Annotated in this window: 50 protein-coding genes (1 of these 50 running past the window's edge); 30 read left to right on the forward strand and 20 right to left on the reverse strand. The window is 32.7% G+C overall.

Features of this window, described 5'->3' with window-relative positions; genetic code table 11:
• Positions 1 to 2 precede the first annotated feature (2 nt).
• From NZ841_02780 to NZ841_02830, 11 genes are all read left to right on the forward strand, one after another.
• The gene (locus tag NZ841_02780; protein MCS7201681.1) at positions 3 to 974 is read left to right on the forward strand and encodes an ABC transporter permease; all 972 of its coding nucleotides are present in this window, start codon (positions 3 to 5) and stop codon (positions 972 to 974) included.
• 14 nt (positions 975 to 988) lie between these two features.
• Positions 989 to 1,849: an ABC transporter permease gene (locus NZ841_02785; GenBank protein MCS7201682.1), complete on the forward strand. Its 861-nt coding sequence runs from the start codon at positions 989 to 991 to the stop codon at positions 1,847 to 1,849.
• Between the two features lie 4 nt (positions 1,850 to 1,853).
• The gene (locus NZ841_02790) at positions 1,854 to 2,846 is read left to right on the forward strand and encodes an ABC transporter ATP-binding protein (GenBank protein ID MCS7201683.1); all 993 of its coding nucleotides are present in this window, start codon (positions 1,854 to 1,856) and stop codon (positions 2,844 to 2,846) included.
• Positions 2,843 to 3,805: an ABC transporter ATP-binding protein gene (locus NZ841_02795; protein MCS7201684.1), complete on the forward strand. Its 963-nt coding sequence runs from the start codon at positions 2,843 to 2,845 to the stop codon at positions 3,803 to 3,805. Before NZ841_02790 ends, NZ841_02795 begins: the two co-directional genes overlap by 4 nt.
• Before the next feature lie 11 nt (positions 3,806 to 3,816).
• Entirely contained in the window at positions 3,817 to 4,461 is a 645-nt protein-coding gene (locus tag NZ841_02800) for a corrinoid protein (protein MCS7201685.1), read from the forward strand.
• On the forward strand, positions 4,454 to 6,184 hold the full coding sequence (locus NZ841_02805; protein MCS7201686.1) for an ASKHA domain-containing protein: 1,731 nt from the start codon (positions 4,454 to 4,456) through the stop codon (positions 6,182 to 6,184). The genes NZ841_02800 and NZ841_02805 overlap by 8 nt, the downstream gene beginning before the upstream one ends.
• A gap of 16 nt (positions 6,185 to 6,200) precedes the next feature.
• Positions 6,201 to 7,580 (forward strand): hypothetical protein, encoded by a 1,380-nt coding sequence (locus tag NZ841_02810; GenBank protein ID MCS7201687.1) that lies wholly within the window; start codon positions 6,201 to 6,203, stop codon positions 7,578 to 7,580.
• 11 nt (positions 7,581 to 7,591) lie between these two features.
• Entirely contained in the window at positions 7,592 to 9,640 is a 2,049-nt protein-coding gene (locus NZ841_02815) for an alpha-glucuronidase (protein ID MCS7201688.1), read from the forward strand.
• A 14-nt stretch (positions 9,641 to 9,654) separates the two neighbouring features.
• Positions 9,655 to 10,695, forward strand: coding sequence for a uroporphyrinogen decarboxylase family protein (locus NZ841_02820; protein ID MCS7201689.1), 1,041 nt, complete (start codon positions 9,655 to 9,657; stop codon positions 10,693 to 10,695).
• 126 nt (positions 10,696 to 10,821) lie between these two features.
• Positions 10,822 to 11,925 (forward strand): carbohydrate binding domain-containing protein, encoded by a 1,104-nt coding sequence (locus tag NZ841_02825; GenBank protein ID MCS7201690.1) that lies wholly within the window; start codon positions 10,822 to 10,824, stop codon positions 11,923 to 11,925.
• A gap of 74 nt (positions 11,926 to 11,999) precedes the next feature.
• Positions 12,000 to 12,671, forward strand: a complete 672-nt coding sequence (locus tag NZ841_02830; protein ID MCS7201691.1) for a carbohydrate binding domain-containing protein — start codon at positions 12,000 to 12,002, stop codon at positions 12,669 to 12,671.
• A 49-nt stretch (positions 12,672 to 12,720) separates the two neighbouring features.
• On the opposite strand, the gene NZ841_02835 is transcribed toward NZ841_02830, so the two are convergent.
• Positions 12,721 to 13,770: a hypothetical protein gene (locus tag NZ841_02835; protein MCS7201692.1), complete on the reverse strand. Its 1,050-nt coding sequence runs from the start codon at positions 13,768 to 13,770 to the stop codon at positions 12,721 to 12,723.
• Between the two features lie 231 nt (positions 13,771 to 14,001).
• Between NZ841_02835 and NZ841_02840 the strand changes: the two genes are divergently transcribed.
• Positions 14,002 to 15,930 (forward strand): transketolase, encoded by a 1,929-nt coding sequence (locus tag NZ841_02840; GenBank protein ID MCS7201693.1) that lies wholly within the window; start codon positions 14,002 to 14,004, stop codon positions 15,928 to 15,930.
• A gap of 25 nt (positions 15,931 to 15,955) precedes the next feature.
• Here the strand turns inward: NZ841_02840 and NZ841_02845 are convergent, their stop codons facing one another.
• Positions 15,956 to 16,882 (reverse strand): hypothetical protein, encoded by a 927-nt coding sequence (locus NZ841_02845; protein MCS7201694.1) that lies wholly within the window; start codon positions 16,880 to 16,882, stop codon positions 15,956 to 15,958.
• A 138-nt stretch (positions 16,883 to 17,020) separates the two neighbouring features.
• Here NZ841_02845 and NZ841_02850 point away from each other — a divergent pair, with 138 nt between their 5' ends.
• Genes NZ841_02850 through lexA form a run of 6 tightly spaced genes read left to right on the forward strand, consistent with a single transcriptional unit; the run spans position 17,021 to position 25,073 of the window.
• Positions 17,021 to 20,053, forward strand: a complete 3,033-nt coding sequence (locus tag NZ841_02850; protein ID MCS7201695.1) for a glycosyl hydrolase — start codon at positions 17,021 to 17,023, stop codon at positions 20,051 to 20,053.
• Positions 20,054 to 20,063: 10 nt separating this feature from the next.
• Positions 20,064 to 20,876, forward strand: a complete 813-nt coding sequence (locus NZ841_02855; protein ID MCS7201696.1) for a hypothetical protein — start codon at positions 20,064 to 20,066, stop codon at positions 20,874 to 20,876.
• A 17-nt stretch (positions 20,877 to 20,893) separates the two neighbouring features.
• A complete protein-coding gene (locus NZ841_02860) occupies positions 20,894 to 21,700 on the forward strand; it encodes a histidinol-phosphatase (GenBank protein MCS7201697.1) in 807 nt (268 codons plus the stop codon).
• Between the two features lie 16 nt (positions 21,701 to 21,716).
• Positions 21,717 to 23,150, forward strand: coding sequence for a TldD/PmbA family protein (locus tag NZ841_02865; GenBank protein MCS7201698.1), 1,434 nt, complete (start codon positions 21,717 to 21,719; stop codon positions 23,148 to 23,150).
• Positions 23,150 to 24,481 (forward strand): TldD/PmbA family protein, encoded by a 1,332-nt coding sequence (locus NZ841_02870; protein ID MCS7201699.1) that lies wholly within the window; start codon positions 23,150 to 23,152, stop codon positions 24,479 to 24,481. The genes NZ841_02865 and NZ841_02870 overlap by 1 nt, the downstream gene beginning before the upstream one ends.
• Before the next feature lies 1 nt (position 24,482).
• Complete coding sequence (gene lexA / locus NZ841_02875; protein ID MCS7201700.1) at positions 24,483 to 25,073, forward strand: transcriptional repressor LexA; 591 nt, start codon at positions 24,483 to 24,485, stop codon at positions 25,071 to 25,073.
• Here lexA and NZ841_02880 read toward each other — a convergent pair.
• Positions 25,048 to 25,317, reverse strand: a complete 270-nt coding sequence (locus tag NZ841_02880; GenBank protein MCS7201701.1) for a hypothetical protein — start codon at positions 25,315 to 25,317, stop codon at positions 25,048 to 25,050. The two genes, lexA and NZ841_02880, sit on opposite strands and share 26 nt — an antisense overlap.
• Before the next feature lie 231 nt (positions 25,318 to 25,548).
• On the opposite strand from NZ841_02880, the gene NZ841_02885 reads away from it, so the two are divergent.
• The 7 genes from NZ841_02885 to NZ841_02915 all read left to right on the forward strand — a co-directional run bounded on the left by NZ841_02885 (position 25,549) and on the right by NZ841_02915 (position 32,565).
• Complete coding sequence (locus NZ841_02885) at positions 25,549 to 26,463, forward strand: peptidoglycan DD-metalloendopeptidase family protein (protein ID MCS7201702.1); 915 nt, start codon at positions 25,549 to 25,551, stop codon at positions 26,461 to 26,463.
• Positions 26,464 to 26,472: 9 nt separating this feature from the next.
• A complete protein-coding gene (locus NZ841_02890; GenBank protein MCS7201703.1) occupies positions 26,473 to 26,853 on the forward strand; it encodes a polymer-forming cytoskeletal protein in 381 nt (126 codons plus the stop codon).
• A gap of 145 nt (positions 26,854 to 26,998) precedes the next feature.
• The gene (locus NZ841_02895; protein MCS7201704.1) at positions 26,999 to 28,852 is read left to right on the forward strand and encodes an ABC transporter substrate-binding protein; all 1,854 of its coding nucleotides are present in this window, start codon (positions 26,999 to 27,001) and stop codon (positions 28,850 to 28,852) included.
• Positions 28,853 to 28,878: 26 nt separating this feature from the next.
• Positions 28,879 to 29,907, forward strand: coding sequence for an ABC transporter permease (locus tag NZ841_02900; GenBank protein ID MCS7201705.1), 1,029 nt, complete (start codon positions 28,879 to 28,881; stop codon positions 29,905 to 29,907).
• 2 nt (positions 29,908 to 29,909) lie between these two features.
• A complete protein-coding gene (locus tag NZ841_02905; GenBank protein MCS7201706.1) occupies positions 29,910 to 30,752 on the forward strand; it encodes an ABC transporter permease in 843 nt (280 codons plus the stop codon).
• Positions 30,753 to 30,755: 3 nt separating this feature from the next.
• Positions 30,756 to 31,742: an ABC transporter ATP-binding protein gene (locus NZ841_02910; GenBank protein MCS7201707.1), complete on the forward strand. Its 987-nt coding sequence runs from the start codon at positions 30,756 to 30,758 to the stop codon at positions 31,740 to 31,742.
• 4 nt (positions 31,743 to 31,746) lie between these two features.
• On the forward strand, positions 31,747 to 32,565 hold the full coding sequence (locus NZ841_02915) for an ABC transporter ATP-binding protein (protein ID MCS7201708.1): 819 nt from the start codon (positions 31,747 to 31,749) through the stop codon (positions 32,563 to 32,565).
• Between the two features lie 24 nt (positions 32,566 to 32,589).
• Here NZ841_02915 and NZ841_02920 read toward each other — a convergent pair whose 3' ends face one another.
• From NZ841_02920 to NZ841_02970, 11 genes are all read right to left on the reverse strand, one after another.
• The gene (locus tag NZ841_02920; protein MCS7201709.1) at positions 32,590 to 34,206 is read right to left on the reverse strand and encodes a cellulase family glycosylhydrolase; all 1,617 of its coding nucleotides are present in this window, start codon (positions 34,204 to 34,206) and stop codon (positions 32,590 to 32,592) included.
• An 11-nt stretch (positions 34,207 to 34,217) separates the two neighbouring features.
• Positions 34,218 to 34,796, reverse strand: coding sequence for a hypothetical protein (locus NZ841_02925; GenBank protein ID MCS7201710.1), 579 nt, complete (start codon positions 34,794 to 34,796; stop codon positions 34,218 to 34,220).
• Positions 34,797 to 34,823: 27 nt separating this feature from the next.
• Positions 34,824 to 35,783, reverse strand: coding sequence for a carbohydrate ABC transporter permease (locus NZ841_02930; protein MCS7201711.1), 960 nt, complete (start codon positions 35,781 to 35,783; stop codon positions 34,824 to 34,826).
• 12 nt (positions 35,784 to 35,795) lie between these two features.
• A complete protein-coding gene (locus tag NZ841_02935; protein MCS7201712.1) occupies positions 35,796 to 36,710 on the reverse strand; it encodes a sugar ABC transporter permease in 915 nt (304 codons plus the stop codon).
• An 18-nt stretch (positions 36,711 to 36,728) separates the two neighbouring features.
• Complete coding sequence (locus NZ841_02940) at positions 36,729 to 38,909, reverse strand: DUF5696 domain-containing protein (GenBank protein ID MCS7201713.1); 2,181 nt, start codon at positions 38,907 to 38,909, stop codon at positions 36,729 to 36,731.
• A 12-nt stretch (positions 38,910 to 38,921) separates the two neighbouring features.
• Complete coding sequence (locus tag NZ841_02945; GenBank protein MCS7201714.1) at positions 38,922 to 40,943, reverse strand: YIP1 family protein; 2,022 nt, start codon at positions 40,941 to 40,943, stop codon at positions 38,922 to 38,924.
• A gap of 9 nt (positions 40,944 to 40,952) precedes the next feature.
• Positions 40,953 to 41,804: a carbohydrate ABC transporter permease gene (locus tag NZ841_02950; GenBank protein MCS7201715.1), complete on the reverse strand. Its 852-nt coding sequence runs from the start codon at positions 41,802 to 41,804 to the stop codon at positions 40,953 to 40,955.
• 17 nt (positions 41,805 to 41,821) lie between these two features.
• Positions 41,822 to 42,724: a sugar ABC transporter permease gene (locus NZ841_02955; GenBank protein ID MCS7201716.1), complete on the reverse strand. Its 903-nt coding sequence runs from the start codon at positions 42,722 to 42,724 to the stop codon at positions 41,822 to 41,824.
• Positions 42,725 to 42,748: 24 nt separating this feature from the next.
• Complete coding sequence (locus NZ841_02960) at positions 42,749 to 45,586, reverse strand: extracellular solute-binding protein (protein ID MCS7201717.1); 2,838 nt, start codon at positions 45,584 to 45,586, stop codon at positions 42,749 to 42,751.
• A gap of 64 nt (positions 45,587 to 45,650) precedes the next feature.
• On the reverse strand, positions 45,651 to 46,979 hold the full coding sequence (locus NZ841_02965) for an extracellular solute-binding protein (GenBank protein MCS7201718.1): 1,329 nt from the start codon (positions 46,977 to 46,979) through the stop codon (positions 45,651 to 45,653).
• A 200-nt stretch (positions 46,980 to 47,179) separates the two neighbouring features.
• Positions 47,180 to 48,049 carry an AraC family transcriptional regulator gene (locus tag NZ841_02970; protein ID MCS7201719.1) on the reverse strand — a complete coding sequence of 290 codons (870 nt, stop codon included), beginning with the start codon at positions 48,047 to 48,049 and terminating at the stop codon, positions 47,180 to 47,182.
• Between the two features lie 366 nt (positions 48,050 to 48,415).
• Here NZ841_02970 and NZ841_02975 point away from each other — a divergent pair, with 366 nt between their 5' ends.
• Positions 48,416 to 48,610, forward strand: a complete 195-nt coding sequence (locus NZ841_02975) for a hypothetical protein (GenBank protein MCS7201720.1) — start codon at positions 48,416 to 48,418, stop codon at positions 48,608 to 48,610.
• 513 nt (positions 48,611 to 49,123) lie between these two features.
• Here the strand turns inward: NZ841_02975 and NZ841_02980 are convergent.
• Positions 49,124 to 49,507 carry a hypothetical protein gene (locus tag NZ841_02980; GenBank protein ID MCS7201721.1) on the reverse strand — a complete coding sequence of 128 codons (384 nt, stop codon included), beginning with the start codon at positions 49,505 to 49,507 and terminating at the stop codon, positions 49,124 to 49,126.
• Between the two features lie 152 nt (positions 49,508 to 49,659).
• On the opposite strand from NZ841_02980, the gene NZ841_02985 reads away from it, so the two are divergent.
• The 3 genes from NZ841_02985 (at position 49,660) to NZ841_02995 (ending at position 52,236) form a co-directional block, all read left to right on the forward strand.
• On the forward strand, positions 49,660 to 50,508 hold the full coding sequence (locus NZ841_02985) for an aldo/keto reductase (protein MCS7201722.1): 849 nt from the start codon (positions 49,660 to 49,662) through the stop codon (positions 50,506 to 50,508).
• A 68-nt stretch (positions 50,509 to 50,576) separates the two neighbouring features.
• Entirely contained in the window at positions 50,577 to 51,572 is a 996-nt protein-coding gene (gene trxB / locus NZ841_02990; protein MCS7201723.1) for a thioredoxin-disulfide reductase, read from the forward strand.
• A complete protein-coding gene (locus NZ841_02995) occupies positions 51,553 to 52,236 on the forward strand; it encodes a thioredoxin family protein (protein MCS7201724.1) in 684 nt (227 codons plus the stop codon). The genes trxB and NZ841_02995 overlap by 20 nt, the downstream gene beginning before the upstream one ends.
• Here NZ841_02995 and NZ841_03000 read toward each other — a convergent pair.
• The gene (locus NZ841_03000) at positions 52,233 to 53,555 is read right to left on the reverse strand and encodes a bifunctional folylpolyglutamate synthase/dihydrofolate synthase (protein MCS7201725.1); all 1,323 of its coding nucleotides are present in this window, start codon (positions 53,553 to 53,555) and stop codon (positions 52,233 to 52,235) included. The two genes, NZ841_02995 and NZ841_03000, sit on opposite strands and share 4 nt — an antisense overlap.
• Before the next feature lie 126 nt (positions 53,556 to 53,681).
• Here NZ841_03000 and NZ841_03005 point away from each other — a divergent pair, with 126 nt between their 5' ends.
• Positions 53,682 to 54,284, forward strand: a complete 603-nt coding sequence (locus NZ841_03005) for a phosphate propanoyltransferase (GenBank protein MCS7201726.1) — start codon at positions 53,682 to 53,684, stop codon at positions 54,282 to 54,284.
• A 28-nt stretch (positions 54,285 to 54,312) separates the two neighbouring features.
• Here the strand turns inward: NZ841_03005 and NZ841_03010 are convergent, their stop codons facing one another.
• From NZ841_03010 to uidA, 4 genes are all read right to left on the reverse strand, one after another.
• Positions 54,313 to 56,037, reverse strand: a complete 1,725-nt coding sequence (locus NZ841_03010; protein MCS7201727.1) for a beta-N-acetylhexosaminidase — start codon at positions 56,035 to 56,037, stop codon at positions 54,313 to 54,315.
• Between the two features lie 24 nt (positions 56,038 to 56,061).
• Complete coding sequence (locus NZ841_03015; GenBank protein ID MCS7201728.1) at positions 56,062 to 56,292, reverse strand: hypothetical protein; 231 nt, start codon at positions 56,290 to 56,292, stop codon at positions 56,062 to 56,064.
• A 75-nt stretch (positions 56,293 to 56,367) separates the two neighbouring features.
• Complete coding sequence (locus NZ841_03020) at positions 56,368 to 57,414, reverse strand: DUF362 domain-containing protein (GenBank protein MCS7201729.1); 1,047 nt, start codon at positions 57,412 to 57,414, stop codon at positions 56,368 to 56,370.
• Positions 57,415 to 57,435: 21 nt separating this feature from the next.
• A protein-coding gene (uidA, locus tag NZ841_03025; protein MCS7201730.1) for a beta-glucuronidase crosses the window boundary here: on the reverse strand, positions 57,436 to 57,671 show its 3' portion. The gene runs 1,531 nt beyond the window's last position; only the last 236 of its 1,767 coding nucleotides appear in the window; its start codon lies off the right edge, out of view — the gene reads right to left on this strand; it ends in the stop codon at positions 57,436 to 57,438.

Consider the following 57,671-nt stretch of genomic DNA (forward strand, 5'->3'; position numbering starts at 1 on the left):
TTATTAGTTATTTCCTTGTAATATTTGTAGGACTTACCATTGTTTTTATTGTTCCCCGTTTAAGCCCTATAGATCCTGTTCAACAAATGATTAACACTATAACTATGATGGGAACTTATATGGATCCAGAGGCTATAGAAAAATTAACCGAGACTCTAAAGGATCTTTATGGACTAAGAGGATCGTTATGGCAACAGTATCTAACTTTCTGGGGAAGATTTTTAAGAGGTGATTTTGGACCATCATTTTTTAGATTTCCTGTTCCTGTTATAAAGCTTATTGGAGATTCTCTTCCTTGGACTATAGGACTTTTAAGTATATCGACCTTTTTATCTTGGCTTATAGGAAATATTTTGGGAGGGCTATGCGGTTTCTTTTATCAAAAAAGATGGGCAAGAGCTTTGGAAAATATAGCTATGGTTATTCGCCCAATTCCTTATTATATTTTTGCTTTTATATTATTACTCGTCTTTGGATATTTTTTAAAACTTTTTCCCATAGCAGGAGGTTTTGGTATAGGTTCTACCCCATCCTTTAGTTTAAGATTTATTACAGAACTTATTAGACATGCTTTCCTTCCTCTCTTATCCATGATGACCCTAGGAATTGCAGTTACCCTTCAATCCATGAGATTAATAGTTCAAAATGTTCTAAGAGAAGACTTTATTGTTTTTGCAAAGGCGGGAGGAGTTAGAAACAGAACCCTTCTTTTCAAATATGCCATAAGAAATGCTATGCTTCCTCAGATTACTGGTCTTGCTCTTTCTATGGGTCAAATCTTTGGAGGAGCACTAATAACAGAAATTGTATTTTCCTATCCTGGTATGGGAACTTTACTTTATAACGCAATAAATACTGGAGATTATAATTTAATAATGGGAATAACTGCCATATCCATTATTGGAATTGCAACCTTTATTTTAATTATAGATCTTTTATACCCATTATTTGATCCAAGAATAAGGTATAGATAGGAGGAGAAAGAAAAGTGAATGTATTAAGAGATCTTTTAAGAGATGGGAAATTTAGATTTGGCTTTATAGTTATATGTATCCTTTTATTCTTAGCCTTTTTATCTTTCTTTTGTCCCTATGATCCCACAAGATGGAATATTTTTCCACGGGATCTTCCTCCTTCTTTTCAACATATCTTAGGAACAAACTCAAAGGGACAAGATGTCTTTTGGGAAGCAACCTTTGCCATAAGAAATTCTCTTATTATATCAGTAATTGCAGCACTATTCTCACGAATAATTGCTATAATTGTAGGATTAGTTGCAGGATATTTAGGAGGAAGAGTGGATAGATTTTTAATGTTCTTAAGTGATAGTTTCCTTATCTTACCTCTTCTTCCCATATTGATATTGATATCCTCTCTAATAAAAGGTCATTTAAGTTTATTTTCTTTAGGTATTCTTCTTGGGATATTTGGATGGCCTTGGGATGCAAGATTAATAAGAGCTCAGGTTCTAAGTTTGAGAGAAAGAGAATTTACATATACTTCTATTTTGTCAGGTTATTCAACTCTAAATTTAGTAATAAAAGAGTATTTCCCCTTTGTTCTTCCTTTAGTGTTCTCCACAGTAATTAACAATATGGGATGGAGTATAGGATTAGAAGTAACATTATCTATTTTAGGATTATCAAATCTTGCCATTCCTACCCTTGGAACAACCCTTCACTGGGCAATAAATTATCAAGCTATGCTTCTTGGCATTTGGTGGTGGCTACTAACTCCCATTGTAATTTCAGTGTTTTTATTCATAAGTTTATATCTTCTTTCCGTAAGTATAAGTGAATATTCGGATCCTAGAACAAGAATTCAAAGAATAGGAATAGCAAAGGAGTGAAAAAATGGCGATACTAAAAGCGGAAAATCTAAAATCCTTTTATATATTAGACATTTATGGAAGAAAGCAAATAGTTCAAGCAGTAAATGGGGTTTCCTTAGAAGTTGAAGAAAATGAAATATATGGAATAGCAGGAGAATCAGGCTGTGGAAAAAGCACTTTAGTGAAGGTATTATATGGTATGTTGGAACCCCCATTAACTCTTATTGATGGTAATGTTTTTTATAGAAAAAATGGAGAGTTTATCAGTATATTTACCCTTTCTGAAGAAGAGATTCAAGATCTGAGATGGAAATTTATTTCCTATATTCCTCAAGGATCTATGAACGTTTTAAATCCCGTTATAAAAATTATTGATTCTTTTTGGGACTTTATTGGAGCTCATGTAGCAAAGGATGAAAAAGAGAAGATGGAAAATTCATTATTTGAATTTTTTAAGATGTTAGGCTTACCCTCAAAAACCTTATTTGCCTACCCTCATCAGCTCTCGGGTGGTATGAGGCAAAGGGTAATCGTTGCCTTGGCAACCTTTTTAAACCCGAAAGTAATAATTGCAGACGAGCCAACTACTGCCTTAGATGTAGTAGCCCAAAGGGGAGTATTACAACTTTTAAAGTCTGTTCAGAGTATTTTAAATAATACAATAATTCTTGTTACTCATGATATGGGAGTTCATGCAACAACATCCGATAGGATTGGAATTATGTACGCAGGAAATATAATTGAAGAGGCAAAAACAGAAGAATTATATGAAAATCCTCTTCATCCTTATACCCAATATTTAATAAGATCTTTACCTAAGATAGGGGATAAATCTTATAAAGTAAGTGCCCCAGGAACTCCCCCGTCCCTTGCCAATCCCCCATCAGGCTGTAAGTTTCATCCAAGATGTAACTATGCTATGGAAGAATGTAAAATAAATGTTCCAAAATTTGTGGAGATAAAACCTCAACATAAGGTTGCATGTTTCCTATATTCAAAGGAGGTAGATTCATGACAAATAATAACTATATTCTAAAAGTTGAGAATTTAACAAAGATATTTACTTTAGGAAATATCTTTTCCAGAATAAAAATTGTTGCAGTGAACAATGTATCCTTCGAGATAAAAGAAGGAGAAATATTTACCTTAGCAGGAGAAAGCGGTAGTGGAAAAACTACTGTTGCAAGAATAATTTTGGGATTTCATGAGCCCACCTCAGGAAGAATAATCTACAAAGGAAAGGATATAACAAGTTTAAATAAAGAAAACAGAAATTTCTTTAGAAGAGAGGTACAAGCAATATTCCAGAACCCCTTTGAAACTTTTAATCCCTTGAGAAAAGTCTCTAGCTACTTATATGAAACCTTAGAAAATTTTAATATCACAAAGGAAAATATGGACGAAATAGTAGATAATGCTTTAAGATCAGTAGGATTATCAAGAGAAGAAGTTATAGATAAGTATCCTAGCGAGTTTTCAGGAGGACAGCTTCAAAGAATATCAGTAGCAAGAGCATTAATAACAAAGCCCTCTCTTTTAATCGCAGATGAGCCTGTATCCATGATAGATGCTTCCTTAAGAATGTCCATTGTAAATCTTTTTAAGGATTTAAAAGAGAAAAATAACGTGAGTGTCATATATATAACCCATGACCTTGCCACTGCATATTACATAAGTGATAAGATAGCTATTATGTTCCGAGGAGAAATCGTAGAATTGGGAGAAGTAGAAAAGGTACTAATGAACCCCAAACATCCATACACAATGGTTCTTTACGAATCTATTCCAGAGCCTGATCCCAAAAAGAAGTGGAAAAAACAAATCTCTCTTTCTGCTTTTGAAGAAGAGGAATTCTTATTGAAAGGATGTAAATTTGCAAAAAGATGTTCTTTTGTTATGGATGATTGTACAAAGGAAGAAATTCCATATTTTGAAGCTAACGGTAGAAAAGTTAAATGCTTACTCTATAGATAGGAGGACCAAAAATGGTGGAACTTTCTGAGATTGCATCCGCCTTAATAGAGGGAAATAGAAAAAAGGTTCAGGAATTAGTAGAATTAGCAATTAAAGAAGGTATACCTCCTGAGAGAATACTAAATGAGGGACTACTTGCAGGAATGCAAGTAATAGGAGAAAGATTTAAAAATAATGAAATTTTTGTTCCTGAAGTTCTAATTTCCGCAAGAGCAATGCATGCAGGAATGAACTTATTAAAACCTCTGCTTGCAAAATCTCAAGGAATTTTAAAAGGAAAGGTAGTTATAGGAACTGTAAAAGGAGATCTACATGATATAGGGAAAAATCTTGTTGCAATGATGCTAGAAGGAGCAGGTTATCAAGTAATTGATCTAGGAATAGATGTGGATGCTGAAAAATTTGTAGAAGCAGTTAAAACTCATAATCCTGATATATTAGGAATGTCCGCTTTATTAACCACAACTATGCCTTATATGAGAACAACTATCGAAGCTCTAGAGAAAGAAGGAGTAAGGGATAAGGTTAAGGTAATTGTGGGAGGAGCACCTGTTACCGAAGAATTTGCAAAGGAGATAGGTGCAGATGGATACGCAGATTCTGCAAGTTCTGCTGTAGAATTAGTTGATAATCTCTTGGGAATAAAAAGTGCCTAAAATAACAATATATCCTGAAAATATTGAAATATACATTTCTGAAGAAGAAAATCTTTTAAGAGTATTACAAAAAAATAAAATAGGGATAAATTCCTACTGTGGAGGAGAAGGATGGTGTGGAAAATGCAAAGTACTAGTAAAAGAAGGAAATCCTTCTCCTCTTACTTTAAAGGAAAAAAGAATCTTAACAGAAGAAGAAATAGAAAAGAGAATAAGACTTGCCTGCCAGATAAGAGTTAAAGAGGATATTAAAATAGAAGTATTAAACAGAATAAAAGAATTAGATATTATTTATCGATTTAATTTAGATTTAAATCTAGAGTTTAATCCAGTAATTTCTATTCAAAGTTTTTCCCTTCCTTTGCCTAATCTTTATGATCAAACTTCTGATACAGAAAGATTATTAAGGGCAAAAAAGGGCTTAAAAATTAAAAATATAAATCTTATAAGAAAAATTCCAAGGTTTTTAAGGGAAAATAATTTTCAAGGTAAATTAGTTATATATGAAGATGAGATTATAGATATAAGAGAGGAAGAATTTGATTCTCCTTTAGGAGTTGCCTTTGATATAGGGACCACGACTTTAGTAGGATATCTTTTAGATTTAAAAAGAGGCAAAGAAATAGATATAATTACCTATTTAAATCCCCAGAGTTTTTATGGAAGTGATATAATCTCAAGAATAACCTATGCTATAAATTCCAAGGATGGAATAAAAATTTTAAAAGAAACAATTCTTTCTTCCCTTAAAGAGATGATAGAAACTATTTGCTCTAAAAATAACTTATCTCCAAAGGACATATATGCCTTTTCCATCGCAGGAAATCCTACTATGGTTCATCTTCTCTTGGGAATAAATCCAGAATATATCTCTGTTTCTCCCTATGTTCCTGTAATATCTTCAGGAATGATCTTAGATTCTCAAGATTTAGATCTTAATATTTCTCCTTTTGCAAAAGTTTATATTCTACCTAATATTTCGGGATATGTAGGAGGAGATATAATAGCGGGAATTTTAGCAATAGGATTATGGAAGGAGAAGGGAAATATATTGTTTGTAGACGTAGGAACCAATGGAGAAATTGTATTAAAAACCAAGAAGGGAATATTCTCCTGTGCTACAGCAGCAGGACCTGCCTTTGAAGGGGGACATATAAGCTCTGGAATGATAGCAAAGGAAGGAGCTATTAATCGTGTTTGGTTAGAAAATAATGATGTGAAATTCAGCGTTATAGGAGATAAAAAGGAAGAAGGAATCTGTGGTTCAGGAATAATAGATGCAGTAAAAGTAATGTTGGATCTTAATATTATTGATAAAACAGGAAGATTTAATAAAGGGGAATACTTTTCCCTAGGAGACGTAAAAATTACCCAAAGGGATATAAGAGAATTTCAGCTTGCAAAATCCGCTATAAGAACGGGAATAGAAATTTTGTTAAAGGATGCAAAGACGACTTTTAATAATATCGATAAGATATATTTAGCAGGAGCCTTTGGAAACTATTTAAATAAAGATAGCATTCTAAGAATTGGGTTATTGCCTCCTATTAATCCTGAAAAAATTATTTTTGTAGGAAACTCCGCAGGAAAAGGTGCGGAATTAGTTCTTCTTAACAAAGACTTTATAGATTTGGCAGAAAAACTAAGAAAAGAAATTATCTATATAGAGCTTTCAGGAAGAAAGGATTTTCAAGACTATTTTGTGGAATTTATGTACTTTTAAAAGAAGGAGGATTTCTATGGTAACAAGGAAAACTTTTAGAGAATTAGCGTATTTATCAAAGGATGAAGTTGTCTTTGGAAGGGCCAAGTATCCTTTAGAATGTGGTTTTGGTGTAGAGATAGGAAAAGGAAAGGTTTTGCCTGAAGTTAATTTTACCCTTCCTCCTATGAGCATTAATGAGAATAACATATCTGAAGTTAGAAAGAGATTTAAAGATATGGTAAGTCGTATATTGAATAAAGCAGTAGAATTAGAGCAGGAATCATTGGTTTTAGAATTTGAACATCTTTATGAGCTTACAAAGAATCCTGAATGGGGAGCAATTATTACCTCTGATATTAAAAAAATAATGGAAGAATTTAATAATAAATACGGTCTGAAATCTGCATTGAGAGTTACAATAGCGGATATTAGAGATCAAGAAAGACCACCCAAAATGAGAACAGGAAAATTAACGGAAATCATGCTTAAGTCCTTTGAATTATGTGCAAAGGAAGGAGCGGATATATTATCCATAGAAAGCACCGGAGGAAAAGAAATCCATGATAGAGCATTATTAGAAGGAGATTTAGAGGGAATAGTCTTTTCCCTAGGAGTTCTTGCAGAAAGGGACATGGAATTTTTGTGGGAAAATATTGTGAAGATTTCAAAAAAATACAATGTAATACCAGGAGGAGATACTGCATGTGGCTTTGCTAATACAGCTATGCAACTTTCCCATCAAGGCATGCTACCTAAAGTATTAGCGTCTGTGGTTCGTTTAATGAGTGCTCCACGTTCTCTAATTGCCATTGAGATGGGAGCTTTAGGTCCCTTAAAGGACTGTGGCTATGAGAATCCTATCCTAAAAATAATAACAGGAGTTCCCATAAGTATGGAGGGAAAAAGTAGTGCCTGTGCCCATTCCTCTCCTCTTGGAAATATATCATCCTATGCTTGTGATCTATGGAGTAATGAATCAGTTCAGGATGTAAGACTTCTTTCGGGATTTGCTCCTGAAGTATTTACAGAAATTCTTATTTATGATTGTAGATTAATGAATACTGCATTAAAAACAGGTTTTGAAAAAAATCTAAGGGATTTATTTATCTTATCTGATATTTATTTAGATCCTCAAGCTTTAGTAATGAGTTTAGATGTTGCCTATGAATCCGCAAAGAAAATTGTAAGTGTAGAAAATAATTATCAAAGAACATTAGAGTTAGGAAAATATGCTATCTCTATCCTAAAGGATTCTTTGGAAAAAGGGGAGATAGAAATCAAGGCAAGAGAAAAAAGTTGGCTTTATAAGCTTCAAGAAGATTTGGAAAGTCTACCCCAAAATTATGAAGAAATTTTTGAAAGGATTTGCGAGAATTATAAAGATCTATTCTTAAAAGAAGAATATGGATTTTAAGGGTGATAATTATGGAAAATTTCAAAAAGTATGATATGTGCTGGTTAGAATATAAGCCTCTGGAAAATAGAGAAGAATATAAAGAATGGGAAAACGTTGTTATACTTGAAAATTACTATAATATAAAACCGTGTGTTGAAGAACTTAAGCTCTTCTTTCAAAATTCTTTAAATATAGACCTAAAATTTTATAAGAATTTTATAGAAAAACCTTCAATTATTATTGGAAAACTTGAGAAAATAAAAGAAATATTTAGAATAGCAAAAGATTTGGAAAATCTAATTAACGATGAGGGATTTGTAATAAAACATATTAATTCAAAGGATATTCCAAGAATCATAATTACAGGAAAGAGTTTAAATTCCTTAATTTATGGAGTCTTTGAATTTATAAAGAGGATTAGGCTAAAGGAAAAAATTACTAGTTTAGATACTTTTGAAAATCCAAAAGTAAAATTCAGGATGATAAATCACTGGGATAATTTGGATGGAACCATTGAGAGAGGATATGCAGGAAATTCTATATTCTTTAAGGACAACAAGATCATATATTCTGAGAGAATTAAAGATTATGCAAGACTTTTAGCTTCTATAGGAATAAATGCTATAGTTCTAAATAATGTAAATGTTAAAAAGAAGGAAGTAGAATTGATTGAGAAACATTATCTTAAAAAGCTTCTAAGAATTGCAAAAATATTTGAGAGTTATGGAATTAAAATATATCTTTCTATAAATTTTGCCTCTCCTATATATTTGGGAGGATTAAGTACTGCGGATCCTCTCTCCTACGAAGTAGCTTTATGGTGGAAGAAAAAGGCAGAAGAAATTTATAATATTATACCTAATTTTGGTGGATTCTTAGTTAAAGCAGATTCAGAGTTTAACCCAGGACCCCATATGTACGGAAGAACCCACGGAGATGGAGCAAATATGCTAGCAAAAGCTCTTGCTCCCTTTAATGGACATGTAATCTGGAGAGCCTTTGTATATAACTGCATGCAAGACTGGAGAGATACAAAAACTGATAGAGCTAAAGCTGCATATGATAATTTTAAACCCTTAGATGGGGTCTTTGATGATAATGTTATTTTGCAGATAAAATATGGGCCCATGGATTTTCAGGTAAGAGAACCTGTTTCTCCTCTTTTTGGAGCTTTAGAAAAAACAAATCAAATTCTTGAACTACAGATAACTCAGGAATATACTGGTCAACAGATTCATCTCTGCTATTTAGGAACCTTATGGAAAGAGATTTTAGAGTTTGATACTTATGCAAAGGGAGAAGGATCTACGGTTAAAAAAATTCTTGAGGGAAAAGTATTTAGTAATAAAAATTACGGTTTTGCTGGAGTTTCCAATATTGGAGATAGTATAAACTGGACAGGACATGATTTAGCTCAAGCAAATCTTTGGACTTTTGGAAGGCTCTCATGGAATCCTGACGAAAACGTAGAAAAGATAGTGAATGAATGGATAAGATTAACCTTTGGGGATGATAAAAAAGTCATTGAAAATATCTCGTATATGCTTTTGAATTCTCATAGAATATATGAGAAATATACTACTCCTCTTGGTTTAGGATGGATGGTAAATCCTGGCAGCCATTATGGTCCAAATCCAGAAGGATATGAATATTCTCATTGGGGAACATATCATAGAGCGGATTTTAAAGCTATAGGAGTTGATAGAACTTCTAGCGGAACAGGCTTTACCCTTCAGTATTATTCTCCCTGGAGGGAAATTTTTGACGACATTAAAAAATGTCCTGAGGAGTTAATATTGTTTTTCCACAGAGTTCCTTATGATTTTAAGCTAAAATCGGGAAAAACCCTATTACAATTTATATACGATTCCCACTTTGAAGGAGCGGAAGAGACAGAAATCTTAAAAGAGAAATGGCTAGAACTTGAAGGGAAAATTGAAAAAAGCAAATTTGAAAGGGTATTAGAAAAATTAAACCAACAAATTTGGCATGCCAAGGAATGGAGGGATGTAATCAACACATATTTTTATAGAAAAACAGGAATTCCCGATGAAAAGGGAAGAAAAATTTATCCTTGAGGAGGAAAAAGTAAATGAACGAAAAACAATGGGAAATAATACTAAATTGTGCAAATCTTAAACCTTTAGATAAAATTCCTATTGGTTTAATTGTTGATAGCCCATGGATTCCTGGATTTCTCGGTATTTCCCATTTGAAGTTTTATGCAATTCCTGAAATATGGCTAAATTCCTATTTTGAGATTAAAAGAAGATTTCCTGAGATAATTTTTATTCCAGACTTTTGGGTAGAATATGGAATGGCTCAGGAACCTTCTGGTTTTGGAGCAAAAATTACTTTTAATGAGAACTCTACACCAAATATTCATCCCATTATTCCTTCTGCGGATGATCTAGGAGAATATTTAAAAAAAATAAAAACTCCAAATCCTAAAACCGATGGTTTTATGCCCTTTATTTTAGAATTTTACAAATATGTAGAACCTAAAATAAAAGAAAAGGGAGAATTTATAAAGATTGTTGCATCAAGAGGTCCCTTTGCCATTGCGTCCCATATTATGGGAGTATCTGAATTTTTAATATCAGTAAAAATATATCCTGAAGAAGCAAAAAAACTTATTGATATTACCACTAATCTAGTTATTGATTGGCTTTCTGCTCAAATAGAAATATTAAGAGATTCCGAGGGAATTCTTGTATTAGACGACATAGTAGGATTCTTCTCTGAAGAGGATTATCTAGAATTTTGCCATCCATCCTTGAAAAGAATTTTTTCTTATTTTAATTTTCCCGTAAAAATCTATCACAACGACACAAATAACCCTGTCTTTTATAAATATCTTCCTGATTTAGGGATAAATATATTTAATTTCACCCATCTTCAAAACATAAAGGATGTTTACGAAAAAACCCAAGGGAAGATTTGTCTTATGGGAAATATTCCTCCTTTAGACGTGCTAGTAAAGGGAACTCCTGAAGACGTTAAAAAGTATGCTAAAGATATATTAAAAGAATTCTCCTCAAAAAGGGGACTTATTCTTTCTGCAGGAGGAGGAGTATCTCCAGGAACTCCTGAAGAAAATATAAGAGCTTTAATTGAGATAGTAGGAATTTAAAATCTCTATTTAAAACTAAAAAAATTCATGGTATAATTTACATAAAACGGTTGCGCAATTGTTAGGTAAAAGGAGGTGAGATTTAAAATTTCTATCTTTTAAAAATTTTCTAAAGGAGGGATAGTTGTGAGAAGTCACCAAAATTTAATTAAGTTTTTAGCTATTTTACTGATAGTTTCTCTTATTAGTGGATGTCAACCTCCTTTAAAACCACCGGCGGCACCAAGTAATTTACAAGCGGAAGCGCTATCTAAAACGGAAATAAGATTAACTTGGAAGGATAATTCAAATAATGAGGACGGATTTAAAATCGAAAGAAAAACCACTGATGGAACATACACTTTAATTGGAAGTGTAGGTGCCAATGTTACAACTTATACTGATACGAATCTGAATCCCGCAACTACATATTATTATAGAGTATATGCCTATAACTCTGCAGGAAATAGCGGATATTCTAATGAGGCATCAGCAACTACATTAGCTCCTGGTGCTCCAAATCCTCCTTCCAATCTGCAAGCTGTAGTACAATTCCCCAATAAGATTGTTTTAAGTTGGCAAGACAACTCAGAGGACGAGGAGGGATTTAAAATCTATAGAAAGCTTCCAGGAGGAAATTGGGAGCTTATTGGAACTGTTGGTGCAAATATAACTCAACATGAGGAAACACCTCCTGTTTTAACTCTACTTGAATATAGAGTAACAGCATATAGTGCTTATGGAGAAAGTACTCCTGCAACAGCAAGTGTTCAAGGATTTATCCTTATTTCAACCTTTGAAGAAGGAACAGGAGCTTGGTATGGAAGAGGTGGATGTTCCATCGAAAGAAGTTCTACTGTAGCAAACACAGGACAATATTCCTTAAGAGTCTTCGGAAGAGATGCTACCTGGAAGGGACCTGCAATAACACTATATGCAAGTAATGTAAATACTATCACTCCAGGAAAAACTTATCGTATATACATATGGGGATATCAAAGTACGGGAGACACTCAAAGTCTTACTGTAACTATGGAAAGAAAGTTACAAGATGGTAGTACAAGATGGGATACCATAGTATGGCGACACCCTACACCCACAAATACATGGACTCTCCTCTCAGGAACATATACTTTTCCTGCGAATTTAGGAACACAAACAGATACAATAAGAGCCGATCTTTATGTGGAATCTCCAAATGCCTCATTGGAATTTTATATCGATGATGTTGCTATTGTAGAAAGACCTTAAAAAAATTACTATATCTCTCCCCTGGGATAATATAGTCCCAGGGGAGAAGAATTTAAGTTAAGGGGGGAAAAATTTTGAAAAAGTACAGTATATTTATTTTGATAGTTATTTATTTATACTCTCTTTTTATTACAGGATGCGCAAGACCAATAGAAGTACCATCAACTTCTCCAGCTCCCTCTGAACCTATTCCTAAGACTGAAGTTCAAATTCCAAAGGCAGAAGAAATAAAAGGACTTATTCTCTTAACCACTTTTGAAACAGGGGAAGAAGGATGGCAACCTTTTGGAGGAGGGGTAAAGATAAGTATTTCTGAAAAAGTCGCTCGTTCTGGAAAATTTAGTCTTTACGTTGAAGGAAGAAGTGCTGGATGGCATGGAGCCCAAATACCTCTAAAAAATATCCTGCAACCTGGAAAAACTTATAATATCTCAACCTGGATTTACCAAGAAAGTGGAACTGATCAAAGAATGATCTTAACTATGAGAAGAAAATACAGTACTGACGAAAGTACTCAGTATAACTGGATCAGAGCTCAATTTGTACCTAATAAAAAATGGACAGAGTTTAGAGGATCATACAGTATACCATCAGGTGCAATAATTGAGGATTTAGCTTTATATATAGAAGCTCCTGATAATGCGAATCTTACATTTTATATTGATGATTTAGTTATAACAGAAAAAGGATCCTCCTTTAAATTAAATCCTGAGCTATTAACCCTTATATCTAAGTATATCAAATAAAAGATTGAACATTATAAGCCCCTCCATATTGGAGGGGCTTTTTATTAAATTACCAACTTATGGATATTGAATTTTCCACAACAAATTTTTCTTGATCTACAGGTGTGGGTGAGGAAGTTATTACTCTTGCTCTAAACCATCGCTCAGAGGGATCATATCTATAATAAGCCCTCAAAATATTAGTTGCAGGTCCAATTAAAGTTGTAAGATCTATATACCACGCAAGATTTGGATCCTGAGCAAATTCTACAGTAGATCTATATCCAATCCATGCATTTATTTTACCAAGAGTTCCTAAGGGGATACTTGCAGAACCTATAAGAACTGTTCCATTTATATCGTTATAACTAAGATCAAGGGAGAAAGTCCCTATAGGTAATCCTTGAGTTATTTTAGCTCCTAACACCCAATTTGCAGTTACCCATGCAGGTTTAACTGGATTACTCGAAGCATATTCTCCATATATTTCCAAATTTGAAAAAGGCTTGATTTCTCCTCCAAAGGAAAGTACCGAAGTATAAGTATTCGGAGTACCATAAGGAGATCCACCAGTAAAGAATTCAGATTTATAAATTCCCCATATGTTAATGGGAATATTTGCAAATTTAAAATTTGTGTCCGCCCTTACCACTAATGTTCCTTGAGTATAAGTATAAAGTTTACCCTCGGTGGTAGTAGGAGCATAAGCCAAGGTAATTTTTAAAGGAGTATTTAATACTGCTCTAATCCCTGTTCCCCCACTGAGAGCTCCTAAAAAAGGATAATATTTATAACTTGGTCCCATTCTTCCCACCAATTTTGTTCCAGGAACACTCAGCCTATTCACTGCTAAAGTTAAATCTAACAAGTTTGCAATTTGAGATAAAGTTATTTCATGTTGTTGCCACCAACCTAGACTTCCTCCACTCCAGTAACCAAAACCTAATCCAAATAAAGCAGAAACATTCTGGCGAGAAACCGAAGACCAAATAACAGTTCCTGTAGATTCAAAATATGATTTTTCTTGTGGCCATAATCTAATGTTAAAACCTGCAGTAACAGCATAAGCCGGAACAATAATAAAAAATAATAAGATAAAAAGCAAAATCAATTTTTTCATTTTAGCACCTCCTATTTTCTTAATGAAGATAATTTAAATTTTGTTTTTAAGAGTTTTAAATCACCTCCTTATTAATTATGATTAAATCGCATTGCGCAATCGTTTATTTTGATTTATAATTAATTATAATTTGTATTCTTTAAAAAGTCAAATATAAATTTATGCTTTTTCTTCTTCTACCTTTTTAGTATAATGAATAAAACTTTAATAAGAAGTTGTGGAGGTGCAATGATGGATATAAGAGTGGAGAAAGGATTTACAAAGGAGAGAATAGAAAAAGACATATTAGAATATCTAAAAGGATTAGCCCATAAGTGCAGAGGAGATATTTTAAAGATGACCACATTAGCAGGATCAGGCCATCCAGGAGGCTCCATGTCCTCTATTGAAATGTATCTTACTCTTTTTTTCTTTGCTAATGTAGATCCTAAAAATCCAAGAAATCCTGACAGAGATAGGATAATAATAAGTCATGGACATACATCTCCTGGAGTTTATTCTGCCCTTGGAAATTTAGGATTCTTTGATATTGATAAAGCAATAGCTTATTTTAGGCTTGCAGGAAGTATGTTTGAGGGACATGTGGAAAGATATGTTCCAGGAGTGGAATGGAGTACTGGGAACTTAGGGCAAGGACTTTCTGCAGGATGTGGTATGGCTCTCTCCGCAAGACTTCTTAAAAAAGATTTTCATGTCTTTGTGGTAATGGGAGATGGAGAACAACAAAAGGGACAAATTTCTGAGGCAAGAAGATTTGCAGTAAAATATAATCTTTCTAATTTAACTGTCCTTATTGATTATAATAAACTTCAATTATCAGGTCCCTTATCTTCTATTATGCCTCAGAATATAAAAGAAAATTATCTTTCTGATGGATGGGAAGTAATAGAAGTAGATGGCCATGATTTCCAAGATATATATCAAGGTATAAGAAAGGCAATTTCCGATGGAAAACCCACAGCAATTTTAGCCCACACAGTAATGGGGAAAGGTGTTTCCTTTATGGAGAATAAGTTTGAGTTTCATGGAAGGGCATTAAAGATAGACGAATATAAAAAAGCATTAGAGGAACTGGGAATAGAGGATGATTTGGAGAAGTACAGGAAGATGAGAGAAGAATTTAAGAGTGGAGAAAAACATGTTATAGAGATAGAGCCAGTGAATATAGATACTGGAGAGCCCTTTACCTATACCCCTGATGTAAAGATAGATAATAGATCTTCCTTTGGAAAAGCATTAAAGAATCTTGCAGAGTTAAATATTGGAAAAGAAGGAAGAACTCCTATTGCAGTTTTTGATTGTGATTTAGTGGAATCGGTAAGAACTCATGAATTTGAAAAGGTTGCTCCAGATAACTTTTTTGAGGGAGGAATACAGGAGCACAACACAGCAACTATAGCAGGAGCTTTATCTACTCAAGGAGTCTTAACCTTCTTTGCGGATTTTGGGGTTTTTGGAGTAGATGAGACCTATAATCAACATAGATTAAATGATATTAACTTCACAAATTTAAAAGTAGTAGTAACCCATTGTGGTTTGGATGTGGGAGAAGATGGAAAAACCCATCAATGCATAGATTATATTGGTCTACCAAGGAACCTTTTTGGTTTTAAGATTATTGTTCCTGCGGATGCAAATCAGACCGATAGAGTAATAAGATATATAGCAAAGGAAAAAGGAAATTTCTTAGTTGCCATGGGAAGATCCGCTCTTCCCATAATAACCGATGAGAATGGAAATCCTTTCTTTGGAGGAGATTACAAGTTTATTTACGGAAAGATGGACAAGATAAGGGATGGAGATAAGGGAGCAATAATCACTATGGGAAGTATGGTATTTAGGGCAGTTCAGGCTTGGGAAAAATTAAAGGAAATGGGAATAAAGGTAAAGGTTTTTAATTTTTCCACACCTAAAGAGATAGACTGGGATTCTTTAAAGGAGGCAGTAGATACAGGATTAGTTATAACCTATGAAGATCATAATGTCCATACTGGAATAGGAAGCATTATTGGGAATGCCATAGCAGAAAAGGGATTTAAAGTTAAGTTTATAAAATTAGGGGTAAAAGAATACGGAGCATCGGGAAAACCTGATGATCTTTTTAAACTTCAAGGTTTAGATGTAAACTCTTTAGTTAACGTAATAAAGGAAAATATATAAAAATAATGGGGACCTTTTGGTCCCCTTATCTTCTAAATATTTTCTCCCCTGTATTAGGCCAGATAATCTTCTCCTCTTGAAGCATGTTAAAGGCAGAGAGTTCCAATTTTTCCGCAAAACTTTCTTCTCCTCTGGCCCTAATTTCTCTTAATAATCGAGCATATAATCTTTCTACCTCTTGAGCTAAAAAGGTAATTTCCTCTTGAGACTCAATGTAGCAGTTCCAAGTTTTTCTATCAAAGGTTATTTTTAATGGTCCTTGGGTTCTTTCAAGAGGAAGAAGGATAAGCTCTGTAGCGTTTTGTCCCCATCTTTCAACTAGCATTTTTGCAATATTCGATAGAATTCTCTGGGAAAAACCTATAATTTTTTTCCTTTCTTCTTTTTCCCACTCTTCAAAGTAATCCACCAAAGGAATACCTTCTATAACAAATACATTTAAGTTTCCCTTTGGAGGTAAAACTCCAGGAAGAACATTTAGAGGAGTTCCTTTTTGGAAAAGCCAATATTTAACTTCAGAGGAACTCTCATAAAAAACTACCCCACTAAAACCTCTTTTCTGAAGAAGGGCAAAAAATCTACTAGGAATTATAGTATCTACATCCAATTGGGTATAGAGGGGTTTTCCTATATAAAGACCTGCGAGGGCAATAATGAGACTCTTATCTATATTATAAAAACTTACCTTGCCAATTCCTGAATAGATCTGTTGAACTAAGAAATTTATGGAGCTTAAATCATCATACTCTAAAATATTTAGTATTCTTGCAAGAAAAGCTTTTCCTTGATGAATTAGTACAATTTCTCTAATCTTCTCATCCCAATAATAAAGCACTCCTGTTGATTTTTCCTTTCTTATTTTGGAAAGAAAACGATCAAAATTTAAAAGATAAGAAGGTAAATCCCCAAACTCTAAGTTTTTCTTGTCGAGGAGCTTTGTGATATCCTCCATTTTACCCCTCTTTTCTCCAAAACTTTCATTTTTAATTTATCATAAATTTCAAATTTAGAAAAGAGCCTTTTAAAAATTTGCCTGAAAAAAAGAAAAATAATAAAATTAAAAGAAATTAAAGGAAGGAGGAAGTCTATTTTGAAAGAAATAAAAGAAAAATTTATAAATCCTGATATAGAATTTAGATCTGCTCCTTTCTGGTCATGGAATGATCGTCTTTCTATAGATGAGTTAAAAAGACAAGTTGAAGATATGAAAGAACACGGAATTGGCGGATTTTTTATGCACTCCAGAGTAGGTTTAGAAACAGAATATCTTAGTAGAGAATGGATGGAATGTATTAAAGAAACGGTAAAAAAGGCAAAAGAATTAGGAATGAAAGCATGGCTTTATGATGAAGATAGATGGCCTTCAGGATTCGCGGGAGGTTTAGTTCCTAAAAAAATTGGTGATGAGGGAAGAGAAAAAAAGCTTATATACGAAATTATTTCTTCGGGTGAATTTACTCCTAAAGGAAAGGAATTAGCATTATATAAAGTTCTTATGGAGGGAGAAAAAATATTAAAAGAAGAAAGATTAAGAGAAATCTCGTATATTGAGGTAAATCCTCCCGAAAGGTTAATAGTCCTAAGAAGAGAGATTGTAAAACCTTCTGATTGGTTCAACTACGATTCCTATAGCGATAACTTAAATCCTAAAAGTGTTAAAGCTTTTATAGAAATTACATATGATGCATATTATAAAGAGGTGGGGGAAGAATTTGGAAAAACAATTCCTGGAATCTTTACTGATGAACCCAATATTTTTTCTTCTTTATGGACCAGAGGAGAAGAGTTATCCTTTCCGTGGACTGATATATTTCCTGAATATTTTAAAGAAAAAAGAGGTTATGATTTTTTTGATATTGCTGTTTATATTCCCTTTAAAGGAGAAAAATCTCTAAAAGCAAGATATGATTATTGGAGGACCATTTCTGAACTCTTTTTAGAATCTTATTCAAAACAGATTGGAGAATGGTGCGAAAAGCATAATTTATATTTTACAGGACATTATCTTTATGAGAATGAGTTCTCAAAAAGCATTTTAACTAGTGGATCCATAATGCCCCATTATGAATATCAACATATCCCAGGTATAGATATTCTTATGGAAAAAACTGACGAAATCCTAACAGTAAAGCAAGTAAGCAGTATAGCAAATCAATTAGGAAAAAACAGGGTAATTTCAGAGCTTTATGGTTGTACAGGGTGGGAATTTACCTTTGAAGGTCAAAAATGGATAGGAGATTGGCAATATGCTCTAGGAGTTAACCTTAGATGCCAGCACTTAACCCTTTATACTCTAAGAGGTTGTAGAAAGAGAGATTATCCTCCTTCATTTAATTATCACAATATATGGTGGAAATATAATAAGATTGTAGAAGACTATTTTGCAAGACTATCCTTTATGCTTTCTTTAGGAAAAGCAGTGCGGGATATATTAATAATTCACCCTATAGAAAGTGCTTGGTGCGAATTTAATGGAAGAAATACCGAAGAGATTGATGAAAAAGGGAGAGATTTTCAAAGTCTATGTAAAACCCTCTTAGGACTTCACTGGGATTTTGATTTAGGAGATGAGTCTATTGTTGAGAAATATGGGAAAATTGACAAAGAGAAAAAAGAGTTTGTTGTAGGAGAAGGAAGATATAAATTAGTAATTCTTCCTCCCATGATCACTATTAGAGAAAAAACCCTAAATCTTCTACTGGAATTTTTAAATTACGGAGGAAAGGTTATCTCTTTAGAGCCATTACCAGAATGTTGTGAAGGAAAATCCTCTGATCTTTTAAAGGAATTTATAAATCACCAAAATTTGATTATTCTCCATGGAAAAAGAGCTTTAGGAAAGACATTAGAAGAGATTTTATCAAGAAGAATATCAATACAAAATATTCCTGCTCAGGAAGCAGAAACATTTCTATATATGGAAAGAATCTATGAGGGAAAAAGAATATTTTTCATAGTAAATAATGATAGAAATCAAGGATATGAGGTAGATATTGTTTTAGGTTGTAAAGGAAGGGTAGAAGAATGGGATCCATTAACAGGAGAGATAAAACCAGTATCCTCTATGGAGGTTAATGGAAATCAACATTTAAGAGTAAAATTTGGACCTGCAGATTCAAAATTATATGTGATTAATCCTGAAGAACCTTCTCTACTAAAACCTGAGAAGAGATTTAAATTGAAAAAAAGAATATATCTAGGACCTGTTTTTGAGTTTAGAAGGGACAATCCCAATGTATTAGTGTTAGATACATGTAGATATAGATTAGAGAATGAGAACTGGTCTGAAGAAATGCCCATATGGATGGCTCAAAGGGAAATAAGAGAAAAATTGGGAATGATACCTATTCATATAAATAGAATTCCTCAAAGATGGCTATGGGTTAACAATCCCCATCCCAAGGATGGAACCTTTGTAGAGTTTAAATTAAGTTTTAAAATAAAAGATATTCCTAAGAGTTCTTTTTTTGTAATAGAGGGAGCAAAGAATTTTAGTATATTTCTTAATGGAGAAAAATTAGAAGAACCCACTTCTTGGTACTTAGATAGATCCTTTGATAAGATTCCTGTATCCAATTTAAAAGAAGGAGAAAATGAGATAATTCTCCAATGTTATTATAAAAATTCCATGGAAATTGAAGACTGCTTTATTATTGGAGATTTTGCTGTAGATCCTATAAGCAAAGAGATCATAAAGGAGCCTAATTTTTTAAGATTTGGAGATTGGTGTCTACAAGGATATCCCTTTTATGCAGGATGTATCTTTTACAAGGAAAGAATTAATATAAATCTTGAAAAAGAAAATAAAGTTTTTTTAAATATGGGGGAATATTCTGCTATTCATATAGCTATATGGCTAAATGGAAAATTAGTAGAACATATTCCCTGGAGATGCAGAAATAGAGTAGATATTACAAATTATGTGAAAAATGGAGAGAATTTAATAGAAATAGAAGTAGTGGGAAGTCCAAGAAATATGTTGGGACCTCTTCATAGAAAAAAAGGAAAAGATCTTTGGACCGATTCTAATTCTTTTAGAACAGAAGGAGAAGAGTATACAAAAGACTATGTTTTACATCCATATGGGATCTTTAGTCCCATTTCTATTGATGTTTTAGAGTAGATGTGAGAAAATGGATATTGTAGATTTAAAAGTTATACCTAGAGAGTATAAGTATAAAGAACCATTTAGAATTGCAACGGGAGTAAGGGATCAAGAATTAAATCTTGAAATTGAAATAACCCTTAAAGATGGAACAAAGGGCGTAGGAGAAGCATCCTCTGTGATGATTTCCTATCTTTTTTCAAAGGATTCTTTTTTTCAATTGGAAAAAACCTTAAGAGATATATTAAAAATTTTATACTTCCTCCCATCAGTTATGGCAGGAGCAGAATATGCAATAATATCTGCCCTTTGTAATTTAAAAGATATTCTTCCTTATATTTTTTTTGGGGGAGAAAAGGAAGTTATTAAAAGTGATAGAAGTAAAGATTTAGATTTGGAAGAGGATTTAAGAAAAGTTATAGAAATTCAAAAGACTCTTCCCTTGACAAGATTTATTGTAGATGCCAATCAAAGTTTTGATGTAAAATCTGCAATAATCTTTGCAAAAGAGTTGTACAAAGAAGGAGTAAAGGTTGAAATTTTTGAACAGCCAGTGTTAAAAAAAGATATTGAGGGCTTAAAACTTGTAAGATTTTACTCTCTTTTTCCTATAGCAGGAGATGAGAGTGTTTATAGATTAATAGAGCTAGTAAGAGCTGGGAATAAAGGACTTATGATTGGATGCATGGGAGAATCAAGTCTTGGTATATCCCAAAGTGTTCATTTTACTACAGGAACAGGAGTTTCTTCTTATTGTGATTTGGACTCCCATCTTCTTATAGAAGAGGAAGGTTTTAGAGGAAGTTTTATACAAGAAGGAGAAAAAATAAAAGTAAATTAAGAAGGGAGAATCAAACAATGATTATTGATTACCACATACATTTAGAAAGAGGACCTTTTTCCGAAGAATGGTTTGAAAAATTTTGGGAAAAAGCAAAGGAAATGGAGATTGAAGAGATAGGAATATCAGAGCACGGACATAGATTTCAAGAATTTAGACCTGTTTATCAAGATTTACCCCATACCTCTTCCTGGTGTGATTCTAATTTAGATGAATATATTAGTTTTCTTTCTTTTCTTAAGAAAAAATATCCAATAAAAATTGGAGTTGAAATGGATTATCTTCCTGAAAAGGAAAGGAAAATTGAAGAATTATTAACAAAATATAATGTTTTTGATTATGTAATTGGTTCTGTTCATTGGCTAAATCATGGCTTCGGTTTCGATATAGATCCACATGATCCTCGATGGAAAAAGGAATCAGAATCAATATTTTTAGATTATTTTGAAAGATTAGAATTGGCAATAAAAAGTGAGTTGTTTGATATTGTGGGACATATTGATCTTGTTAAATTATGGGGACATAAACCTCCAGAAAATATCTTAGAAATTTATGAAAATTTAGCGAAAATAATAAAGAATAGAGGTATAAGCATAGAAATAAATACCTCTGGCTTAAGAAGACCTGTAAATGAAATATATCCTTCTCCAACTTTTTTAAAGATTCTAGCTCCCTTTGAAATCCCTTTAACTTTTGGATCCGATGCTCATTCTCCTGATAATGTGGGAAATAATATAAAGGAATTTTACGAATTTGCAAAAAATCTAGGATTTAAAAAAATAGCTATTTTTTCTAAAAGAATACCTCAATATGTAAATATTTAGAAAGGAGGGAAAAATTTTGCGTGATATTGGAAAAGAAATATTAAATTATGCTAGTAGGTTAGGTGTGGATTATGCGGATGTGAGAATTGTTAAAAGACAAAGAGAGGAGCTAGTAGTAAAGAATGGAATTTTAGAAACTGCAAATATAAATGAAACCTATGGATTTGGGGTAAGGATTCTATATAAAGGCGCATGGGGATTTGCATCCTCCTTTGATCTTGAAAATTTTAAATCTACAGTAGATAAAGCCTTTGCTATAGCTAAGGCAACATCCTCGGTAAACAAAAGTAAAGTATCCTTATCTCCGATAACTCCAGTAAAAGCTCAATGGAAAAGCAATTATGTAATTGATCCCTTTCAGATGTCCTTTGAGAAAAAACTTAATCTTTTATTTGAAAGCAATAAAATAATAAGAGAAGTATCTGGAATATCCATTGCCATTTCTGAGATGGAATTTTTTAAAGAAGATAAAATTTTTCTTAGCAGTGAAGGATCGGAAATAGAACAAAGTATTTTAGAAAGCGGTGCTGGAATCTCTGCATTAGCTATTGAGGGAAATGAAGTTCAAAGAAGATCCTATCCTAATTCCTTTGGGGGAGACTATAGAAAAGCAGGATGGGAATTTATTGAAGAGTTGAATCTTTTAGAAAATGCTGAAAGAATTGCAAAAGAAGCAGTAGAGCTACTAAAAGCAGAGCCATTACCAGAAAAAATAACAACTCTAATTTTGGATGGAACTCAATTGGCACTACAAATACATGAGTCCTGTGGACATCCTACAGAATTAGATAGAGTTCTGGGAACTGAAGCAAGCTTTGCAGGAACGAGTTTTCTAACCTTAGATAAGAGAGGAAAGTTTCAGTATGGTTCAGAAATTGTAAATATAGTCGCGGATGCTACTCATCCCTATGGGCTTGGCTCTTTTGCCTATGATGATGAAGGAGTACCTGCTCAAAAAAGCTATTTGGTTAAAGATGGAATTTTTGTAGGATATTTAACTTCCAGGGAAACAGCAGGAATCATTGGAGAGACATCCAATGGAACCATGAGAGCGGATGGGTGGAATAGAATTCCCATTATTAGAATGACAAATATAAATCTTCTTCCCCAAGATAAATCCTTTGAGGAAATTATCGAGTCCACAGAAGATGGAGTTTATATGAGTACAGTAAAAAATTGGTCCATTGATGATAAGAGATTAAATTTCCATTTTGGATGCGAGATTGCCTATGAGATAAAGAAAGGAAAGATTGGTAAGATATATAAGAATCCCTATTATACGGGAATAACCTATGAGTTTTGGAGAAACTGCGATGCCATTGCCAATGAAAAATATTGGAGAGTTTGGGGCGTTCCCAATTGTGGAAAGGGAGAACCTATGCAAGTTGCCCGAGTGGGACATGGAGTTTCCCCTGCTCGTTTTAGAAAGGTAAAGGTAGGTGGTAAATAATGTGGGGAAAGGAAAAAATATATAATTTCCTAGAAGACTTGATGAGGAAAATTCCTTTTGAGAAAAAAGAATTAGTTCTAGAAATTTCTTCTTCAGAGTTAACTCGCTTTGCAAATAATATAATCCATCAGAATGTATCAGAAGAAAATCTAACTTTATTTGTTAGGGTAGGCGAAGGCAAAAAAAAGGCAGTAGCAAGTATAAGTAAAATTGATGAGGAAAGTATAAACAATCTTATAAGTACCTTGAAATTACTTATACAAAACCAACCTGAAATGGAAGAATTAATCCTTCCCAAACCTCAAGTTTATCAGAATGTTGAAAATAAATTGTTTACCCCTTCTCCTGAAAAAAGAGCAAGTATTGTAAAAAATATTATAAAAAAGGGTGAATTAAAGGCATTAAATACCTATGGAGCTATAAGTGAAATAATAAGTGAACTTTCTATAATGAATTCTAATGGACTCTTTGCATATGGAACTCTCTCCTATGCTCATGGAAAGACAATGTATATTTCTGAGAATTCATCGGGATATCAGGAAAGTGCTGGTAAAGATCTGGACTCTATAGATTTTGAGTATCTTTCTGAAATGGCTCTAAAGAAATGTTTAGATAGTAAAAATCCAGAAGATTTAGAGCCAGGAAAATATGAAGTGGTCCTGGAACCCTTGGCGGTAGCAGAGATTATGGAACAGCTTTCCTATTTTGGTTTTTCCGCAAAGGCAGTACAGGAAAAAAGATCCTTTCTTTCTTTGTATAAAGGGCAAAGGATTTTTAGTCCATTAATTCATATATATGATGATGGTTTAGACGAAAAAGGGATAATAATTCCTTTTGATTTTGAAGGTGTTTCTAAAAAGCATGTGGATTTAGTAAAAGAAGGAGTCCCTCTTTCTCCTGTTTACGACACTGCAACCGCAATAAAAGATAATAGAGAATCCACAGGACATGCCCTACCTCCCACAGACTCTTCCTTTGGTCCCCTTCCTTCAAATCTCTTTTTAGTTTCTGGTGATAAAAAATTAGAAGACTTAATTTCTTCTACAGAAAGGGGAATATTGGTTACAAGATTTCACTATGTAAATGCCTTTTTAGATCCTATTAAGGTTTTAGCAACAGGAATGACCAGAGATGGAACTTTTCTTATAGAAAATGGTAGAATATTAAAACCTTTGAAGAATTTACGATTTACTCAGAGTTTTGTTGAAGCATTAGGAAATGTAGAAGCTATATCCTCAGAAAGTATTCTTCTTCCCTTTTTCGCAGGATTCTGTTCCGTTCCTGGTTTGAAAATAAAAGAATTCAATTTCACAGGAGTCACAGAATTTTAGTATGAGAAAATTAAGCAAAAGACAAAAAGAAGTATTAGAATATATAAGAAATACATGGGAAAAAACAGGGACTTTTCCCACAGTAAGAGAGGTATCTAAAGCTTTAGGATTAAAGTCTTCAGGATCTGGCTATTTTCATCTTAAGGCATTAATTAAAAAGGGATTTTTGGAACAGGATTCCTCGGGAAAATTCAAATGGAGAGGTTTTAGAGAAGAAATTCCAAGATACATACCTTTATTGGGTAATATAAAAGCAGGATATCCTGTAGAGAGTCCTGAGCTTATTGAGGATTATATTCCTGTTCCTAATTTTCTCTTGAAAAGTAAAGAAGAGGTTTTTTCTTTAAAAGTCAAAGGAGATAGTATGGAAAATGCTCATATATTAGAAGGAGATATTGTTATTGTAAGAAAACAAGCAATGGCAGAAATAGGAGATATTGTTGTTGCATTAGTGGGAGACGAGACTACCATTAAATTTTTAAAAGAGAAAGAAGGCAGGCTCTATTTAGAGCCTGCTAATCCTCAATATTCTCCTATCTTTGAACCTTTTACAATCCTCGGAAAGGTTATAGGATTAATGCGGAAGATTTAACATCCATTCTTTCTAAGAACCACATATCAAGAAGGGAATCATAGGCTATTTCATAATAATTCTCATCTTCTGCCTTTACTCTTAAATAAATTTTATATCCCTTTTCTCCTAAAGCTTTATATATTGTCTCCCATTTTCTTTCCACTTTTTTAATTCTGTAATATCTGCCATTTAAAATAAAATAGGAGGGAATTCCTGTAGTTTCTAAATTTACTTTTATAGGAAAATGAAATAAGTTCTTCATATAGACCTCCCAGCTTAATAATTTATAAAAAAATATTAAACAAAATATTGAACAATGTCAAGAATTATAAAACTTTTTTTTCAGAAGTTAGCCTATAAAACTAGAAAAAATCTTGTTTCTTGATTTTTTATTAAAGTTTTGTTATAATTTCATTCAGTTAATTTATTTTTAGTTAATTTTATTTTTTTATTATTTGATTATTTTTTCTTTACAAAGAGGTGAATAATAATTATGATAAGAAAAAAAAGAAAGCGAAAAAGTTCTTTTACATTGATGATTATTCCCCATGATTCTTCCAATCCTCGTACTCATAAAATTAATAAAACTATAATGATTATAATAGCGGTTTTTCTTATAGGAATCATCACAGGTTCTGCTATATTATATAAAATCTCATCAAATAAACTTACTAGAGTAAAACATCTTGAGGTATTAGAAGAGGTAACAGAACAACAAAAGGCTCAACTTAAAGAATTGGAAAATCTAAGAAAAAAGATAAAAGAATTAGAAGAGGTAGAAAAAAAATTAAAACAAATTCTGGGAATAAAAGGAAGTATACCTCTACCTAAAAAAGTCACTGCAGTTCCCCTTAATTTAAAAACCTATGAAGATTTAGAAACCTTTAACACTCAAAGACAAATTCTAGAAATGAAAGCAATATTAGAAGAAAAAGAAGAAGCTTTAGCTTATATAGAAAAAGAAATTAATAGAAGAAAATCTATTTTAGCAGTTACTCCTTCCCGCTGGCCAACTTTTGGCTTCATAACATCAGGATATGGTTGGAGAATTCATCCCATATTTCGAAGGGGTGATTTTCATGAGGGTATCGATATAGTTTCTTTCTGGGGTGCACCCGTTTATGCAACTGCAGATGGTTTTGTAACTTTTGCAGGATGGAAAAGTGGATATGGAAAAACTATAGAGATAAGTCATGGAAGGGGAATTTCTACATTATATGCCCATCTTTCAGTAATAAGAGTAAATTCTGGAAGATATGTGAAAAAGGGACAAATAATAGGATTAGTAGGTAGTACTGGAACCAGCAAGGGACCTCATCTTCATTATGAGGTAAGAAGAAATGGTATTGCTGTAAATCCTATTCCCTATCTCAATGTAGATCTTATAAAAATTGGTCGTCTAAAATAGGAGGTAATTATGTTTGGAAAAAAAGGTAAACCTGAAGTTGTGGATACTATTATTGGTCCCATGGTTGAAATTCATGGGAAAGTTTTTTCTGAAGCCTCTATAAGAATAGATGGAAAGATCTTTGGAGATGTGGAAGTAAAAAATGAAGTCATTGTAGGAAAAACAGGTTATATTGAGGGAAATATAAAATGTCAAAGATTAACTGTTGTAGGAAAAATTAAAGGAAATGTTATCTCTTATGAAAGTATAGAAATATTATCTTCAGGAAGATTAGAGGGAGATCTGAAACACGGAGGGAAATTCTCCGTAGAAGAAGGCGGTATTTTCTTGGGTAAGGTAGAACTCTTAGAAGAAAAATCCCAAGAAATTATTGAAGTGAAAAATTTATAATCTAAGTTAATCAAGAAAAATACTTGCTTTTTAATATTTTTTAAATTATCTCTTTACAAATTAATTTCAATATGATATTATTTTAGGCACCAAGGATTTAGTGTATGGTCCCAAAAGGCCCTTAAAAAATTTAGGAGGTGAAGGTATGAAGGGTTTAAAGGGCAAATTCTTAGTGTCCCTACTATGTTTCTTCGTTCTCCTTTCCCTTCTCCTTCCTGTAAAATCCACAGCACAAGTAGCAATACCCCGTGACGAAACCGTATATTGTATAGGAGGAATTTGGGGACCTCCCACAACTTGGAACCCATACGCTGCAAATGTCACTTGGGGAACTGAGCCTTTCCTTTTTGCACCTCTCTTCTACTACAGCAACGCCAAAGATGCATGGCTTCCAGCAATTGGCGAAGGATATAAAGTAGTTAATAAGACAACTATTCAAGTGAAAATTAGACCTCAAGCAAAATGGAGCGATGGAAAACCAATTACTGCCCATGATGTAGTATATACCTTTGAATTAACAAAGAAGGTAGGAACAGGACCTGGTGCAGGATGGGATGCTTATATTGCTAGTATTAGAGCAGTAGATGATAGAACTGTAGAATTCAAAGTAAAGACTCCAAATCCCAACTACTTCTCCTTTATGGGTTATGCCCTTGGAACAAGAGTTGTTCCAAAACATGTATATGAAGAATTAGAAAAGAAAGGACTTACTGCAGTAAGAGAGTTTGCTCATGATGATCCAGCAAAACAGGTAGTCTCAGGACCTTACAAATTATTCTATGCAGATCCTAACATCGTAATATATGGAAGAATTGATGACTGGTGGGGCAAGGATATATTCGGGCTTCCAAAACCCAAATATATCGCCCATATAGTATACAAAGATAACCCCAGTGCAAACCTTGCCTTCGAAAAAGGAGATGCGGATTGGGCAAGCACCTTTATCCCAGCAGTGTATGAGCTCTGGGAAAAGAAAGGTTTACCTGTAAGAACATGGTTCAAATCTAAACCATACTACATGCCTGATGGTGTAAACTTCCTATACATAAGCTACTTTAAGAAGGAATTAGCAGATCCTACATTAAGAAAAGCAATTGCCCACGCAATACCTTATGAAGAAATGTTAGAAAAAGCATACTTTGGATACAGCCCTCAAGCCCATCCCGCATGTGTAATAGATGTATTTGAAATTTATAAACAATGGATAGATTATGGTTATTCAAGATATCTATGGGGTACTAAAGATGGAAAAATCCCAACAGATCTAAAGAAAGCAAATGATATATTAGATAAAGCAGGATATAGAAGAGGTCCTGATGGAATAAGAAGAACTCCTGATGGAAAGAGATTAGGACCATACACCATAGAAGTACCCTATGGATGGACAGACTGGATGATGATGTGTGAAATGATAGCAGAAAATCTAAGAAAGATTGGAATAGATGTAAAAACAGAATTCCCAGACTTTACAGTATGGGCTGAAAGAATGACCACAGGAAGATTTGACTTTATCATCTCTTGGGATGCAGGTCCAGGATATGACCATCCATGGAATACTTATAGATTCGTAACAGATATTAGATTAACTCTACCCTTCGGACAAAGCTCCTGGGCAGGAAACTGGACAAGATACAACAATCCAGAAACCACAAAATTACTAGATGAAATTGCAGCAACCCTAGATGTGACAAGAAGAAAAGCACTAATATCTAAGTTCCAAAGAATCCTCCAAAAAGATCTTCCAGGAATTCCAATGTTCTATGGAGCCCATTGGTATGCCTATGGTGAGTTCCGATGGGTAGGTTGGCCAAGAGAAGAGAACGCATGGTGGTTCCCAGCAGCAAACTGGTCTGCTAACTCTCTACCTGTTCTCTTTGGAATTGCCAAGAGAGGCGAAGTACCAAGAGTTCCTGCATGGCTCACCACAGTAGATAAAGGCGGAATTTTAATACCAACATCCCTAATCTGGAACGACTTAATGAAAGCTCCAACAAAGTAAAAAATTAAAGCATAGGAGGATTTAAAATGAGGGACCATACACTAAATCCTTTCATAAAATATCTAGGAAGAAGATTCTTATTCTTACTTATCACATATTTCATTGCGTTAACCATAGTGTTTATTCTGCCAAGGGTGATTCCAGGAAACCCCTTGGCTTCTCTTTTGAGTAGAATATTTCAACAGGGACAAGCGAATCCTGAGCTTTTAAGAAGTGTAGAAAGAACCCTAATGCAAGAATTTGGACTAGGAAAACCTTGGATCGTGCAATATGTGGAATTTATTAGTAGAGCCCTAAGGGGAGATTTAGGAACATCCATTTCGTCCTATCCAAAGAAAACTTTGGAATTAATTATTCCTGTTATTCCCTGGACTTTAGCCCTTCTTATACCCTCTATTCTTATTGCATGGATTATTGGAAATACCCTTGGTGCCTTTGCAGGATATAGAAGAGGATCCCTTGTAGATAAAGTTGCCTTAAATACCTCTCTAATTATCGGACAGATTCCTTACTATTGGCTAGGAATGCTCCTTATTTTTCTTTTTACTGTAAAATTAAAAATTTTCCCAGGACAAGGAGGATATACCCAAGGAACAATTCCCCATTTTAGTATTAACTTTATTCTTGATGTTCTTTCCCATTATATTCTCCCGTCTTTATCCATTATAATTTCTGCCCTTGGTGGATGGGCTATTGGAACAAGAATGTTAGTAGTAAATGAATTAGATTCTGATTACGTCAGCTTTAGTGAACATTTAGGGGTAAAAAGCAATACAATCTTTGGATATGTATTTAGAAACTCTTTACTTCCTCAGGTAACAGGTCTTGCTTTAAGCCTTGGAGGTGCCCTTGGTGGTGCGCTAATAACGGAGATTATATTTAACTATCCTGGAACAGGATATCTATTATTCAGAGCCTTAAGCACTCTAGATTATCCATTGATTCAGGGTATATTTGTTATCTTAATTGCATCAATTTACCTTGCAAACTTTTTTGTAGATTTTGTATATGCCATAATAGATCCAAGAATTAGATTAGGACAAGGAGAGAGCTAAAAATGTTTGGAACTATTTTTAAGCCATTATTTAGAAACAAAAAGTTTATTGGTGCTTTTTCTGTTTTTATTATCATTGTTTTAATGGGTATTTTCGGCCCTATTCTCTATCCTAAAGATCCCATGTCCTTTACTGGAAAAATGGAATCTCCGCCATCTAAGGAATTTCCATTAGGAACAGACACCTATGGTGGAGATTTATTGGCAAAACTTCTAAATGGAATAAGAACTTCGCTTTATATTGGATTTCTTACCGCTGTGATATCTATGGTGATTGGGCTTCTTATTGGTTCTATTTCTGCAGTAAAGGGTGGAATCGTCGACGAGATTCTCATGTCCTTCACAAATATAGTTTTAACTATCCCCAATATTCTTTTAGCTATATTAGTAGCAACGTACCTTAAGATCAGAAGTGCGGAAGTTGTAGCAATACTTTTAGGGGTCCTTGGGTGGCCATGGTTTGCTCGTGCTATAAGAGCTCAGCTTCTTTCTCTTATTAATAGAGAATATGTATATTTATCAAGACTTGCAGGATACACTGACTTACAACTTGCTTTCGAAGACTTAATTCCAGGAATTGCAACCTATGCTCTTATGGCCTTTATTCTTTTCATTAATGGAGGAATATTAGGCGAGGCTGGATTAAGCCTTATTGGTTTAGGTCCTACAAAAGGAGTTTCTCTAGGAATTATTCTTCAATGGGCAGTTCTTATGGAAGCTATAAGAAGAGGATTATGGTGGTGGTTTATTCCTCCAGGTTTAATAATTGTAGCTTTAACTTCCTCCCTTCTTATTGTCACCACAACAATGGATGAAGTATTTAACCCAAGATTAAGGGAGAGGTGAAAAATGGAAAATATAATTTTAGAATTGAAAGGAGTAAAAGCCTACTACGTTATAGAAAAAAATTTTGTCAAAGCAGTAGATGGTGTATCTTTAGAAATAAGAGATGAAATTGTAGGTATCGTAGGCGAAAGTGGATCTGGAAAATCCACCCTGTCCAATGTAATGCTTATGAGTATTAAAAGACCTTTAACCTTTGTAGAAGGAAGTGTAAAACTCTACACTAATGGAACAGATTTGGATTTAACAAAATTAAATAGGGAGGAACTTCAGAAAAAGATCTGGGGAAAAGAAACCTCTATTATTCCCCAGTCTGCAATGAATGCATTAATGCCCACAAAAAGAATAAGAAACTATATATTAGATGTAATAAAATCCCACTTTGATGAAGTAGATGAAAAAGAAGTAATTTCAAAAGCAATGGATAGATTCGAAGAGGTAGGAATATCAAGAGATTTTATAAATAGGTATCCCTTTGAGCTTTCAGGAGGAATGAAACAGAGAGCAGTCATTGCTGTAGCAACCCTTCTTAACCCTCGACTTCTTATCGCAGATGAGCCTACATCAGCATTAGATGTAGCAACTCAAAAAATGGTCTTGAAAACCATTAAAGAATTAAAGGATAAAAAAATTGTTAAAAGCATCGTTTTCATAACCCACGATATAGCCACAGTAAGACAAATTGCGGACAGAATGGTAGTTATGTATTCAGGAAAAATTGTAGAAGAAGGAAGTATAGACGAAATAGTAAATGAGCCTTTGCATCCATATACTAAGGGTCTACTTTTCTCTGTAGTAACCCCAGAACCAGAAGTAAAAAGAAGAGGCATCACCTATATACCAGGAACTCCTCCCAATTTAATAAATCCTCCTTTAGGATGTAGATTTCATCCTCGATGTCCCAATAGAATGGAAATCTGTGATAAAGAGGAACCCTTACTCAAAAATATAAATCAGAGAAGGGTAGCCTGCTTCTTATATGATAAGAGGTGATAAAATGGCTCTATTAGAAGTGAGAAATTTAAATAAAATATACGAGATAGGTCTATTAAGAAAGAAATATATTCATGCTGTGAAAAATGTATCCTTTAGTGTAAATGAAGGAGAGATTATTTCTTTAGTTGGAGAAAGTGGATCAGGAAAAACTACTACCGCAAAGATTATACTCGGTTTATTAAAACCTACGTCAGGGGAAATATTATTTGAAGGAAAAAATCTATGGGATTATTTCAATAATATCGAAACCTTAAGAGAGCTGAGAAGAAAGGTTCATGCAGTATTCCAAGATCCCTTTGCAAGTTATAACCCCTTTTACCCTATAGATAGGGTTTTACATCAGGCTATAAGACTTATTGGATTCGATCCTGCAAGTCCTGAGGCAAAGGAATTAATAGAAGAAGCTTTAAGAAATGTGGGTTTAGATCCCAAATCTATTCTTGGAAAATATCCCCATCAGCTTTCTGGTGGTGAAAAGCAAAGAATAATGGTAGCAAGATGCTGGCTGTTGATGCCTAAATTGATTGTGGCGGACGAGCCTGTATCTATGATTGACGCATCAACAAGAGGTGGCGTGATAAAACTTTTTGAGAAACTAAGAAAAGTTCAAAATACATCTATTATTTTTATCACCCATGACATGGGATTAGCATACTATATTTCCGATAGAATATTGATAATGTATCTAGGAGAAATAGTAGAAGAAGGAACTCCCGATGAGATCCTTTTGAATCCAAAGCATGATTATACAAAGAGATTAATTGGAAGTATTCCTACTTTATACAAGAAGTGGGAGGATTTAGAAAAGGTTAAAGTATAGGCTGGGATAAACCCCAGCCTTTTTTTATTTTACCCTTAGTGAGGTTTCTAAAGATATATTCTCTGGGAAGAACTCAAATATAACCTTTACATTTCCATCAATTTTTTCTACTACATGTTTTTTAATTATCACTTGACTATCTTTTACTTCAAAATCATCCCATCCTCTTAAATAGGGTGTCCAAGAATCCCTTACTGGTTTTCCATTATCTTCCCTTATAAGTTTTATGGCGCAAAGCCTTGTTCCATTAAAAGCAATAAGAAAATTTATAGGAACAGAAAGACCCTTCAGTACTACTAATGGTTTATCTAATAGTACTGGATTTTTATAAAAAATAACCTCTAAATCATAATCTGCACCCCTATTAAATCTAAAGGTAAGAACAAGACTTGATCCCAATTCTCCCTTTATTGACTTAAGAAAATCTGATTTTAATATAACTTTATCGTTATCTAATACGTAATCTCTACCTTTGTTAAGAGCTTTTCCCTGATAAATAATATCTACTAACTGATTTCCGTTTAGTATAAGATTAACAGTCTCATCTTTTATTAGAGTATCTCCTCTAATGAAAAGTATTCCTGGATTTAGAAAAGAATTGGGAATATCTTTTACTCCATTCATGATAATTCTTATTTTCATTTCATCTCTCCATATTCTTCTCCTTCTATCAAAATTATCAAAGCCATTATCCCAATAAAAGGTTGCCATTTTATATTTTCTTGTAATTCTTATAAGATTATCAAAATAGAGCCACTCAGAAGGTCTGTTCCCATTAGATACTCCATATTCTCCTACAATAATGGCATAGTCTTTAAATTTATCGTAAAAAGCTTTAAAATCCTTTTCCATCTGAGCTATATCTTCAAAAGATCCCCAACTTTTTCTTCCCCACCAATTGGCGACGAAATCCCAAGGAGAGTAATAGTGAATTCCTATAATAATATTAGGGTCTTTTGGAGGTCTGAAATACTTTATTCCTTTGTATATATCCGTTGAAAGAGGTGGAACTACCACAAGCCTTTTATCATTAAATCCCCCTGACTTTCTTATAATTTTTAAAATCCTCTCATTAACTTCATTTTGAATTTCCCCCTCTTCCCACTCCTGAAATCCTTCATATTGAGGTTCATTTATTATCTCAAAAATAAGCTTTTCAGAATAATTTTTAAATCTTTCTGAGATCTGAAGCCAAAGTTTTTCCAATTTACCTATGGTCTTCTCTTTATTTTGTCTCATCTCTTTACTTAGCCATCTCCAGGAATCATGATGCACATTTATTATCACATAAAGATCCTTTTCCAATGCATAATTTACTACCTCTTCTACCCGATCCATCCAATCTTTATATACATTAAAGTTTGAGTCCACGTGATCTATCCATGTTACCGGAATTCTTACCCCATTAAATCCTGCCTTTTTAATATCCTCAAAAATATATGGCTCTGTCTTTGGATTTCCCCACGATGTTTCATCAGGTATAGCATCTAAAGAGTTTCCAAGATTCCATCCTGGATTCATCTCCTCTACCGCTTTATATGGTTCTATATCTCTGAAAATATTTTTATACCTTTTTTCCTCTGCCATTAGCATATTGAAAATTAAGATTATTAGTATAAATAATAGCTTTAATACTTTCATTTAATAGCCTCCTACTTTTTAAGGAAGGAAATATCGTCCACATATAAGGTCAATTCTCCAGCAGGAATTCCTGTAACCTCAATGGACATTCCCCAAATTCTCTTTAGATCTACCCCTTTGAATACTGAAATAGGAACAGAAATTTTAGTCCAAGTATTAGGAATTCCTCCTGATATTGTCGCTTTATCAGAATATTTTTCCTTTCCTTCAGGGCTTTCTGGAGCTTGAGCTAATGTAAGTAAAAGGGTGACTGTATTTTCAGTCTCTGCCTTAATCCATAATTCTAACGTGTCAAAATTAGAAAGATCAAATACTTTATCTTTAATATTCCATTTTGCCCAGTTCAGTCCCATTCCGGCCCACCAGCTTCCCCATTTAAAATAAATCTTAATACTCTTTTCTCCAGAACGAGCATTACCTTTTACTTCTTCTGCTTTACATCCTTCAGGGGCAGTCCAAAAACCAATGGAGGAAAGATTTGTAGCTTCTTTTTCTCCATCGTAGATTAACAAGACGGAGGAAGTTTGAGCCCAGAGGATATTAAGAAGGAGAAAAACAGTTAAAATCATCAAAAATTTAAATTTTTTCATGGAAAAAAACCTCCTTTTTAAATATTTTTATCCTACAATACCTGTTCTTTCCACACTCTCCACAAAAAACTTTTGAGTAAAAATATAAAGAATTAGCATGGGAAGAATAACCAAAATTGCACCAGCATACTGAGGAGGAAGGATAAGAAGAGGATCCCAAATTTGAGTACCACCAGTAATTATAGCTTTAAGATTTGCAAGATTCATAGATAAGGTATATTTATTAAAGTCCCCTATATAGACAGAAGGACCAAAGGCATCATTCCAATGCCAAACCAAAGAGAAAAGAAAAACAGTAGTGATCGCAGGTATGGAATTAGGAATAAAAATTCTAAAATAGGTTTGAAATGGAGAACAACCGTCTATATATGCTGCTTCCTCAAGCTCCCTTGATATTCCCCTAAAGAATTGTCGAAAGATATATATAAAAAGACCACTTCTTAAACCTCCCCCAAGAATTGTAGGCAAAATTATAGGATAATAAGTATTCAATAAATTTAAAGGGGATCCTCTTATAAGCTTAACTAAACCTAAAATATCAAAATTCTGATAAAAAGCATATAAAGGAATTAGAACCACTTGGGGAGGTACCATAAGGGTAAAAACTATCAAGGCAAAAATAATCTCCCTTTCTTTGAATTTAAATCTTGCTAATCCATATCCAATCATGGAGCAACTTATAACATGGAAAATCGCAGGCAATATAGAAGTTATAACGCTATTTTTAAAAGAGTTAAGAAAGGATAAGGAACGAAAGGCAAGGATAAAATTGTTGAAAGTAATATTTTTTGGTATCCAAACTACTGTAGGATCCATCAGATCTTCTCTACTTTTCAATGCAGTACTTAACATAAACATAACAGGCCTTAAAAGAATATATATAAGACCAAGGAACAAGAGAATTCTTAAAAATATTCCAATAAATCTTAGAAACTTATGTTTTACAATAAATAAAAACTCTTCCCTTTTATATCCTGATAATTTCATTCTTTTTTCCTCCTATTCGCTCATGTAAAATACCCTTTTAGATATAAAAATCACAAGTAATACAAGAATTATCCCCAAAATTAGAAAATAAATCCAAGCGATAGCAGAACTGTATCCATGTTGTAATCTTCTAAAAGCAACCTCAAGAATATACCTTAATACGTCATTACTATAATCAGTAAAAGAATCTATCACTGTATAAACCACATTAACTAATATAATGGGAGAAAGTAAAGGAAAAGTAATCTTCCAAAAAGATTCCCATGGAGTAGCTCCTTCTACACTGGCAACCTCATATAAGGAATGGGGAATTGACTGAAGACCTGCTAAAAAAATCAATATTTGGACTCCTGATTTCCATATTATCTCATAGATCCTATTAATAGCATCAATTAATGGTCTAACAAAGGGAATATTTCCTGTAATCTGTATAAGAAGCATTCTGAAATCAATTCCCCTAACAAAAGGAGAATTAGACATTGCCATTCCCGTTTGGGCACCTATATAAAATTGTTCCATGGTATAACTTTCCAAAACATATAGTAAAGCTCCTGACATAACTACTACAGGGAGAAAGAAAATTGCTCTTACAAGAGCTCTTCCTTTAAACTTTTGATTTAAAAGTATAGCAATAAACAAAGAAAACATTAAAATTAAAGGAATATTGACTATGGTATTACTCACCTCTAAGGTTAGATACTGAATAAAAGTGGGATCCTCTTGGAGAGCCTTAATAAAATTTTTAAACCCTATAAAGGTCAATTTCAAACCAAAGGGGGTAAGATCCAATTCACTAAAGGCAAAAACCAGGGATTGTATAAAGGGTGTGGCAAAGAATATTAAAAAGCCAATCAGCCATGGATAGACAAAGAGTCTTCCCGTAAGAGCTTGTCTTTGGGAAAGACTTTTAAATCTTTTTTTTCTCATTCTAGATCTCACTCCTTTTTAACTCTTAAAATAAATAAAACTTTCTTTTTCAATTAATTTTTCTTTGTATTTTAAGGGTCTTAAATTATAATTAACCACAACCTCTACTCCATTTTCATATACCGTTCTATATAATCCTTCCTCTAATTTTTCATGAATCTTTATAGGAACATTCACAGTGGATTTATATAAATCCTCAATCTTTTTATATTCTTCTACTGCCTTCTTAAACCAGTCTTTATAATAGGAACTTAACATTTCGTTATAAAAACTTTTTCTAAATAAAGAAGAATCCTCATAGATTAGAAGATAATAAGGAAGAGCACCATACTCTACCATTCTTAAGAAATCTTTTTTATGATTCTCTCTTAAATTTCCTGGTCTTCCACTATAAGGAATATATCCATGGATTACTATTTGGTAAAAAGGAACAGGCTCACTTTCTATAGCATAATTACTACAATCTAAAGGAAGATCCAAAATCAAAGAGGAATATAAAAGGGTATAGAAATTGCCATGGGTAAAAAGAAGATTTACTTTATTTACAGTTTCTCCAAAAACCTCGTGAAGAATACTTACTACTTCTTCCCGAGAGAGTAATTTAGGCTTTTTATTCTGAGAGTATATATAATCTCCAATATTTTCAACCAATACATTCTTAATACCATATTTTTCAATATCTCTTAAAAAATTCTTAAAATAAAAAGGTATTTTTTCGGGAAGAACATTAAACCATGGCTCATAATCTCTATTTTTCTTTTTAGTTACAGGATCCCATTTATACAAAAAAGCCAATCCATTATTTATATATCTGTTTGCGTCCCTTGGAGGAGAAAATCCATTTCCTTCTTCATGAATCTCTATTATCTCTGCAGAAAGGCTTAGATTTATATTATTTCTTTTACAGAAATCCAATAGTTTCTTAAAATCTCTTTCTCCTCCTAGTTTTTTTTCAAACTTAATACCATTAGTGATTTTACCTAAATAACCTCCAGGTTGATATCCTCTGTATATAAGGTTAATATTTTCTATCCCTTCCTTTCTGAATTCTTCTAAAATTCTTATAGCATTTTCAAAGGTAGTAAGGGGAGAAAATCTTTCCATAGGAATCCCCAAAAAGGTTGTTTTTATCTTTATTCCTCCAATAAAAGAAAGATTAAGATAAAGAGAATTATCTTTTATCTTTTTCTTTAGAATATTATTCTTAATAAGATATTCTCTAAAAATTCTTCCCATACCCGAATAATTAGCATCTTTTCCCTTTAGAAAATAATAATCTACTACTATATCCTTATTGAGATGATAGGGAGATATCTTATTAACTAATACATCTACCACTTCTCCTGCTTGTCCTGTAGCTACTTCTCTCTCATAAAGAAGAAATTTATGAATACTTCTGTAGGTAAATACAGGATATACTCTGTAATATCCTGTACTGTTTCCTGCGATATATGAAGCAATACTTGCGGAATAATCTCCACTTTTTATAACTCCTAAAACTGCCCAATCGTTTCTTTTTATTCCAAAGATAGGAAGTCTCAATCCTTCATTTTTAGGAGGCATATCATAAAGGGGAAGACCCTTATCATAACCATATAGGGGTAGTTCAAAACCTCTTTCTGTTCCATAACTTTCCCTAAATCTTATTATAGCTCCAGAGCCATCAGGGACTAATAAATATCCATCATCCTTTTTTGTTCCCGAAAGAAAATAAGGAAGAAGCCATATTCTATTAATTTTTAAATCTTTAGGTTCCTTAATAGAATTTATGGGAATACGCACCGAAAGTCCCGAGGAATTTAATATAAACTCTATGGATATTTTTATCTCTTGAATGGGAAAATCATAATCAATTCTTACTCCTCTCTCAATTTTTGAAACACGAAAGTTATTCCTCATAATACCTAAAGCATAGGTATTGTAAGTAGTAATTTTCCCTTCTTCATCTACCATTTCTAATACCAAATGGGAAGGTATACTAAACTTTGTAATTCCAAAGGAAAAATCTCTTTCCCAGTCCTCAGGAAATTGTTTAAATAACTCTTTAGATCCTTTATCCTCTATAGCAATGCTTCCATCCTTTTCATTAAAAAGAAGAGAAAAGTTATGATTTTCTGCTATTTTTTTATAAATAACTTCCTTTCCATACAAGGGTATTATTCCTATTAATAAAAATATAATAAAGATTTTTTTAAGCATCTAAAAATCCTCCTACAAGGTCATATACTTTATCTCAAGATAAAGGGTATATATAAATCTTAAGAATTGCTGAAAAGTACCAAAAAATACTATGCCTATAAACATAACAAAAAGTATCCCTACCACAGTAAGAAGAGAAGTACCCAAAGCTTTACCCAATGTATAATCCTGAGTAACAATTATTCCAGAGAATAAAAGGAATAAACTCCAAAGAGAAGCTAAAGTTCCTATAATCCCGTAAAATCCTATTTCTTCTAAGGTAAAGACATGACTTAATAAAGTCTGAGGTATATTAAACAACGCTATAGGAAAAAGAGAATAAAGAGTAAAAGTCCAGATATTTTTCATTGTCGCCTTTCCATCCATTATTGTGGTTATAGCCCAATTTATTATCACCCACCCTAATAAAGGAAATACTATTTTACTGACTTCAAGAATTATATTCAGTTCCTCGATTCTCTCAGGATTAAAATGGAAACTTGTAAATATTCTCTTAATTAAGAAGGAAACTATTAAGAAAATTAAAATTATAAAAGAAGATTTGAAGGAATTTTTGCTTTTTTTGAGTTCATAAAATCCATCAAAGGGATGGAACATTGTGTAAAATAAAAGGGATTTTTTAAATTTTTCTTTTATTTTATCTCCCCAGAACTTAATTAAAATATAAATAAAGACAAAAAACAATATTAAAGCATTCATAATTTTCGAGAAATTTTTTCTCATATATTCAATTCTATATCCCCTCAATGCCTTTGAATATCCCTGGGGATAAAACCCTAGCTTAAAGGCATCCATTGCAAATTTATATTCCTCTTTAGAAAGATAATTCTTTCCAAGACCTATATAAGCTAAATCATAGTTGGTGTCTAACTTTACTACCTCTTTCCAGACTTCCGCTGCTTTTCCGTAATATCCTTGCACATAATAAGAATTTGCTTTTAAAACCAATTCTCCAAAATATGTAGGAGAAAAAACCGTTATTGTTGCTTTATTTTCATCAAGAACATAAATTTTATTTTTATAAACAGCAATAGCGCAGGGATAGGAAAATTGCCCCTTTTGATTTCCCAGATCTCCTATCACAAAGAGAAAATCTCCTAAGGTATTGTATACAAATATTCTTCCTACTCTTCCATCTAAAACATAAAGATTATCAGATTCATCTAGGGCAATATCCACAATTTCTCCCCTTATAGTAAATCCAAAATAAAGATCACCATAAACACTCCCTGTTCTTCCTTCTTGCTTTATAATATTGTCTCCAAGGGCATTTAACCTTTTAACTTGATTATAGTAGGCTCTTACACATCCATATATGAATCCATCCTTATCTGTAGTGACATTTCTATATTCTATGGGAATAAATAGAGCTAATTGTTGACGCTGTCTCCTTGTAAGAACTCTTCTCCAAAAAAGATCCAGAGGATTTACTTCTACTCTATTACTTCCAAAGAATCTTTCAAATTTTCCTTCCACATTAAATTGTATAAGACCTTCTACTACGTTTTCTGCAACTACATATATGCGACCTAATTTATCTACAGCCAATTTTTTAGGTTTGTAAACAAAATCTGTTTTTATAACATCTCCTTCGGGCTTCCCAATAATTTTATATAAACTTCCATCTTCCTTTAATACTACAATTCTCCCCTTTTCAGAATCAGCAATATAGATTTTGCCATCATCAGTTTTAAACAATCCTGTAGGCAGATTAAAGGTATCTATTTTTCCATTATTATTAAAACTATCTATAATTTTTTTAAGTTTAAAATCTGATGTAACAATAACTATTCTGTTATTTCCTGTATCTGCAATATACATATTCCCTTCTTTATCTACGAAAAGATCTTGAGGGGAAGAAAAATTATTAACCCCTATACTTTCACCTGTTATTATCTTTTCAGGTTCAAATCCAGGAAGAGAAGGGACAGGTCTTCTTTTCTCATTATAAATGTAAGTATAATAAGGAGTACCCCCAAAGGTAATTTCCAAAATTAAACTTATAAAAAGAGTAATAAATAATAATCTTTTCATAAATACCTCTTACCCCTTTATACCTGCTGATTTCATAGTCTCCATTACATTACTTTGAGTAATTAGGAAGATCAGAATCGAAGGTATTAACATTAAGACCGCTGCAGCAGCTCCAGCACCAGCTCTAACAAAGCCCCCTTGCTGAATATAAGTCAAAGCTAGAGAAAAAGGCTTTAGAGCCTCATTATGAATATAAAGAGCAGGAGTATAAGTATCATTCCAGATTTCACGAAAAGAGAAAAGAATCAAAGTAAGCCAAGCAGGTTTTACATTAGGCATTATCACATACCACCAAATTTTAAATTCATTTGCACCATCGATCCGTGCAGACTCTATATAGGAATCAGGAATTTGTTCCATAAACTGTTTCATAAGAAATAAACCAAGGGTAGCACCAATATAGGGAAGAATTAGAGAGAGATAGGAATCAAGAAGATGAAGTTTTGACATTATTATAAATCTAGGAATGTTAGTCACATAGCCTGAGAACATAAGAGAGAAAATAACTAAATTAAAAAGTATTTTACTGCCAGGAAATCTATGTTTTGCAAGAGGATATGCAGCCATAGATGCAATAAGAACATGCCCCAGGGTCCCAAAAAAACTTATAAAAATACTATTAAATATATATCTAGAAAAGGGAACAAAAGAGGTACTCATAAGATAAAAAAGGTCAGAAAAATTTTTAAAAGTTGGTTTTCTTACAAAAAGTCTTGGGGGAAAGAGAAAAAGTTCATCTAAAGGTTTAAAGGCATTCATTATAGAATATACTAAAGGGAGAGCCATGAATATAGCAACAACTATCAACACAAAAGAGACTATTAAATTTCCCCATATAGATCTATTTATCTTTTCTTTCATCTTTTCTTATCCCCCTATTAGTCAGATCTTAGGATTCTTCTTACCCCTTGATTAATAGTAACAGTAATCAGGAATAAAATAACTGCAATAGCAGATGCATATCCCATCTCATATCTTATACTTCCATAATCCCACATATGAAGAACAATAGTATGGGCAGAGTATAAAGGACTAGGAAACCCAATAAGAGTTGCAGAAATATCAGCAACGGCAAAAGAAGCAGTAACTTGCATAATAGCTCCAAATATAAGCTGAGGTTTCATAGAAGGTAATGTTATATACCAAAGTTCCTGCCATCTATTTCGAATTCCATCTATAGCTCCTGCTTCATATAAGGATCTATCAATGGTCTGAAACCCTGCTATAAATGCCAAAAAGCTTGTCCCTAAGCTCATCCAAAGTTGAATAAGCATTAATACATAAAGATTTATGTTAGGATCCTGTAACCAATAAATAGGTTCTTTAATAATTCCAAGATTCATTAAAATCCCATTAAGAAGTCCATAAACATCGCCAGAAAAAATATAGGTCCAGATGAAAAAGATCGAGGAAGAAAGGGCAGGAGCATAGTATAGAAGGGTTGCAATAGCTCGTATCTTAGGAGACAACTCGTTTATTAACCACGCAAAGAAGAGACAAGCAAAATAACTAATAGGACCTGTAATCAAAGCAAATTTAAAGGTGTTCTGAAAGGCTATTAAAAATATATCATCTTCAAGAAAAAGTCTTCTATAATTAGACCAACCTATAAATTTGGGAGCTTGAATTATATTATAGTTAGTAAAACTCAATATAGCTCCAAATAATACAGGAATAACAACAAAAATAAAAAATAATACAAAATATGGGAGAATTAAAAAATAGGATTCCCTATTTTTCTTAATTTCTTTCCAAATATTTTTTATTTTATCTCTTTTCATTTTTTACCACCATATTAATAAATTCTAAAGCCCAAATTCTTCTCTCTTTCTGCTAATTTCCTTATTTATTTCTCTCGTATATTTTTCAATAGCTTCCCTTGGTAATTCTCCCAACATTACTACCTCTCTAAAGGCGTTATCAAGATGTCTTGAAATATAATAACTTCCAGGAACTACAGGAATTTCCTTAAGATATTTCCACTGCTCCGAAAGAACCCTATAATCTGAAGAGGGCCAAGGAAGATAAGAAATTGCCTCTAGATTAGAAGTATTATATCTTGCTCCCGCCCCTAACAAGGCTTCTAGTTCCCTTCCAAATCTTGCTTGAATTTCTGTTGAGAGCCACCACTTCACAAATTCCCAGGATTCATTAAGCTTTTTTGTATTTTTAAAGATTAGAACAGCATTACTATTTCCTGACATTGATCTATCTATATAATTACCTTTTTTCCTTCCTGGCAGAGGTGCTATTCCCCAAAGTCCACTAATTTCAGGGGCTGCAACCTTAAATGCATTATAAAGGGTATAATTTGCTATACCGATGGGCATTTCTCCTGTTCTAAATCTGTTAAAGAAATCATAATAAAGGGGAATACCAAATAATGTATAAAGATTTGTCCACTCTTTAAAGGCATCTATTCCCTCTTCATTATTAAGTAGGCATTTTTTGCCATCTTCATCATAATATCTTCCTCCCCTTTGAAGAAGAAGCATGTTAAATATATCAAAGCTTGTAGCATTTCCTGGCCCTGCTCCAAACTGTAAATTATATCCTTGCAATTTTGCTATAGCCTCATAAAGTTCTTCCCAGGTTTCAGGAATTTTTATCTTAAGTCTTTCCAATATATCTCCCCTATAAAATATTATGGGAAAATCTTGAGTCATAGGTAATCCATATACCTTATCACGAAATTGATAAGGAACTAAGGCTGAGTCTGCAAATCTCTTCCTTACCTCATCAAAACCTGAAAGCCTAGAAAGATCTACTAAAGCTCCTCTAATCCCATAATCTATGGCAAGGGTACGAGAAACATTTAAAGCAACATCAGGTGGATTTTCCTGAGAAGCTACTGCAAAAAGTAAAACCGATTCATTGGGAATTATATTTAAATTTACCCCTATTCCTGTTTTAGGAGTAAAATCAGTATCAATAAGTATTTTTAGAGTTTCTGCTTGATCCCTTCCCATTTGTACCCATACATTTATGGATTTTTCCCTATCATATAGTGAACCAATAACGTTATAATTCTCTATAAAGGAAATAAAAAATTTTTTAAGACCATCTATAAACTTTTCAGCAAAATTTGGAAGAATTCGAGGAATACTTTGCTCTAAAGATGCAATTACTATATAATCTATATCTAAAGGTTGTTCCCTTATACTAAGAACCCATGAAGATAATGCGGAAAGATTGTCTCTATATCTTTGTAATCTTTGAGCAATAGTCTCAGGTTCCTTTGCCATTCCTTCTAGTTGCAATGCAACTCTTTCTAAAAGAGCGGACTCACTTGCTCTTTTTCCACTTATCTTTATTATTTTTTCTGCATTTTCTCTTAATATTTTGGCATTTTCCTCAAGGGTTGGTATAAGATCTGGAATATGTTGATCTAAAAGATAATCCCTTAAAGGATCAGGATTTGGTCCTGTTATCATAACAATCTTAGTATAAAGCTGAGAAAGGTCAATGGAACTTTGCCAAACCTTTCTTATAATCTCAGCAATTAACCCATAGGAAACTTTTAATCTTATAGTATGCTCTCCTTTTTTAAGATAGAAAAGATAGGACTCTTTATCTCCAAGATACATAAATTGCCAATTGGTATCATATGTAAATCTTATGCTTTTTGCCTCCTCAAAGGGTATTTCTCCATCAATATAAAGGGTTCTTTCTGTGGGAATTCCAGGATTTGAATTTTGTCTAAATTTTATTCCAATTTTATAAAGCCCATCTTCTGGAACTTTAAATTTCCATTCAATCCACTGTCCTGCATTTCTCCAATTATATCCTCCAATTATATTTAAGACCTTTCTCCTAAAATCATAGGGCTCATTCAAAGGATTAGATCTATCAGAGATAGGGTAAAGAGTAGGTTCTGATTTAGAATTTGCCTTTTCTCCTTGAATCTTTATAAAAACTCCCTTGGGAATAGGATAATTATTATCTAAGTATTCCCTTTTTAAAATTTCATAATTTCTAACTTCGGGCTTATTAAATATTTTTATGTAATCAATTACAAAAGGTTCTTTAATAGAGTTTAAGCGTAGAACATGTTTTCCTTTTTTAAAATAGAATAAAAATGGTTCATTATACAAACCTTCGGAATCCTCTATCAATTTTTCTTCCCATCTTGGATCTTCTATTTGAGCAGGTCGTAGTTCATTCCCTCTATTATCTTTAATAGGAGAGCCTGCATCTTTCCATATCCTTTCAAATCTTACAACCCTTGCTTCATTAAAGGGTCTCTTTCCATCAATGATTATCTCTCTCTCAATGCTAGAATTTTTTCCTTTTATGGGATAATATTTTATAGCTATATTATAAAATCCTTCTTCTTTTATTAAAAACTCCCATTCTACATATCCCCCATCACTAATATATAAAACAGGGTGACCATCATCGGTAAGATCAGTTCTTTTTTCCACAATGCAGTCTTTAAAAGATTTATAATTAACAGCAGGAATAAAGATAACATCCTTTGGCCTTTTAAGTTCTTTAAATTTTTTTAAATAGGCATCATAATTATTTTTTTTGCTTATAAATTCAAGAAACTCTGTTTGAGAAAAAAGAGGAGTTTTAAGATTAAAAATAATTAATATGATAATTCCTATATATTTTAATATTTTGTATATTCTTATTCTCATAATTTAAAAATTATTTTTTCCTGGCTCTCCTCTAAAAGAGGAGAACCAGGATTTTTTAAAATTCTTATTTAAGTCCTTCTAGTATGGCATCGATGGCAGATTGGAATTTAGGCTTTAAAGCCTTAATAGACTTTGCAGGATTAGCATAATCTATTTGATTTAAAAGATCCCAAAAACCAGGAATTCCAGAGATAGGATCTATTTGAGCTCTTGTAGCAGCATCTAATAATAGATCATAATTTTCCTTTCCTCCTACTTTTTCAATCTGACTCTTTACAATAGCTTCCTTTTCTTTATCTGTGGGCAATAGCATATAAAGAAGCCAAAGAGCAGCAAGTTCTGGATCCTTTGAGGAAGAAGCGATAGCCCATGCCCCATCATCTGCCATATCAGCACTCTTTTTCTTGCTATCAGGTCCCTTAGGGAATGGTACAATTCCTAATTTTTTGCCCAATGCCTGCCTCATAGAAGTTAACTCCCAAGGTCCCCAATAATCCATACAGGTAATTCCCTTTTGAAATCTTCCTTGAGGATCATTCCACCAATCTGCAGGTCTCATTTTATATTTTGCATCCATATCATAAATAGCTTGAAAGGCTCTATATGCTTTAGGATTATCCATGGCAAAGACTGGTTTGCCACCTATATATCTTACAACCTCTACATCATTGGTATAAAGGAAAGGTTGAACCACTGCCCAAGTAGCATAAGCCCATTGATCTATTTTCCCATCGCCATTAGTATCTTGAGTTAATTTTGAACCAAGAGAGAAAAAGGCATCCCAAGTCCATTTACCCTGTTTATAAAGTTCTAGAGGATCAGGAAGACCATTCATCTCAAATTTTTCCTTGTTATAGTAAAGAATATATGGAAAAACATTGTCATTATAAATATTTGTTACTGCATAAACTTGTCCTTTCCAAGTGAAAAATTTAATAGTACTATCCCTAAATCCTGCTGCATCCCATAAATTCTTATCTTTAAAATTAATATATTTGTTTAAAGGCAAAAGCATTTTTTTCATCATCCAAGTAGGTTTTTCTCCTGCACCAATATAAACCACATCTGCCCCACTACCTGAAAGAATTGCTGCACTAAGTTTAGGTCTATAATTTTCCCAAGTAGTATAAACTATTTGAACCTTTGCTCCTGTAATTCTTTCAAATTCTTCTCTAACTTGCTTTCCTGATCTTATTCCAGGAATACTGCTTTGTTCCTCCTCTGGCCAAAACTGCCACATGTAGATAGTCTTTCCTCTATATTTTTGAGTATCAATGTTAAGAGTGTAATTTCCGATCTTTACAGTATATATTCTTTGGCCAAAACCTGGAAGAATAGCAGTCAAAATAAAAAGAATTAGTAAGGAAAGAATAAATAAAGAGGATTTTTTCATTATAATCCCTCCTTTAAAATTTCTTTAATGTTAATTTTAATTATCTGGGAAAATTCTTTCTATTACAAAATTGACAAAAATTAAAATTATCTTGTTATATATAAAAAATTATCTTAAAAATCAAAATAAAAATATAATGAAGATAATTTGATAGTTTTAAAGAGTATCTATTTATAGATTTATAAAACAAAATTTAATTATTAATATTCTCCCAAGCTAAGACCTTTTCTATATTTTAAAGGAGTGATCTTCATATATGTTTTAAAAACTTTTATAAAATAACTAATATTATTAAAGCCACATTCAAAGGCAATATCAGAGATACTCATATCTGTATTTCTCAAAAATTCTGTAGCTTTTTCTACTCGAACTTTATTTATATACTCTATGGGACTCATATGCAAAAGATCTTTAAATATTCTGCAAAGATAAAATTTACTAATATTAGCCTTTTCACTAAGTTCTTCTAAAGTGATTGGCTTTTGATAATTTATATCGATATAAATCAAAACATCCTTTATTTTTTCAAGTTTTGAAATTAACTCTCCACTAAAGGAACTTTTAGTTATATATCTATTGAAAATCTCCCAGAAAATTTCATAGAGTAGAGCTTTAATGAGAAGTTCATATCCATAGGGTTTTACTTTAAATATTTCTATTATCTTATAAACATTCCTTTGTAGAATCTCATCATTAATAAAACTAGGAACTAAAAATTTTCCATCTCGCAAGGGAACAAAAAACTTATGCTTACAGGAATCTGGCTCTTCAGAGCAAAGAAGTCTTAAATCAAACACTATGGCATAAGCCATGGTTTTTTCTAATTCCTCTCCAGAATGTATGGAACCGCAATTTACAAAGAGAAATTGATTATCTGCTAATATAAATTCCTTTCCGTCAATGTAGAATTTTGCTCTTCCCTTTTCCAAATATAAAATCTCAAACTCATTGTGCCAATGAGGATTAAAGACTCCATTATTATATATAAATATGTTTTCATGAACAAAAAAAGGAAAATCAGGCTCTCCATGGGGAAGTAGCTCCCTTAATTGTTTTTTATCTTTATTCAATTTCTTCACCACCCTATGATCTTTCTTATAAAATATAAAATATTTTATTTATAATTTTATATCATACTTAGGAGATGAAATTATTACAGTTAATATTTTACACAGTTATTCTAATAGAGCCCATCTTGGAAGAAATATAACGGAACAGATCATGAAATACCCATTTTAGAACTTCCTGAAAAATTCTCAGAATGGAGTAATGAATTAGTAGTTGAAATTATTCATTCGAATCTTGATAATTATGTAAATGAAATTCTAAAAGAAAAATCCTAAACTGAATAGAATTGTAAGAAAACTATCAACTACCATACTTAAATATTTAGAGCCTCTTTCCGCTATAAGTAAAATTCTACCGTAGAAATGGACTTGGGAAAGTCAACGAGACTTCTTGCAGATATAGTTTTAAAACTTGAAAGAGAAGATAAAACAGGTAAAAGTTTTTCTTCCTCCTTTTTCCTTTACTTCTTTTGTACTCAAAGAAAAAAGAGAAAAATAAGTACTATTTCTTTCGCCTTAATTCCCATGGAACCTTCGATCTTTATGACAAGATTAACAAAATAGAACTTAAGAACAAGGGATTTCTTAAGGTAATAAACTTAAAAGGAGAAATTACTCTTCCAGAAGGGGCGGATGGAAATAAAAGAAGTGTTAATAAAATTTCCATGCCATTTTGCATATCTTACACACTATATAGAGACTTTCCAAAAGTAGATGTTTTTATAGAAATGGAAAATAAATCAAAAGATCATAGATAAGTACAAAGATTATGTAGAAGAGAACGTATCAAGATACTCCATGGAGTCTTTTGTAAGTCTTATAGGTCGAAAATCAAAAATAATGATAGAGGGAAAAATTCTCTTAAAATTACTCTATTTAGATGTATAGGATATTTATCCCGAGGAGATTTAAAGACAAGAAAAGAATTCGCAGGACCTTATATTCCTACTCCTAACGCTCAATGTCTTGGAAAATATAATTTTGAATATTCCTTTGTTTTACTAAATTCTAATAGTATATAAGAACTTCATGAAAAAACAAGAGATTATTTAATTTATCCCAAAGAAGAAGTTCAAACTATAAAATTAATCTTATCCCCGTAATTAAAGTAAGTATAAGAAATATCACACCAAATAGAGATAAGAATCTATGTAATTTTCTTATCTTAAATTTATTTTTTACTTTCATAAATTTATAAATAAGTCCCAAGAGTAAAATAATGCCTAACACTACAAAAAATGTGATTGCAAGATAAAAATGAGTAAAAGCTGGGTAAAGCCTATTCTCAATTATAAGATGAAAAAATCCAAGGATAAACAGTATATCTGTTATCATTCCTGTATATAAATGGATATTTAATCTTTTATCTCCTCTATCTAAAATCCCAATAATTGAGGTTATTAAATATAAAATACTTGCAAGAATCATAATCAAAAGGTGAATATATAAAAAACTTGACATGAGGATCCCCCTTCATTTTTATTTATTATAAAAGTTTTATTTCTATTATTTTAACACAAAATTATATAAAGAAAAGAAGTTTAAAATTTTTGTCTTTTCAATTTTATAAAAAGAACATAGAATTATATTATTAACTATTTGGGAGGCGTCCTATGGAAAAAAGAGAATTTAAAAATAAAGAATTTATTTCAATAATCGGTCTGGGAGGGGTAGCAGTAATGAATGAGGAACAAAAATTCGCAAATAAATTAGTTGCAGAACTTATTGATAGAGGAATAAACTATTTTGATGTGGCACCTTCCTATGGAAATGCGGAAGAAAGATTAGGACCTGCTTTAAGAGGAAAAAGAAAAAAAGTATTTCTTGCATGTAAAACAGGAGAAAGAACAAAAGAAGGTGCCTGGAAAGAACTTCATGAATCTTTAAAGAGATTAGAAACAGATTATTTTGATCTATATCAACTTCATGCAATGACTACAGAAGAAGATTTTGAAAAAGCAATGGGGCCTAACGGAGCCATGGAAGCTTTTCTAAAAGCAAAAGAGGAGGGAAAAATAAGATACATAGGTTTTTCTGCTCACTCTGTAGAGATAGCACTAAAGCTTTTAGATACCTTCAATTTTGATTCCATTTTGTTTCCTATAAATTGGGTGCTTTACTTCAATGAAAATTTTGGCCCTCAGGTAGTAAATAAAGCAAGAGAAAAAGGAACAACAGTTTTAGCTATAAAACCCTTTGCAAAAGAATTAATTCCTGAAGGAAAAGAAAGACCTTTTAATAAATGCTGGTATATTCCTGTCGATGATAAAGAATTAGCAGAATTAGCTTTAAGATTTACCTTATCCCAACCTGTAGCCTCTGCTATTCCTCCAGGAGAACATAAGTTTTTAATGTGGGCTCTAGAAATTGCTGAGAATTTCAAGCCAATAACAGAAGAAGAAATAAACTATTTAAAAGAAAAAGCAAAGGGATTAAATTCCATATTCAAATTAGCAGTTTAATATTTTTTTAACTTGATTATTTACTACCTATTTGATATTCTTTTTACTGAAAGGCAGGTGATAAGAATTTGGATTTCCTTTTAATACCAAAAAAGGAAGAAGAGATAGAGCCTGAACAAGATGTTATTATAATTGGGGGAGGACCAGCAGGTCTTACCGCAGGAATCTATACAGGTAGAGCTCGTTTAAAAACTCTCCTTATAGAGGAATCTCTAATAGGGGGACTTGCTGCATTAACTGCTGTTATTGAAAATTATCCTGGATTTCCCGAAGGAATCACAGGAAAAGAACTTTCTAAGCGTCTAGAAGAACAAGCGAAGAAATTTGGAACAAAAATTTTAGAAGCAAAGGTTTTAAAGTTATCCATTGAGGGATATTGGAAAATTGTAGAAACCACAAAAGGAATTTATAAAGCTCTTTCAATAATTATTTGTAGTGGAACAAAGCCCAAAAAATTAGGTGTTCCTGGAGAAAATGAGTTTTTGGGTAAAGGAGTTTCCTACTGTGCTATCTGCGATGGTGCCTTCTTTACAGGAAAAAAAGTTGCAGTTGTTGGAGGAGGAGATGCTGCAGTGGAAGAAGCTTTATATTTGTCAAGAATTGCAGAAGAAGTGATTATTATTCATAGAAGAGATGAATTAAGAGCAGAAAAAATTACCCAGGAAAAAGCCTTTGCCAATCCTAAAATTAAGTTCTTATGGAGCCATATAGTGAAAGCAATAGAAGGAGATAAAAAAGTAGAAAGATTAATATTAGAGGATCTAAAAACAAAAGAAGAAAAAATCTTACCTATAGATGGAGTTTTTATATACATTGGACTTTCTCCTCAAACGGAACTATATACTTCTCTCTTGAATTTAGATAATAACGGATTTATTATTACTGATGAGAATATGCAAACCTCTGTCCCTGGTATTTTTGCAGCAGGAGACATTAGGGTCAAACCCTTAAGACAAATTGTCACAGCTTTAGGCGATGGTGCCATTGCAGGCATCTCTGCCAGTAAATATATTGAAGAAATAAAATTTAAAGGAGGAATTAAAAATGGCATTACTAAAAGATGAAGATAGAAAATATCTGGAAAATCTTTTTAGAGAAAATCTAAAAGACAAGATAAAGATAATACTTTTTAGTGAAAGATCTGCAGGAAGTAAACTGTATGTTCCTGGAAGGATAGAATGTCCCTATTGTCAACAGACAAGAGAGATCTTAGAAGAAGTTGTTAGTCTCTCAGAGTTATTGGAATTGGAAGTCCATGATTTTCTTGCAGAAGAATCTTTAGCTAAAAAATATGGGGTAGATAAAATTCCTGCAATTTTATTCCAAAAAAATGATGAAGTACTTAATTTAAGATTTTTTGGAATCCCATCAGGATACGAATTCTCCACGTTAATAGAAGATATAATAGATATATCAAGAGGAGAGACCCATCTTTCTGAAAAAACTAAAAACTTCCTAAAAAGTTTAACAAAACCAGTACATATTCAAGTTTTCGTTACACCTACCTGTCCTTATTGTCCTAGAGCAGTGAGACTCGCCCACCAGATGGCAATGGAGAGTAAATTAGTCACTGCAGATATGATAGAATCAATTGAATTCCCTCATCTTGCTGAAAAATATCAAGTTTCTGGAGTACCTAAAAGTATAATAAACGAAAAAGTAGAAATAGAAGGGGCAGTTCCTGAAGATGTTTTTGTGGAATATATAAGATCCGCTATAAAATTCTAATCTAATTTTCCTAATAAATAGTCTCGAGCCTCACCTACAAGATATAAAGAACCGGTTATTAAGATAAGATCATTGGGTGAGGCTCTTTTATATACATCCTCAAAGGTAGACGGAAAATCCTTATAAAAATAAATTGGTTTACCTCTATCTTTTACATTTTCTCCTAAATCTTCAGGATTTCTAGTTCTAGAACTAGGAAGAGGTAAAAAATGAAAACTATATACTAAAGGTTCCAAAGTATTAAGAAAAGAATAAGAATCTTTATCTTTCATCATGCCACATATTAAAAATAATCTTTCAAATTTAACATAATCCTCTAAGGTTTCCCTTAAAGCTATAGCGGAAGAAATATTATGAGCTCCATCAAGAACCACTAAAGGTTCATTCTTTACTATTTCAAATCTTCCTGGCCAACTTACTGAGGAAAATCCCCTTCTTAAATCCTCCGAAGAGATTTCCCAGAAAAGGTTGAGGGATAAACTAGCATAACAACATACTGCATTTACAAGTTGATGAGCTCCTAGAAGAGGTATACTGAAAATCTCTTCCTTTTCCTTTCCAGAAATCACAAAAATTTGTTCTTTAAGATTAGAAGCTATTTTTTTCCAACTATATATATCATCTACTTTAAAGTATGGAGCCTTTTTATTGATTGCAACCTCTTTGATTACCTCCCATGCAGAAGGATCCTGAGGAGAACAAACTAATGGCACCTTTTCTTTTATAATTCCTGCTTTTTCCCGGGCAATTTCAGATAAGGTATTTCCAAGAATATGCATATGATCGAAACCAATAGGAGTAATAATGGAAACCATAGGAATAATTGTATTTGTAGCATCCAGTCTACCCCCAAGACCCACCTCAATTACTACAAAATCCAATTTTTTCTTGTAAAAATACAGAAAAGCAATAGCAGTTAAAACCTCAAAAAAGGTAGGTGGTCCATAAACAGGATGTTCTTTTGCTTTTTCTATATAAGGTTTTGCATCTTCAATAAGCTCCACAAATTCTTCTTTACTTATCAAGCCATCATGGGTAGATATTCTTTCTCTTATAGTTTGAAGATGAGGAGAAATAAATAATCCCACCTTATATCCCTTAGATTTCAAGACAGAGAAAATCATAGCGGATGTAGATCCCTTTCCTTTAGTACCAGCTATATGAAAAGCTTTAAGAAATCTATGGGGATTTCCCATTATATTTAATAAATGATTCATTCTTTCAAGATAAAATTTTTTTTCTCCATAGGTTATCTGATCTAAGTGTCTTTCATAATTTATAAAACTATATAAATAATTTACCGCTTCCTTATATTCCATAGGTTCACTCCCTAATTATTTTTTTCTTTGGAATTTTATCTCAAAAAATATTTTTGGACAAATGAAAATTTTTTTAAAAGGTGGTAAAATATAATTGAAAAAATTCTCAAGGAGGAGTTTTAAAAAATGGAAGAAATAAAGGTACCTATTGGAGTATCCGCAAGACACATTCACTTATCTTTAGAAGATAAAGAAAGACTCTTTGGGCCAGGATATAAACTTACCCCAAGAAATCCTTTATCCCAAAAGGGTCAATTCGCCTGCGAGGAAGAGGTGGAAGTTCTTGGTCCTAAAGGAAGAAGTTTAAAATTTAGAATCTTAGGACCAGAAAGAAAATCAACCCAAATAGAATTATCTCTAACTGATGCTATTTTTCTTGGTTTACAACCTCCTGTAAGAGATTCAGGAGATATTGAAGGATCTCCAGGAGCTAAAATAATAGGACCAAAGGGAATAATAGAAATTGAAAAAGGTGTAATTATTCCCTGGAGACATATTCATACTCCAACTCCCATAGCAGAAAAATTGGGACTTTATGATAAACAGTTGGTTAAGGTAAGATTAGGAACCATTAGAGCTGTAGTTTTTGAGAATGTTCTTATAAGGGTAAGGGATGATTTTACCTGGGAACTACATCTTGATACCGATGAAGCTAATGCAGCAATGGTAAAAACAGGAGATATTGCCACATTAATATTAGAAGAGGTAAGAGAAAAGGTAAAATTATAATTTTTTCAGGGGGAGAAAAAACTCCCCCTTATTTAATATTTAAATCGATTCTTCCACCAGCACCCCAAAATTTTGTAATTATAAACTCTAATCCCTCTTCTTTTCTTTCTGAAAGCCATAGTTTACCATAAATGTTAGCAAGTTTTATAAAATCAGAAACTTTTAACTCTCCTTTTAATTTACTTATTCCCACTTTTAACATTTCTCTTATAAAACATAAATCTTCAGGAAGATTTATAGGAAATACCTCTTCCAAAAGCTTTTCATATTTTTTCAATAGTTCCTCTTTATTGGTTAAATCTCCTAATATTTTAGAATAATAATCCATCCAGAAATCTCCTGTGGGTTCTCTTTTCTGATAGTCTTTTCCTATTACTTCTGTAAAATATCTAAATAGAAAATCTCCTAAAACAACCCGTTTTATAGTTTCTGAAAAGAAAGTCTCCCCAAAGACTTTTCTTACTCTAACAATTTCCTCCCCTTCTTTCGATAATGCCATCCATTTTTCTTCCCATTCTCCATTTCCTTCTGCGATTTCCATTCCTGCAAGAATAAGAGGATCCAAAAAAGAAAAAAGACATTCTGAACCATCGTCTCCCCACGCAGTAATTAAAAAACCAGGAAGTTTTTCTTTTTTAGCAGAAGTCAAGAAGTTCCTAAGATTTCCAAGAGCAATATCAAAATTAGGATAAAATCTTAGCCAGTTAGAAAGACCAGGACACGCTAATTCCTTTTTCTTTCTCTCCCCAAACATATTTATCTTATTTTCAAAATGCTCATAGGAAAGATCTGTATAATCCCAATTAGCAATAACCACATCATCCCAAATATCACTTTCTAATACAATTTTCCACCTCTCCTTCTCCTCTTCTCTAAGATACATGCCCGTTAACATATCTCCCCATACTACAGGAATTTTTCCTTTATCCTTTACCATATTTATCATGTTTCTATGATGCATCTCAAAAAGAAAAGGACCATTAAAAGTTCCTGTTTTATCTAAGCTTCTTCCCCTTCCCAAGGCCCAGGTCTCATCTCCACCAATATGTATATATTTTGAAGGGAAAAATTCCAAAACCTCAGAAAGAAGGTCATAAGTGAATTCTCTTGCAGATTCATTGGACACATCTAAGCATCCCTCTTGAGGTCTATGCCATTCACTAAATTTTGTAAAATCAGGTAAAGAAAGAATATGTTCCATATGGCCACAAAGCTCTAAAGAAGGAAAAACCTCAATTCCTAAATTTTTGCCAAAATCTATGATTTCTTTTAATTCTTCCTCTTTTAATCTTCCTCGAAGAATCCCAATCTGGGGATATTTTCTCCAAGGAAAAAGATCCTCAAAATATATAGCAAAATAATTGTATTTTAGAAGGAAAAGCCATTTTAGAATCTTTTTGAAAGTATCAAGATTAGGGACTCCGCCCCTTGCAATATCCAAATGATATCCTCTAAAGGAAAAGGAAAATTCTTCTTCTATAATTACCTCAGGAAGCATCTTTTTATTTTGTATTAAAAGTTGAATAATTGTTGCATAACATATTTTCTCATCCCCCCAAATATAGATTATTTTATCCTTTATCTCTAGTCCCGTTCCTTCCTTTTCTAATTTATTTATTCTCCATGTCCCTTTAGGAATACTAAATTCTTTAGAAAGAAATTGGGGAAAATTCTCAAATCCATCAAAGGGAAACCATTTTCCTCTAAATTCCAATCTTTTAGGTTCGGGAACAATATAAATTCTTCCTTCCATATTATTTCCTCCTATTTTGATTTTTTAAAACTCAAGAATATATAAATGAAAACATCTTTTAAAATTAGGAGGAAGATTATGAGCAATTATTGCTCTTATTTTTTCAATGCAGAATAATACATCCATAACCATATATTTTGGTCCCTGACAGTTCCAAGGACCTACTGCCTTGATCTTATTAATATCCTTCTCCCTTGGGATCCTTTTAAGTATGATTTCTGTGATCCCTACATTGATAAAAAATAAATTTACCATTTCAAAGCAACAAAAGAAAATAGAAGAACTTGAAAGGAAAATATCTGAAGGGAGAGAAAACGTAAAGTCCTAACATTATTTAAGCCTCTTTTCAAATTTTTCTATATCTACCTGAGAACCTTTTAGTATAATTTTCTCAGGATTTTTTATTCCTATTCCTACTTCTACTGCTCTTTTTATCTGAGGATGATCCCACATATTTTTATCCTGAATCTCAGGAGTTGTTCCAAGAATCTTCAGAAGGGAAAGACCTACTATATCACATGCAATCCTATCAGGAGATGCAATAATCATCATAGGTTCCCTTACCTCTCCCTTTGCAGGTCCTCCTCTAACGAATACTCTACTGGCATCTAATATATTTAATGCAGGATTAAAGGCAAGATTTAATTCTGCAATCATCTCCTTTATATATCTTGACCCATGCATTATCATCCTATCTTGTCTATGAATTAATCCAACAAAGTTTTTTAATGACATAGTAAAATCTGTAATAGAATGAGTTTTAACTACAGCTACATTAATAATATGATCTACTTCTTTTACTATTTTGGGGATTCTAAATCCATTACTCCAATATTTTGCCTTCTCAGGTTTTACCCATATCCATTCCATATTATCTAAAGCATATAATTCTACCCCTAATTTTTTAGCTACTTGTGCAATTCCAACTCTTTCCATGTTTCTCATAGTATTAGGCCAAGGAATCCCTGAACAATCCGCGACAATAATCCTTTTCGCTCCCCTTTCTTTTACCATTAAGATTACTTCTTCTAAAACTTGAGGGTTTGTTGTTCCTGGATAGGGATCATCGGAGTTTACATTTGGTTTTATAAGGACTGTATCCCCGGGATTTATAAAATTAAGCCCTCCAACCATATAAACTGAAGTTCTTACTGACTGCTTTATATCCCTTTCCTTTGCAATACCAACAGGAACAACCTCTGAGATTTTTTGGTTTTCTATTTCTTTAGTCTCCATTGATAGATTTTGAACAATTCTATTAAGATCAAGGTTGTTGACTTTATCAAACTTTACAAAATTTTTTTCTATTTTTGAGAAACTCTGAGAAATTAAGAAGGCGATCCCTAAACCTAAGTTAAAAATTTTTTCCTTTTTCATGGAAATCCCTCCAATATGAATTTATTTATTCGCCCATCTTTCCTTAAGAAATAAAGCAGAAGCTTTAGGCTGTCTCTGTCTTGTAAATACTCCCTTCTTATTTCCCAAAACCCTTATTACATGCTGTTTTGTAGCAAAATCAGCAAAATTCCAAACATGTTCTCCAATTACAAAGGATAATTTATCAAGAACCTCTCCATATTTTTTTAGAAATTCCACCTGAAATTCTTCAGTAAACATTACTGGTGGATCCTGAT

Source organism: Dictyoglomus sp. (assembly GCA_025060475.1).
GTDB lineage: Bacteria > Dictyoglomota > Dictyoglomia > Dictyoglomales > Dictyoglomaceae > NZ13-RE01.

Coding starts and splice junctions, on each gene's coding strand:
- NZ841_02790 (MCS7201683.1), top strand. CDS start 1,854: ATGGCGATACTAAAAGCGGAAAATCTAAAATCCTTTTATATATTAGAC.
- NZ841_02795 (MCS7201684.1), top strand. CDS start 2,843: ATGACAAATAATAACTATATTCTAAAAGTTGAGAATTTAACAAAGATA.
- NZ841_02800 (MCS7201685.1), top strand. CDS start 3,817: ATGGTGGAACTTTCTGAGATTGCATCCGCCTTAATAGAGGGAAATAGA.
- NZ841_02810 (MCS7201687.1), top strand. CDS start 6,201: ATGGTAACAAGGAAAACTTTTAGAGAATTAGCGTATTTATCAAAGGAT.
- NZ841_02815 (MCS7201688.1), top strand. CDS start 7,592: ATGGAAAATTTCAAAAAGTATGATATGTGCTGGTTAGAATATAAGCCT.
- NZ841_02820 (MCS7201689.1), top strand. CDS start 9,655: ATGAACGAAAAACAATGGGAAATAATACTAAATTGTGCAAATCTTAAA.
- NZ841_02835 (MCS7201692.1), bottom strand. CDS start 13,770: ATGAAAAAATTGATTTTGCTTTTTATCTTATTATTTTTTATTATTGTT.
- NZ841_02840 (MCS7201693.1), top strand. CDS start 14,002: ATGGATATAAGAGTGGAGAAAGGATTTACAAAGGAGAGAATAGAAAAA.
- NZ841_02845 (MCS7201694.1), bottom strand. CDS start 16,882: ATGGAGGATATCACAAAGCTCCTCGACAAGAAAAACTTAGAGTTTGGG.
- NZ841_02855 (MCS7201696.1), top strand. CDS start 20,064: ATGGATATTGTAGATTTAAAAGTTATACCTAGAGAGTATAAGTATAAA.
- NZ841_02860 (MCS7201697.1), top strand. CDS start 20,894: ATGATTATTGATTACCACATACATTTAGAAAGAGGACCTTTTTCCGAA.
- NZ841_02870 (MCS7201699.1), top strand. CDS start 23,150: ATGTGGGGAAAGGAAAAAATATATAATTTCCTAGAAGACTTGATGAGG.
- lexA (MCS7201700.1), top strand. CDS start 24,483: ATGAGAAAATTAAGCAAAAGACAAAAAGAAGTATTAGAATATATAAGA.
- NZ841_02880 (MCS7201701.1), bottom strand. CDS start 25,317: ATGAAGAACTTATTTCATTTTCCTATAAAAGTAAATTTAGAAACTACA.
- NZ841_02885 (MCS7201702.1), top strand. CDS start 25,549: ATGATAAGAAAAAAAAGAAAGCGAAAAAGTTCTTTTACATTGATGATT.
- NZ841_02890 (MCS7201703.1), top strand. CDS start 26,473: ATGTTTGGAAAAAAAGGTAAACCTGAAGTTGTGGATACTATTATTGGT.
- NZ841_02895 (MCS7201704.1), top strand. CDS start 26,999: ATGAAGGGTTTAAAGGGCAAATTCTTAGTGTCCCTACTATGTTTCTTC.
- NZ841_02900 (MCS7201705.1), top strand. CDS start 28,879: ATGAGGGACCATACACTAAATCCTTTCATAAAATATCTAGGAAGAAGA.
- NZ841_02905 (MCS7201706.1), top strand. CDS start 29,910: ATGTTTGGAACTATTTTTAAGCCATTATTTAGAAACAAAAAGTTTATT.
- NZ841_02910 (MCS7201707.1), top strand. CDS start 30,756: ATGGAAAATATAATTTTAGAATTGAAAGGAGTAAAAGCCTACTACGTT.
- NZ841_02915 (MCS7201708.1), top strand. CDS start 31,747: ATGGCTCTATTAGAAGTGAGAAATTTAAATAAAATATACGAGATAGGT.
- NZ841_02920 (MCS7201709.1), bottom strand. CDS start 34,206: ATGAAAGTATTAAAGCTATTATTTATACTAATAATCTTAATTTTCAAT.
- NZ841_02925 (MCS7201710.1), bottom strand. CDS start 34,796: ATGAAAAAATTTAAATTTTTGATGATTTTAACTGTTTTTCTCCTTCTT.
- NZ841_02930 (MCS7201711.1), bottom strand. CDS start 35,783: ATGAAATTATCAGGATATAAAAGGGAAGAGTTTTTATTTATTGTAAAA.
- NZ841_02935 (MCS7201712.1), bottom strand. CDS start 36,710: ATGAGAAAAAAAAGATTTAAAAGTCTTTCCCAAAGACAAGCTCTTACG.
- NZ841_02940 (MCS7201713.1), bottom strand. CDS start 38,909: ATGCTTAAAAAAATCTTTATTATATTTTTATTAATAGGAATAATACCC.
- NZ841_02945 (MCS7201714.1), bottom strand. CDS start 40,943: ATGAAAAGATTATTATTTATTACTCTTTTTATAAGTTTAATTTTGGAA.
- NZ841_02950 (MCS7201715.1), bottom strand. CDS start 41,804: ATGAAAGAAAAGATAAATAGATCTATATGGGGAAATTTAATAGTCTCT.
- NZ841_02955 (MCS7201716.1), bottom strand. CDS start 42,724: ATGAAAAGAGATAAAATAAAAAATATTTGGAAAGAAATTAAGAAAAAT.
- NZ841_02960 (MCS7201717.1), bottom strand. CDS start 45,586: ATGAGAATAAGAATATACAAAATATTAAAATATATAGGAATTATCATA.
- NZ841_02965 (MCS7201718.1), bottom strand. CDS start 46,979: ATGAAAAAATCCTCTTTATTTATTCTTTCCTTACTAATTCTTTTTATT.
- NZ841_02980 (MCS7201721.1), bottom strand. CDS start 49,507: ATGTCAAGTTTTTTATATATTCACCTTTTGATTATGATTCTTGCAAGT.
- NZ841_02985 (MCS7201722.1), top strand. CDS start 49,660: ATGGAAAAAAGAGAATTTAAAAATAAAGAATTTATTTCAATAATCGGT.
- NZ841_02995 (MCS7201724.1), top strand. CDS start 51,553: ATGGCATTACTAAAAGATGAAGATAGAAAATATCTGGAAAATCTTTTT.
- NZ841_03000 (MCS7201725.1), bottom strand. CDS start 53,555: ATGGAATATAAGGAAGCGGTAAATTATTTATATAGTTTTATAAATTAT.
- NZ841_03005 (MCS7201726.1), top strand. CDS start 53,682: ATGGAAGAAATAAAGGTACCTATTGGAGTATCCGCAAGACACATTCAC.
- NZ841_03010 (MCS7201727.1), bottom strand. CDS start 56,037: ATGGAAGGAAGAATTTATATTGTTCCCGAACCTAAAAGATTGGAATTT.
- NZ841_03015 (MCS7201728.1), bottom strand. CDS start 56,292: ATGGTAAATTTATTTTTTATCAATGTAGGGATCACAGAAATCATACTT.
- NZ841_03020 (MCS7201729.1), bottom strand. CDS start 57,414: ATGAAAAAGGAAAAAATTTTTAACTTAGGTTTAGGGATCGCCTTCTTA.